Source organism: Streptomyces sp. NPDC007095, assembly GCF_040634475.1.
GTDB lineage: Bacteria > Actinomycetota > Actinomycetes > Streptomycetales > Streptomycetaceae > Streptomyces.
The window spans coordinates 1-56518 of sequence record NZ_JBEYFS010000004.1 but is presented as its reverse complement, the minus strand read 5'-3'; the positions used below and the strand labels follow the sequence as shown (position 1 = coordinate 56518).

Annotated in this window: 51 protein-coding genes, 1 tRNA gene, 2 pseudogenes and 1 riboswitch (1 of these 55 cut by a window edge); of the genes and pseudogenes, 27 read left to right on the top strand and 27 right to left on the bottom strand. The window is 69.2% G+C overall.

Features of this window, described 5'->3' with window-relative positions; all coding sequences use genetic code 11:
- The 4 genes from ABZ656_RS02675 to ABZ656_RS02660 form a co-directional block, all read right to left on the bottom strand.
- A protein-coding gene (locus ABZ656_RS02675) for a LysR family transcriptional regulator (protein WP_101399039.1) crosses the window boundary here: on the bottom strand, positions 1–562 show its 5' portion. Its footprint begins 344 nt before the window's first position; 562 of the gene's 906 nt are visible here — the first part of the coding sequence; the start codon lies at positions 560–562; the stop codon falls past the left edge of the window.
- A gap of 249 nt (positions 563–811) precedes the next feature.
- Entirely contained in the window at positions 812–1957 is a 1146-nt protein-coding gene (locus ABZ656_RS02670; protein WP_360263811.1) for a cystathionine gamma-lyase, read from the bottom strand.
- The gene (locus ABZ656_RS02665) at positions 1954–2445 is read right to left on the bottom strand and encodes a low molecular weight protein-tyrosine-phosphatase (RefSeq protein WP_101399035.1); all 492 of its coding nucleotides are present in this window, start codon (positions 2443–2445) and stop codon (positions 1954–1956) included. The genes ABZ656_RS02670 and ABZ656_RS02665 overlap by 4 nt, the downstream gene beginning before the upstream one ends.
- Positions 2446–2454: 9 nt before the next feature.
- Positions 2455–2835, bottom strand: a complete 381-nt coding sequence (locus tag ABZ656_RS02660) for a phage holin family protein (protein ID WP_054236467.1) — start codon at positions 2833–2835, stop codon at positions 2455–2457.
- Positions 2836–2934: 99 nt separating this feature from the next.
- Here ABZ656_RS02660 and ABZ656_RS02655 point away from each other — a divergent pair, with 99 nt between their 5' ends.
- The 4 genes from ABZ656_RS02655 (at position 2935) to ABZ656_RS02640 (ending at position 5308) form a co-directional block, all read left to right on the top strand.
- Positions 2935–3252, top strand: coding sequence for a cupin domain-containing protein (locus ABZ656_RS02655; RefSeq protein ID WP_054236468.1), 318 nt, complete (start codon positions 2935–2937; stop codon positions 3250–3252).
- Positions 3253–3417: 165 nt separating this feature from the next.
- Positions 3418–3630: a DUF5326 family protein gene (locus tag ABZ656_RS02650; RefSeq protein WP_101399033.1), complete on the top strand. Its 213-nt coding sequence runs from the start codon at positions 3418–3420 to the stop codon at positions 3628–3630.
- A 342-nt stretch (positions 3631–3972) separates the two neighbouring features.
- Positions 3973–4770, top strand: coding sequence for a helix-turn-helix domain-containing protein (locus tag ABZ656_RS02645; RefSeq protein WP_360263887.1), 798 nt, complete (start codon positions 3973–3975; stop codon positions 4768–4770).
- Positions 4771–4870: 100 nt separating this feature from the next.
- On the top strand, positions 4871–5308 hold the full coding sequence (locus ABZ656_RS02640; protein WP_067376783.1) for an SsgA family sporulation/cell division regulator: 438 nt from the start codon (positions 4871–4873) through the stop codon (positions 5306–5308).
- 60 nt (positions 5309–5368) lie between these two features.
- Here ABZ656_RS02640 and ABZ656_RS02635 read toward each other — a convergent pair whose 3' ends face one another.
- Complete coding sequence (locus tag ABZ656_RS02635; RefSeq protein WP_360263804.1) at positions 5369–6919, bottom strand: YibE/F family protein; 1551 nt, start codon at positions 6917–6919, stop codon at positions 5369–5371.
- A gap of 71 nt (positions 6920–6990) precedes the next feature.
- Positions 6991–7168, top strand: a riboswitch (TPP riboswitch).
- Between ABZ656_RS02635 and thiC the strand changes: the two genes are divergently transcribed.
- Positions 7161–8990: a phosphomethylpyrimidine synthase ThiC gene (gene thiC / locus ABZ656_RS02630; RefSeq protein WP_360263801.1), complete on the top strand. Its 1830-nt coding sequence runs from the start codon at positions 7161–7163 to the stop codon at positions 8988–8990. It overlaps the preceding riboswitch by 8 nt.
- 46 nt (positions 8991–9036) lie before the next feature.
- On the opposite strand, the gene ABZ656_RS02625 is transcribed toward thiC, so the two are convergent.
- Positions 9037–9213 (bottom strand): hypothetical protein, encoded by a 177-nt coding sequence (locus ABZ656_RS02625; protein WP_360263798.1) that lies wholly within the window; start codon positions 9211–9213, stop codon positions 9037–9039.
- Positions 9214–9612: 399 nt separating this feature from the next.
- Here ABZ656_RS02625 and ABZ656_RS02620 point away from each other — a divergent pair, with 399 nt between their 5' ends.
- Positions 9613–10137: an ATP-binding protein gene (locus tag ABZ656_RS02620; RefSeq protein ID WP_360263795.1), complete on the top strand. Its 525-nt coding sequence runs from the start codon at positions 9613–9615 to the stop codon at positions 10135–10137.
- 109 nt (positions 10138–10246) lie between these two features.
- On the opposite strand, the gene ABZ656_RS02615 is transcribed toward ABZ656_RS02620, so the two are convergent.
- Entirely contained in the window at positions 10247–11557 is a 1311-nt protein-coding gene (locus ABZ656_RS02615; RefSeq protein ID WP_360263792.1) for a tetratricopeptide repeat protein, read from the bottom strand.
- A gap of 219 nt (positions 11558–11776) precedes the next feature.
- Here ABZ656_RS02615 and ABZ656_RS02610 point away from each other — a divergent pair, with 219 nt between their 5' ends.
- Both ABZ656_RS02610 and ABZ656_RS02605 read left to right on the top strand, forming a co-directional pair.
- A complete protein-coding gene (locus ABZ656_RS02610) occupies positions 11777–12343 on the top strand; it encodes an ATP-binding protein (protein ID WP_360263788.1) in 567 nt (188 codons plus the stop codon).
- A gap of 324 nt (positions 12344–12667) precedes the next feature.
- Entirely contained in the window at positions 12668–12967 is a 300-nt protein-coding gene (locus tag ABZ656_RS02605) for a hypothetical protein (protein WP_360263785.1), read from the top strand.
- A gap of 247 nt (positions 12968–13214) precedes the next feature.
- Here ABZ656_RS02605 and ABZ656_RS02600 read toward each other — a convergent pair whose 3' ends face one another.
- The gene (locus ABZ656_RS02600; RefSeq protein WP_360263782.1) at positions 13215–13994 is read right to left on the bottom strand and encodes a GntR family transcriptional regulator; all 780 of its coding nucleotides are present in this window, start codon (positions 13992–13994) and stop codon (positions 13215–13217) included.
- Between the two features lie 163 nt (positions 13995–14157).
- Between ABZ656_RS02600 and ABZ656_RS02595 the strand changes: the two genes are divergently transcribed.
- From ABZ656_RS02595 to ABZ656_RS02580, 4 genes are all read left to right on the top strand, one after another.
- Positions 14158–14508 (top strand): hypothetical protein, encoded by a 351-nt coding sequence (locus tag ABZ656_RS02595; RefSeq protein WP_360263779.1) that lies wholly within the window; start codon positions 14158–14160, stop codon positions 14506–14508.
- Positions 14508–15809 (top strand): FtsK/SpoIIIE domain-containing protein, encoded by a 1302-nt coding sequence (locus tag ABZ656_RS02590; RefSeq protein ID WP_360263776.1) that lies wholly within the window; start codon positions 14508–14510, stop codon positions 15807–15809. Before ABZ656_RS02595 ends, ABZ656_RS02590 begins: the two co-directional genes overlap by 1 nt.
- Complete coding sequence (locus tag ABZ656_RS02585; RefSeq protein ID WP_143608071.1) at positions 15806–16003, top strand: hypothetical protein; 198 nt, start codon at positions 15806–15808, stop codon at positions 16001–16003. Before ABZ656_RS02590 ends, ABZ656_RS02585 begins: the two co-directional genes overlap by 4 nt.
- A 299-nt stretch (positions 16004–16302) precedes the next feature.
- Entirely contained in the window at positions 16303–17661 is a 1359-nt protein-coding gene (locus ABZ656_RS02580; RefSeq protein WP_360263884.1) for a replication initiator, read from the top strand.
- A gap of 138 nt (positions 17662–17799) precedes the next feature.
- Here ABZ656_RS02580 and ABZ656_RS02575 read toward each other — a convergent pair whose 3' ends face one another.
- On the bottom strand, positions 17800–19419 hold the full coding sequence (locus ABZ656_RS02575; RefSeq protein WP_360263772.1) for a recombinase family protein: 1620 nt from the start codon (positions 19417–19419) through the stop codon (positions 17800–17802).
- 24 nt (positions 19420–19443) lie between these two features.
- On the opposite strand from ABZ656_RS02575, the pseudogene ABZ656_RS02570 reads away from it, so the two are divergent.
- A pseudogene (locus tag ABZ656_RS02570) lies at positions 19444–19575 on the top strand (thiamine biosynthesis protein ThiC); the annotation flags it as partial.
- 91 nt (positions 19576–19666) lie between these two features.
- Positions 19667–21118, top strand: a complete 1452-nt coding sequence (locus tag ABZ656_RS02565; RefSeq protein ID WP_180361958.1) for a VWA domain-containing protein — start codon at positions 19667–19669, stop codon at positions 21116–21118.
- Between the two features lie 133 nt (positions 21119–21251).
- Here the strand turns inward: ABZ656_RS02565 and ABZ656_RS02560 are convergent, their stop codons facing one another.
- The 3 genes from ABZ656_RS02560 to ABZ656_RS02550 form a co-directional block, all read right to left on the bottom strand.
- Positions 21252–22121 carry a hypothetical protein gene (locus tag ABZ656_RS02560; protein ID WP_101399024.1) on the bottom strand — a complete coding sequence of 290 codons (870 nt, stop codon included), beginning with the start codon at positions 22119–22121 and terminating at the stop codon, positions 21252–21254.
- Between the two features lie 181 nt (positions 22122–22302).
- Entirely contained in the window at positions 22303–23373 is a 1071-nt protein-coding gene (locus tag ABZ656_RS02555) for a metallophosphoesterase family protein (protein WP_101403579.1), read from the bottom strand.
- Positions 23374–23632: 259 nt separating this feature from the next.
- Positions 23633–24745: a LacI family DNA-binding transcriptional regulator gene (locus tag ABZ656_RS02550; RefSeq protein WP_101399022.1), complete on the bottom strand. Its 1113-nt coding sequence runs from the start codon at positions 24743–24745 to the stop codon at positions 23633–23635.
- 489 nt (positions 24746–25234) lie between these two features.
- Here ABZ656_RS02550 and hisC point away from each other — a divergent pair, with 489 nt between their 5' ends.
- From hisC to ABZ656_RS02525, 5 genes are all read left to right on the top strand, one after another.
- A complete protein-coding gene (gene hisC, locus ABZ656_RS02545; protein ID WP_101399020.1) occupies positions 25235–26311 on the top strand; it encodes a histidinol-phosphate transaminase in 1077 nt (358 codons plus the stop codon).
- 308 nt (positions 26312–26619) lie between these two features.
- Complete coding sequence (locus tag ABZ656_RS02540) at positions 26620–28137, top strand: cytochrome ubiquinol oxidase subunit I (protein WP_101399018.1); 1518 nt, start codon at positions 26620–26622, stop codon at positions 28135–28137.
- A gap of 20 nt (positions 28138–28157) precedes the next feature.
- Entirely contained in the window at positions 28158–29165 is a 1008-nt protein-coding gene (gene cydB, locus ABZ656_RS02535) for a cytochrome d ubiquinol oxidase subunit II (RefSeq protein WP_101399016.1), read from the top strand.
- A gap of 98 nt (positions 29166–29263) precedes the next feature.
- Complete coding sequence (cydD, locus tag ABZ656_RS02530; RefSeq protein ID WP_360263763.1) at positions 29264–32767, top strand: thiol reductant ABC exporter subunit CydD; 3504 nt, start codon at positions 29264–29266, stop codon at positions 32765–32767.
- A 57-nt stretch (positions 32768–32824) separates the two neighbouring features.
- Complete coding sequence (locus tag ABZ656_RS02525; RefSeq protein WP_101399012.1) at positions 32825–34507, top strand: GAF domain-containing protein; 1683 nt, start codon at positions 32825–32827, stop codon at positions 34505–34507.
- Positions 34508–34625: 118 nt separating this feature from the next.
- Here ABZ656_RS02525 and ABZ656_RS02520 read toward each other — a convergent pair whose 3' ends face one another.
- The 5 genes from ABZ656_RS02520 to ABZ656_RS02500 all read right to left on the bottom strand — a co-directional run bounded on the left by ABZ656_RS02520 (position 34626) and on the right by ABZ656_RS02500 (position 40228).
- Positions 34626–35513: a Cof-type HAD-IIB family hydrolase gene (locus ABZ656_RS02520; protein WP_360263759.1), complete on the bottom strand. Its 888-nt coding sequence runs from the start codon at positions 35511–35513 to the stop codon at positions 34626–34628.
- Positions 35514–35672: 159 nt separating this feature from the next.
- Positions 35673–36584 carry an LLM class flavin-dependent oxidoreductase gene (locus tag ABZ656_RS02515; protein ID WP_360263755.1) on the bottom strand — a complete coding sequence of 304 codons (912 nt, stop codon included), beginning with the start codon at positions 36582–36584 and terminating at the stop codon, positions 35673–35675.
- 88 nt (positions 36585–36672) lie between these two features.
- Positions 36673–37221: an RNA 2'-phosphotransferase gene (locus tag ABZ656_RS02510; RefSeq protein ID WP_360263752.1), complete on the bottom strand. Its 549-nt coding sequence runs from the start codon at positions 37219–37221 to the stop codon at positions 36673–36675.
- 134 nt (positions 37222–37355) lie between these two features.
- Positions 37356–38300 (bottom strand): MerR family transcriptional regulator, encoded by a 945-nt coding sequence (locus ABZ656_RS02505; protein WP_360263749.1) that lies wholly within the window; start codon positions 38298–38300, stop codon positions 37356–37358.
- Positions 38301–38467: 167 nt separating this feature from the next.
- The gene (locus ABZ656_RS02500) at positions 38468–40228 is read right to left on the bottom strand and encodes an SDR family oxidoreductase (RefSeq protein ID WP_360263746.1); all 1761 of its coding nucleotides are present in this window, start codon (positions 40226–40228) and stop codon (positions 38468–38470) included.
- A 258-nt stretch (positions 40229–40486) separates the two neighbouring features.
- On the opposite strand from ABZ656_RS02500, the gene ABZ656_RS02495 reads away from it, so the two are divergent.
- The 6 genes from ABZ656_RS02495 to ABZ656_RS02470 all read left to right on the top strand — a co-directional run bounded on the left by ABZ656_RS02495 (position 40487) and on the right by ABZ656_RS02470 (position 44774).
- A complete protein-coding gene (locus tag ABZ656_RS02495) occupies positions 40487–41470 on the top strand; it encodes an ABC transporter ATP-binding protein (RefSeq protein WP_360263881.1) in 984 nt (327 codons plus the stop codon).
- A complete protein-coding gene (locus tag ABZ656_RS02490) occupies positions 41460–42365 on the top strand; it encodes a hypothetical protein (protein ID WP_101398998.1) in 906 nt (301 codons plus the stop codon). The genes ABZ656_RS02495 and ABZ656_RS02490 overlap by 11 nt, the downstream gene beginning before the upstream one ends.
- Complete coding sequence (locus tag ABZ656_RS02485; protein ID WP_168493479.1) at positions 42362–43273, top strand: ABC transporter ATP-binding protein; 912 nt, start codon at positions 42362–42364, stop codon at positions 43271–43273. Before ABZ656_RS02490 ends, ABZ656_RS02485 begins: the two co-directional genes overlap by 4 nt.
- Before the next feature lie 9 nt (positions 43274–43282).
- Complete coding sequence (locus ABZ656_RS02480; RefSeq protein ID WP_054236936.1) at positions 43283–44002, top strand: ABC transporter permease subunit; 720 nt, start codon at positions 43283–43285, stop codon at positions 44000–44002.
- Between the two features lie 170 nt (positions 44003–44172).
- Positions 44173–44406 (top strand): hypothetical protein, encoded by a 234-nt coding sequence (locus ABZ656_RS02475; protein WP_054236924.1) that lies wholly within the window; start codon positions 44173–44175, stop codon positions 44404–44406.
- Between the two features lie 283 nt (positions 44407–44689).
- A tRNA-Ser gene (locus ABZ656_RS02470) sits at positions 44690–44774 on the top strand.
- A gap of 78 nt (positions 44775–44852) precedes the next feature.
- On the opposite strand, the gene ABZ656_RS02465 is transcribed toward ABZ656_RS02470, so the two are convergent.
- The 9 genes from ABZ656_RS02465 to ABZ656_RS02425 all read right to left on the bottom strand — a co-directional run bounded on the left by ABZ656_RS02465 (position 44853) and on the right by ABZ656_RS02425 (position 55037).
- Positions 44853–45713: an HAD family hydrolase gene (locus tag ABZ656_RS02465; RefSeq protein WP_101398994.1), complete on the bottom strand. Its 861-nt coding sequence runs from the start codon at positions 45711–45713 to the stop codon at positions 44853–44855.
- Complete coding sequence (serS, locus tag ABZ656_RS02460) at positions 45710–46987, bottom strand: serine--tRNA ligase (protein WP_101398992.1); 1278 nt, start codon at positions 46985–46987, stop codon at positions 45710–45712. The genes ABZ656_RS02465 and serS overlap by 4 nt, the downstream gene beginning before the upstream one ends.
- Positions 46988–47659: 672 nt before the next feature.
- The gene (pheA, locus tag ABZ656_RS02455; RefSeq protein ID WP_101398990.1) at positions 47660–48595 is read right to left on the bottom strand and encodes a prephenate dehydratase; all 936 of its coding nucleotides are present in this window, start codon (positions 48593–48595) and stop codon (positions 47660–47662) included.
- A 34-nt stretch (positions 48596–48629) separates the two neighbouring features.
- Positions 48630–49928, bottom strand: coding sequence for an iron uptake transporter deferrochelatase/peroxidase subunit (gene efeB / locus ABZ656_RS02450; protein WP_360263738.1), 1299 nt, complete (start codon positions 49926–49928; stop codon positions 48630–48632).
- 8 nt (positions 49929–49936) lie between these two features.
- A complete protein-coding gene (locus tag ABZ656_RS02445) occupies positions 49937–52042 on the bottom strand; it encodes a copper resistance protein CopC (protein WP_360263735.1) in 2106 nt (701 codons plus the stop codon).
- A gap of 13 nt (positions 52043–52055) precedes the next feature.
- Positions 52056–52541 (bottom strand): copper chaperone PCu(A)C, encoded by a 486-nt coding sequence (locus ABZ656_RS02440; protein ID WP_180361955.1) that lies wholly within the window; start codon positions 52539–52541, stop codon positions 52056–52058.
- Positions 52538–53191: an SCO family protein gene (locus ABZ656_RS02435; RefSeq protein WP_101398987.1), complete on the bottom strand. Its 654-nt coding sequence runs from the start codon at positions 53189–53191 to the stop codon at positions 52538–52540. Before ABZ656_RS02435 ends, ABZ656_RS02440 begins: the two co-directional genes overlap by 4 nt.
- Positions 53192–53314: 123 nt before the next feature.
- A complete protein-coding gene (locus ABZ656_RS02430; RefSeq protein ID WP_101398985.1) occupies positions 53315–54058 on the bottom strand; it encodes a YcnI family protein in 744 nt (247 codons plus the stop codon).
- 154 nt (positions 54059–54212) lie between these two features.
- Positions 54213–55037 (bottom strand): hypothetical protein, encoded by an 825-nt coding sequence (locus ABZ656_RS02425; RefSeq protein ID WP_360263729.1) that lies wholly within the window; start codon positions 55035–55037, stop codon positions 54213–54215.
- Between the two features lie 234 nt (positions 55038–55271).
- Between ABZ656_RS02425 and ABZ656_RS02420 the strand changes: the two genes are divergently transcribed.
- Positions 55272–55727, top strand: coding sequence for an ATP-binding protein (locus ABZ656_RS02420; RefSeq protein ID WP_101398981.1), 456 nt, complete (start codon positions 55272–55274; stop codon positions 55725–55727).
- Between the two features lie 7 nt (positions 55728–55734).
- On the opposite strand, the pseudogene ABZ656_RS02415 reads toward ABZ656_RS02420, so the two are convergent.
- Positions 55735–56058: pseudogene (locus ABZ656_RS02415) on the bottom strand (ATP-binding protein); the annotation flags it as partial.
- Between the two features lie 13 nt (positions 56059–56071).
- Here ABZ656_RS02415 and ABZ656_RS02410 point away from each other — a divergent pair.
- Positions 56072–56518 (top strand): triphosphoribosyl-dephospho-CoA synthase (locus ABZ656_RS02410; RefSeq protein ID WP_360263726.1); only part of this gene is annotated, 447 nt, incomplete at its 3' end.

Below are 56518 nucleotides of genomic sequence, written 5' to 3'. Positions count from 1 at the left end.
GCGAGCCCTTTCGGCGGAGCTTTCCGGCACCTATGCGGGCGGCCCAGCGTGGGGCGGCGACCAGCACGTGCTCCTCGTCGCAGAGCGGAGTCGCGGTGAGCAGGGTGCCGCGGGGACGGGCCGTGGTGATGGCCAGATCATGATGTCCGGCGGCGAGCCCTTCCAGGGTCTCCTCGGCGTTGCCGAAGGAGGCGCGCAACGCGAAACCCTGGCCGTCCTCGCCCGTCAGCTCCGTGAGCGCGGGCAGCGCCCGCTCGGCTGTGAACTCGGGTGGCCCGGCCAGATGCAGGGTGCGCAGTGACGAGTCCTCGTCGAGTCCGGTCTCGGCGATCTCCACCAGGGCGTCGAGATGAGGCGCGGCCTTGTGGGCGAGCTCGTCACCGATCGTCGTGGGGGTCACCCCGCGGGCCTGGCGAAGAAAGAGCGGTCGCCCCAACTGCCGCTCCAACGTGCGGATCTGTGAGGTGACGGCAGGCTGCGAGAGACCGAGCAGCGCGGCGGCGCGAGTGAAGGAACCGGCCCGGTGCACGGTCAGAAATGTGCGCAGCAGGGCCAAATCCATGGTGCCCCTCCCCTCCCAGCACCTCCGACCGAGCCTCAACTATAAATAAGTCGATAGGTCTCTGTCGCTACTGTGATTGGACACTGACACAGAGTCAACTAGCCTTGTTCGCGCGGTTCTTCGCGTACAGAACCGGGACGGTCCGAGCCACGAGGGGGGAGGCTCGGACCGTCTGTTGTACGTAGCGACGTACTAAGCCGACAGCCTGGATGTATGCCGCAGCATACTCACCGGTCGTTCAGGGACGGGTCACTCCGCGGATTCGTCGAGCGCACGCAGTACGTCCGCCACCAGGTCCTCGGGGTCCTCGGCGCCGGCCGAGAAACGGATGAAGCCCTCCGGCACCGCGTCGCCGCCCCACCGGCCGCGCCGCTCGGCGGTGGACCGCACCCCGCCGAAACTCGTCGCGTCGTCCACCAGACGCAGCGCGTCGAGGAAACGGTCGGCACGCGCGCGTGTGGGCAGCGTGAAGGACACCACGCATCCGAAGCGCCGCATCTGCTGCGAGGCGATCTTGTGCGAGGGATCGTCGGGCAGTCCCGGATATCGCAGCCCGGTCACCTCGGGCCGACCGCGCAGCGCCTCGGCGATCACCAGGGCGTTGGCGTTCTGCCGGTCGGCGCGCAGCTGGAGCGTGGCGAGGGAGCGATGGGCCAGCCAGGCCTCCATGGGCCCGGGGATCGCTCCGACGATCTTCCGCCAGCGCCGCACGGGTGCCATCAGGCCGGCGTCGAGCGTGGTGACGTATCCGAGGAGGATGTCGCCGTGCCCGGTGAGCATCTTGGTGCCGCTGGCGACCGAGAAGTCGGCGCCCAGCTCCAGCGGGCGCTGCCCGAGCGGGGTCGCCAGGGTGTTGTCGACCGCGACGAGGGTGCCCTGCGCGTGGGCCGCCGCGACGAGCCGCCGTACGTCGCAGACGTCGAGCCCCGGGTTCGACGGGGTCTCGATCCACAGCAGCTTCGCGCCGTCGAGCACCTCTAGCTGGGCGTCGCCGCCGGTCGGGGCGGTGCGTACCTCGATGCCGTACGCGGTGAGCTGCTCGCGCACCAGCGGCAACACCTGGTAGCCGTCGACGGGCAGGACCACCACGTCTCCGGCCTTCAGCTGGGAGAAGAGCACCGCCGAGATGGCGGCCATCCCGGAGGGGAAGGCGAGCGTCGTGACACCGTCCTGTCCGGGCGCCTCCAACTCGCCGATGGCGCGCTCCAGGAGCGTCCAGGTCGGGTTCTCGTCACGACCGTAGGTGTACGGGCCGGTCGGATCGCCCGGCAGATGGAAGTGCGCGGCGAAGACCGGGCCCGGAAGCGTCGGCTCGTATTTGACGGGGTCGGGCAGCCCCGCCCGTACCGCTCGCGTGCCGTCGCCGCTTCCCGTGACGAAGTCCCCTGACGTCATGCTGCCCGTCCCTCCAGTTCTTGCTGTACAGCGGCGAGCAGTCCGGGGCTCGCCGCCTCCACCATCTCAAGACATTCCTCGAAGCCGTCCAAGGGTCCGTAATACGGATCGGGGACATCCAGGTCGTCGCCCGCCGCAGGGTCGTACGAGCGCAGCAGCCGGACCTTAGCCGCGTCCTCGGGAGTGGGCGCGAACCGGCGCAGGGACTTGAGGTGGCCGGAGTCGAGAGCGATCACGAGGTCGAGGCGGGCGAACCACGAGGCGTGGAACTGGCGGGCCGCATGGCCGCTCTCGTAGCCCGCCGCCTCCAGGACGGCGACGGTGCGCGAGTCCGCACCGTCGCCCTCGTGCCAGCCGCCCGTGCCCGCGCTGTCGACCTCTACCAAGCCGTCGAGTCCGGCCTCTTCTATGCGGGCACGGAAGACGGACTCGGCCATCGGCGAGCGGCAGATGTTGCCGGTACAGACGAAACAGACGCGATAGGACATCGGACGCTCTCAGTCCTCGCCGTCGGGCAGCACGACATTGAGCGCCCAGGACACGACCGAGATGATCAGGCCACCCACCACGGCGGTCCAGAAGCCCTCCACATGGAAACTGAGGTCGAGCTTGCCGGCCAGCCACGAGGTGAGCAGCAGCATCAGGGCGTTGACCACGAGAGTGATCAGTCCGAGCGTCAGAATGAAGAGCGGGAAGGTCAGCACCTTCACGACAGGCTTGACCAGGAAGTTCACCAGACCGAAGACCAGGGCGACCACCAGCAGCGTGCCGACCTTCTTGCCGGTGCTGGTCCCTGTCAGGGTGATCTTGTCGAGCAGCCACACCGCGACGGCCAGGGCCCCCGCGTTGGCGATCGTCTTGACTACGAAATTCTTCATGTGTCTGATCGTGGCAGAAGAGATAGACGTGGCAGAAGAGATCGACTGGCGAGCAAGGCTGTGGACACAGCTTTCGGAGCACGGGAGCGGACGAGGGCGATGAAGGCATTCCGGCTGGACGAACTGGAGGCGGAACGCGCCGCCAACGACGGCGCTTACCTGCAGTTCCTGCGCGAACGGAACATGTCGGTCGGCCTGTATGCGCTCGACGCGGGCGATCCCGACCCGCAGAAGCCGCACCAGCAGGACGAGGTGTACTTCGTCGTGAGCGGCCGCGCCTCGATCACGGTCGGCCTGGAGACCACCCAGGTCGCGCGCGGCAGCGTCGTCTACGTACCCGCGGGGGTCGCCCACAAGTTCCACCACATCACCGAGGACCTGCGGGTTCTGGTGGTGTTCTCTCCGCCCGAGAGCTGACGGGGGCCTCAGGGTTCCCTAGGGGAACGGTCAGGGGAGGACAAGGGGTGCGAGGCTCCCGTCGGCCCCTTCGCGGCCCTAGCATCGAATGCAGGACATCAAAGAACCCGGAATCAGAGTCCCGGACCTGGGGCGACGGGCGTAGAGAGGCTAAGGACAAGGGCGATGCGAGAGATCTTCAGCGGGATGCCGTGGTGGGTGAAGTGGATCGCGGTGCCGGTCATCGCTCTGGTCGTGTTCGGCACGGTGATAGTCAGCGTGCTCAGTGTGTTGATCGGCCTGCTTTTCAAGATCCTGGTCTTCGTCGCCCTCGTCGGCGGATTGATCTACGTAGTACGGAAGTTCATGTCGAGTTCGTCGTCGCGCAGCGACTGGTGAGACACAACCGGGTGAGCAAGGGGTAACGGGCAGGTCGGGAAAGGGAACTCAAGGTTCCCTCGGCCGAGGGAAGTTTTCCGGCGAGGCCGTCTGCATGCGGTGATGGGCGGTTACAGTCCGGAATTCGACGCGGGGCCGATCCCCCCGCGGGCAGCGCACAACCCCCTCCCGTGTTCCCCCGCACGGGCGGTTCCCCTCGCGCTTCGGGAGTGCCCCTTGGCCACGGTTGACACCGCACCCGCACAACCACCCGCCCCACCCCTCCAGCGGTCCAGCGCTTCCGCGGGGACACGTCTCCCGCCCACCCAACCCCGCACCTCGCCCGCCGAGGCGCGCACCCCCCTGCCGGATGCGCGCACTCCTCCCCTGGCAGCCGTATCGCCGGAGCCGCATCCCACGACCCTGATCGGCTCCGTGCAGCGAGCGATGCGTCTGCTGGAGGCCGTTGCCATGCGCGAGCACGGGGCCCCCGCGAAGCAGCTCGCCCGGGAGGCCGGGCTCGCGCTGCCGACGGCCTACCACCTGCTGCGGACCCTGGTCCACGAGGGCTATCTGTGCCGTGACAAGGGGCTGTTCTTCCTCGGTGAGGCCGCCGAGCGGTTGGGCAGCAGCGGAGCGCAGCAGAAACGTCGCAGCACGGTGAGCGAGACGCTCGCCCAGTGGCGCGATTCGATCGGTGCGCCCGTGTACTACGCGGTCTACCGTGACGGCGAGATCGAGGTCATGTGTGTCGCCGACACCCCAGGGAATCCGGCGGTCGAGGAGTGGGCGGACTTCCGGGAGACCGGACACGCCCATGCGATCGGCCAGTGTCTGCTGTCCCAGCTCGACGAGAAGGCCCGCCGGGATCATCTCGACCGCTACCCCGTGCAGTCGATCACTCCCTATACGGTGCGTGACAACGTCAGTCTGCTGCGGCGGCTGGAGCGGACGGGGCGCATGGAGCCCGTCATCGAGCGCCAGGAGTATGCGCTGGGCACGGTCTGTGCGGCCCTTCCCATCACGGTCGGCACAACTGCCGCCGCAATGGCCTTTTCTCTCCCACTTCACCAGGCCGATCGACTGCTGCCCGCGGCGCGACAATTGCAAGGTGAGATCGGCAGACTACTGGGGACACTCGCGATCTCTATCAGCATCTGAAAACTCACTCCTTGTGATCTCTTGTGTACGTTGAGCAATATTTCAGCAGAGTCAGGGGGATGATTCCTGGCCGGTCGACGGCAAAACGACGGGGTAGGCGATGCGCGAGTCGGTACAGGCAGAGGTCATGATGAGCTTCCTCGTTTCGGAGGAGCTCTCTTTCCGCATTCCGGTGGAGCTGCGATACGAGACCTGTGATCCCTACGCCGTGCGGCTGACCTTCCACTTGCCCGGCGACGCGCCCGTGACCTGGGCGTTCGGGCGGGAGTTGCTGATCGACGGCGTGGGACGGCCGTGCGGTGACGGGGATGTGCACATCGCGCCCGCCGACCCGGAGGCGTTCGGCGAGGTGCTGATCCGGCTCCAGGTCGGCGGCGACCACGCGCTGTTCCGGTCCGGGGCGGCGCCGCTCGTGGCCTTCCTCGACCGCACGGACAAGCTGGTGCCGCTGGGGCAGGAGCGTTCCCTCGCGGACTTCGACGCACACCTCGACGAGGCGCTGGACCGCATCCTGGCGGAGGAGCAGAGCGCGGGCTGAGGCCCCCAGTCCCCCAAGTGGAGTGCGCTTCCTCACCGGTGACGCGGGCGTGGGGAGGCTTCAGCGCTTGCGGCGACGGCCCTTCCCGCCGCGTGCCGGCGCCCTGCTATCGACAGGCCCCGTGGCGGCGGCCGCGACTGCCGGGCGGTCCGCGGAGACCACCAGGGCGGCCAGCAGCGTGGTCACCGGCACAGAGGCGACCAGGCCGATCGAGCCGACCAGGGTGCGCACGATCTCTTCGGCGACAAGTTCGCTGTTGGCGACCGTGCCCACACTGCTCTGCGCGATCGAGAAGAGCAGCAGCAGGGGCAGCGCTGCACCCGCGTACGCCAGGACGAGTGTGTTGACGACCGATGCGATGTGGTCACGGCCGATCCGGATGCCCGCGCGGTACAGATCGCGCCAGCCCATCGTCGGGCTGGCCTCGTGCAGTTCCCAGACCGCCGACGTCTGCGTCACCGTCACATCGTCGAGCACACCGAGCGAACCGATGATGACGCCCGCGAGCAGCAGACCGCTCATGTCGATGGACGGATACAGGCCATGGATCAGACCGGTGTTGTCGTCCGTGTTGCCGGTCAGCGCCGCCCAGCCGATGAACTCCGAGCCGAGGATGCCGATCAGCACCAGGGAGAGCAGGGTGCCGAGCACCGCCACCGATGTACGGGCCGAGAGGCCGTGGCACATGTAGAGCGCGATCAGCATGATGGCGCTCGCCCCGACCACGGCCACGACCAGCGGATTCGAGCCCTGCAGGATCGCGGGCAGGATGAAGAAGGTCAGGATCACGAAGCTGATGGCCAGTGCGACCAGCGCCATGACACCGCGCATCCGGCCCACCACCACGACGGCCAGCGCGAAGATCCCGGCGAGCAGCGCCATCGGGAACTTCCGGTTCACATCGGTGACCGAGTACTGCAGGTCCCTGGGCGCGGAGGGCTCGTACGCGGCCACGACCTTCTCGCCCTCGTGCAACTGCCGTGACTGGTCGGGCTGGATGATCTCCGTGAACGTACGGCCCTTGTCCTTGCCGGTGTCGATCCGGATCGTCGCCTTTTTGCAGTCGCCCGTCGCCTGTTGCTGCGCGGAGGAGCCCTCGGCGGTGGATGTGTCGCCGCTCGGGGTCTCCCCCGACGCGTTCACGGACTTGCAGCTGACCTTGTCGACCTTGGTGACCGTGGCCTGCTGGGTCTGCCGGTCGAAGCCGACGCCGGTGCGCTCGTGGGACGGGGCGCCACCGGGCCAGAGCACCGCGAGACCCACAACGACCGCGGCGGCGAAGGGGATCAGAATGGCCGCGATGACCTTGCGCAGATGCTTGGAGACGGGCGTGGCGGGCCCATGGCTGTGACTGTGCGAGTGCCCAGACCCGTGCTCGTCCCCAGGCCCATGTCCATTCCCAGGCCCGTCCCCAGACCCATGTCCGTGTCCGTCCCCGGGGCCGTGCCCGTGTCCCGCACCCGGTCCGTGCCCATGCCCGCCCCCCGGACCGAGGCCACTGCCCGGCCCGCGTCCGTGGCCGTCTCCGGGACCAGGTCCATAGCCGTCTCCGGGACCGCGTCGGCGCGGCGGCTCGGACGGCGGGAACGGGGGCTGCTGCGTTGTGGTCACCGACCGATCATCGCAAGAACGGTGATGGCCCTCTGTTCACCGCGCCAGATATGACGCTAGCGTGGAGTCACCTTTGCACACGCGGGAGCTCGGAGCACCGGGCTGAGAGGGCGCTGACCTTCGTCTTAGCGATGTTTCACGTGGAACGAGTGATGTTTCACAAGGGACGTCTGCAGACGGAATCCGCTGCGTCGACCGCCGAACCTGTTACCGGGTAATGCCGGCGTAGGGAGTAGGTCTCATGACCAACAAGGACGTACGCACGCCTGCCTCCAGCCAGATCGGCGAGGCGCCTGCCCCGCCCGAGGGCGAACAGCCACGGGAGGCCGGGAAGTCCATCGGCTGGCACAAGGGATACGTCGGGGGTTCGCGCCCCGATCTGCGGGTGCCGGTCCGTCAAGTGCATCTCACCAACGGGCAGTCCGTCACGCTGTACGACACCTCCGGCCCGTACACCGATCCGGTCGTCGACACCGACGTACGCAGGGGCCTCGCGCCGCTGCGCGAGAACTGGATCATCGCCCGCGGTGACACCGAGGAGTATGCGGGCCGTCCCGTCCGTCCCGAGGACGACGGAATCAAGCACACCGCTCCGCGCGGGGGCCTGCGCAACCTCGACGCGGTCTTCCCGGGGCGGCCGCGCCAGCCACGTCGAGGCCGTTCCGGAGAGGCGGTCACGCAGCTCGCGTACGCCCGGCGGGGCGAGATCACGCCCGAGATGGAGTTCGTGGCGGTCCGCGAGAACGTCGACCCCGAGGTCGTACGCGAGGAGATCGCCGCCGGTCGCGCGGTGCTGCCCGCGAACGTCAACCACCCGGAGATCGAACCGATGATCATCGGCAAGCGGTTCCTGGTGAAGGTCAACGCCAACATCGGCAACTCCGCCGTCACCTCCTCCATCGAGGAGGAGGTCGAGAAGATGACCTGGGCCACCCGCTGGGGCGCGGACACGGTCATGGACCTGTCCACCGGCCGCAATATCCACACCACGCGGGAATGGGTTCTGCGCAACTCCCCCGTCCCCATCGGCACGGTGCCGCTCTACCAGGCTCTGGAGAAGGTGGACGGCCGCGCCGAGGAGCTGACCTGGGAGATCTACAAGGACACGGTCATCGAGCAGGCCGAGCAGGGCGTGGACTACATGACGGTCCACGCGGGCGTGCGGCTGCCGTACGTGCCGCTCACCGCGAACCGCAAGACCGGCATCGTCTCGCGCGGCGGCTCGATCATGGCGGCCTGGTGCCTCGCGCACCACAAGGAATCGTTCCTCTACGAGAACTTCGAGGAACTCTGCGAGATCCTCGCGGCGTACGACGTCACGTACTCGCTCGGCGACGGGCTGCGGCCCGGGTCGATCGCGGACGCCAACGACGCGGCTCAGTTCGCGGAGTTGAGGACGCTCGGGGAACTCAACACGATCGCGAAGCGTTTTCATGTACAGACGATGATCGAGGGCCCGGGACATGTCCCGATGCACAAGATCAAGGAGAACATCGACCTTCAGCAGGAGATCTGTGATGAAGCTCCGTTCTATACGCTCGGCCCGCTGACGACGGACGTCGCGCCGGCGTACGACCACATCACCTCCGGCATCGGTGCCGCGATGATCGCCTGGTGGGGCACGGCCATGCTCTGCTATGTCACGCCCAAGGAGCACTTGGGCCTGCCCAATCGTGACGACGTCAAGACCGGCGTCATCACCTACAAGATCGCCGCCCACGCAGCCGACCTCGCCAAGGGGCACCCAGGTGCGCAGGAATGGGACGACGCGCTGTCCGACGCCCGCTTCGAGTTCCGGTGGGAGGACCAGTTCAACCTGGCCCTCGACCCGGAGACGGCACGGGAGTTCCACGACGAGACCCTGCCGGCCGAACCCGCCAAGACGGCGCACTTCTGCTCCATGTGCGGCCCGAAGTTCTGCAGCATGAAGATTAGCCAAAGCATCACAGAGCAGTTCGGTGGTACGGCGGCTGCTGGGGCGACGGCGGAGGAGGTTGCCGAGGGGATGCTCCAGAAGTCGAAGGAGTTCGCGGCGAGCGGGAACAGGGTGTACCTGCCCTTGGCCGACTGAACGTGACGAGGGGGGGCAGGCCGTCGGGCCTGCCCCCCCTCGCTACCTACTTGCCCTTGGGCTTGTGCTTGGTCTTGTCGACCAGCTTCCAGCCCTGGCCCGCCTTGGGAGTCGGCGGCAGGGGCTTGCCCTGTACGGCGGTCACTTCGCTACCGCCTCCAACCGGACGGTACTGCCCGGAGTCGGGGGCCGGGGTGCCAGGGTTGATCTTCTTTGCGGCCATGATGATCACCCACCCTTCAAGCTGGACACGAGCCTGAAGAGCCGTGAGGCTTCATCAAGAAGCCGACTCCATGTAGGGTCAACAGGCGCCTCGAAACTCATATAGAGCCCAGCTCAGGCGGGTGCCGACCCCAACTCGGTGCATTCGGGCTGGGGTTTTTCGCGCTGCGGGTGATCGCACCGTGTCTGTCGTCAAAAAACCTGCATCAACCACAACTTGTGGGTTTGTCAGCTCCACTTGCCACTACATGTTGTGCCTGTCGGCTGCTGCGGGGTGCGACTTTTCGAGATAGGTGATACCTGATCTTGGTGGTTGGCACCACCCTGAGAAACGCCGAATCCGTACCGGATTTCTGCTGTGCCCGTTCCTGCGGCCCGCACGGCGCTAGCGTTGGGTTCCATGATCGTATGGCTCAACGGCACCCACGGCGCAGGCAAGACGACGACCAGTGCACTCGTGCAGCAGCTGATCCCGGATTCACGGGTGTTCGACGCCGAGAAAGTCGGCGAGACACTCATGGACATCACGCCGGGGCTGCCCGCGACGGACAACTTCCAGCACTGGCCGCCATGGCGGCCGCTCGTAGTCGAGACCGCCCGATGCGTACTCGACTACACCGGCGGCACTCTGGTGATGCCCATGACCGTCCTGGTCGAGGAGTACTGGCGCGAGATCAGCACGGGCCTCGCCCAACATGCCATCCCGGTACGGCACTTCGTCCTCCACGCTGACCAAGACACCCTCCGTGGACGCATCGCGGGCGACACTGTTCTTGGCCCCAACTCCCCGTTCCGTCTCCAATACCTTGAGCCCTACGCCGAGGCGGCCCGAACATGGCTACATGGCGAGGCCGAGGTCATCGACACCACGCACCTCACACCCGCCCAGGCCGCCCTGCAGATCGCAGAGGCCGTCAAGGGTTGAGGTCCACCCGCCAGGGGCCCAGCTCAGCCCAGCACCGCGGTGTCGTCTGCCCCGAAAAGTCGCACGGGGCAGTAGACCGGCCTGCGCAGCGAGATGGTCAATGCTTAGCCTAGAACGGGAGCTCAGGCTGAGTGGTGCCTCGCTTGATGGTCATGATCCGTTCGTGGAAGTCGCGTGAGGCGGCCTCGCGGGGATACCGAGAGCGGAGTTCCTTGTCCAACTCGTCGGCGACTAAAAGCAGGGAGGGGAGCGACTTGCGGTCGGCTGCAAGGGCTGTAGTGCCCATGCCTATGGCCTCTTCTATGTCCCCGGTACGGGCTGCGGCGACTCCGAGCGTGAGGCGGGCCTCTGCGGCGCGCATGGGAGAGACCTCGGTCCCGTCGGGGCCCGTGCTGATGCGGATCACGGACCGGGCGTGGGCGGCGGCGCGTTCGTCGTCTCCCAGTAGGCGGTACGCGTCCATCTCGTAGAAGTCCCACTTGTCCGGATCGATGATGAAGTGGTGTTCGGGGTGGTCCGGGCGGGGTAGGCGGTCCAGCCGTGCGCGGCCGGCGTCCAGGGAATCGCGGACCAGGCGGGCGTCTCCCATGCGGGCGGCGGCGCGTGCCTTGTGCGCGTAGAGCTGCACGCCGACGGAATGAGTCTGGTCGGCGGAGTGTCCGGCTTCGACGGCGCGGAGCATGTCGTCCCAGCGGCTTTGGGTGAGGGCGAACCAGGCTTCGATCTCCCAAGCCCATGCCTTGATCTCTCCGTGTCCGGTTTCATCGCCGATCCGGAGCGCTGCGGCTTTGCTGAGGTTGGCGGCCTCTCGCTGGCCCCGGTCGTACTGAACGCAGGCATTCAGGAGAAACAGCCAGCCGGTATCAACGAGAAGCTCCCGATGCTGGCGCAGGGTCATGCGGCCTTCGAGTTGCTTGGTGACGTACTGCAAGCCGTTCCGGGTGCGCTGGTGGAGATAGTCAGCGTCGGCGTAGGGATAGGCGCGGGCCAACTGGTCGATGCCCTGCTCGATCGACTCCAGGGCCGCGCTGTTGATGCTGGACATCTCGGTACGCCGTAGCAACTCGGCGACGTCCCACAGTCCCGCACCACCCTGGGCAAGCAGGGCGCTGGGGTCATCCGGCACCGAGATGGTTGCCCCTTGCTCCAGTTCCCACGGACGTGGAGCCAGTCCCGCAAGGTGGCCCGGAATGCGCAGTCCATCCACCACTTCAAGAATCTTGCGGTGCTGCGTGATCCGAGGGCGAACGCCCTTGCCGTCGGTCTCCGGCCGGGCCATCTTGCCGATGTGCTCGCGCTTGTAGCCGATCGCCTCGGCGATCTTGGCGTAGCTGACCTTGCCGTGGAGCCGGGCGAGTCTGAAGACCTCGCCGAAGTCGTGATTGGCGATCGCTGAACGCACGTCCGCGCGTTCCAGCACGTGCGGCGGCAACGCGGCCGGTGTCGGAGCAGCTTCGGTCATTTCACTTCCCCAATGTGACTGACCTGACCTGATGTTCCTTCTGTGTCCGTCTCGCGAGTGTACCCACGAGGGGGGTCCCCAAGAGGGGGGAGCGACGGCCGGTACAAGGGGTGCACCCTCTGTCCACCCTGCCGGGAACGCCCCGGCAGACGTGACCAGAGACGGGCGGCTGTGGGCATGGATGCGAGAAGAGCAGAGCAGCACGAGCACGTGGTGAGCGAGCTGGATGCGTTCGCTCACTGGTACGTGGCGCCTGATCCGTCTTCGGCCGGGCATTTCTTGACGCTGACGCTCTTTGCCGAGTTCCCCGACACGCTTCGCGTTGCGCGCAACATGACGGCCACGTTCCTTGAGGGGGCGGGTGCGGATGCGTCCGTGGATGATGCCCGGCTGATCGTCTCGGAACTCGTCGGCAACGTGGTGAACCATGCGGTGCCGGACCGCTGCTTGGCTCATCCCGGTGGAACTCGGCGCATCGATGTGACCTTCAAGTTGTGGCCGAAGTGGCTGTTTGTCGGGGTCACCGATGAGGACTCGACACCTCCTCTGCTTCCGCTGGGAGACACGTTCTCTCCGGGCCTGCTGGGGGAGTTGGCGGAGGCGGTGTTACCCGACAGCGGCCGGGGGCTGCTGATCGTTCAGCGCTTGGCAGCGGCGGTCTGGTGGACGCCGGAGGAGCCGGGCGGCAAGACCGTGTGGTGTCGGTTCGACCTCGACGGCGAAACCGGAGACAGGCAGCTTTGACGATCTCCGAGCCGTCGCGCCCTCGTCGCTCCCCGGCGATCGGGAGTGGGCGGCGGCTCGGGGCCGGAGCCATCCCTCCGGCCAACGGGGCGCGGTCTCCTGGGCTTGATCCGCCGGGTTCCCCACCCGGCTCCTAGGGGGCCGCGCTTCACAACCTCATACCGAGACCGGACCACCCCCGCGCCTGGCAGCTACCGGGGTGGTCCGGAGAGGGACTCAGCGGTCCCCGGTGCCTGATGGTACCGGGGCCGCTGCGCTGCGCATCTGCCCTGGGACAAAGAGAGTTGACGTTCCGTTACCTAGATCAGGGCAGAGGTGGGCAAGGTGACTGGCTCGGGCGAGGACTGGCTGAGCGACGGTCTGGACGTCGCGGGTGCGGACTGCGGTCTGTGGGTGTCCGGCGCCGACTACATGTCGGGCTGGCGCGGTGCGCGGGAGGCGGCGGACCGGCTGAACCGGGCGCTGCTCGGTGCGGGGTTCGAGCTGTCGCAGGTGCGGGCGGTGGCCTCGACGAACGAGGACGGGCGCGGGGTCGTACGGGTTGCGGGTTGGCCGGACGCGGTGGAGCGGCTCGCCGTGCTCCTGGAGGTGGTCACCTCGGGCGGCGACGGCGGTACAGCATGAGGCGCCTCTTCGCTGGTGAGTGGCGCGCGTGGGCACGTCGGCCGTCGACCCCCAGCCCCGCGGGCCCCGACCCACGCTGTCCGGTCGACGCCTCGACTCTTTGGGTGTGCTGCGGTCAGGGGCGCCCGGCGACCGGACGGGACCGGCGGCCACGCCGCACGCCCGGCCGGGGCGGCCGGGCGGCCCGGCGCGCCGCAGGCGCGCCCTTGAGGAAGTGAAGGCTGTTTCGACCGATGCCAGTTGCCGGTCAGCCCCGGGCACGCCGCGTGGGCTCTTTGTCGGCGGTGATCCGGTAGGCGAGTTCGGCGCGGTCCGCCCCGACGCGGAGCTCTTCGAGAATCAGCGGGCGGCCACTGGTGCCGTGCGTGACGCGGCTCAGGTGCAGGATCGGTGTCGCGTCCGGGAGCTGGAGGGCGGTCCGTTCGTCGGGGAGGGGCATGCGGGCGCGGACCGTCTCCGACCACCACAGCTTGTGTCCGGCCTGGGTGAGCAGCCAGTAGACCGACGTGGGGCGCTGGTCCGGGGCCTCGGCAAGCAACGGGATTTCCTCGGCCACCTCGAACGGGATCAACGTCCGGTGCATCGCCCGGGTGCCGCTGGCGGGATCGGTGAGCAGCCGGTCGCAGCCGAAGAGAGCTTCTTCCACGCTGAGTTCGAGGAGCTGGCCGGTGGCCGTCGTGGTGTGCGAGCGGTACGGGGTGGGCTCTTCGGCCTCGTCCCAGACGGCGCCGTCGGGCATCACGAACCGCCCCTCCGCCGTGCGGCTCACGCGGCGGTCGAGGGTGACGGAGGGCTGTCCGTCGGAGCGTACGAAGCTGCCCTTGCCGTGCCGGACCTCGATCAGGCCTTCGGCTCGCAGGGCGGCTACGGCGTTGCGGACGGTGGGGCGGGAGACCTTGTAGCGCTCGATGAGCTGGGCCTCGGAGGGCAGCGGGGCGCCGGGGGCGAACTCGCCCTTCAGGATCGCTTCCCGGATCGCGGCGGCGACCTGCTGGTAGAGGGCTCCGGGGCGTTGGATCTCCGTCATCTCGGCACCTTCGGGTTGAGGTCGTAGGCACGTCGCACGCGCGACATCACTCGTCAGCATAAGTAGTTGCTTCCTCGCCGTACAGAGCCGCATAGTCATCACTCGTAAGGACAAGTGACGTCTGAATATGTCAGACGTCCCGACTGGCCAAGGAGGCCACGCAATGCAGTCCATTCCCGTGGACACGGCACGACTGGGCGTACTGCGGTGCGCCATCACACCTGAAGCCAAGATCAGTAACTTCGAGACACAGGAGGTGAAGAAGGACCGGGACGGCAACACGATCTACACCGTGGCCGTCACGGTGCGGCAGGACGGACGGCGTATCTCCGTCATCGAGATCGCCGTCGCCGGTGAGCCGAAGGGCATCGAGGAAGGACAGATCCTCAAGGTCACCGGACTGACCGCGTTCGCCTGGGCCATGGGCGACCGGCACGGAATCAGCTTCCGCGCCGACGCGATCACCCCCGTACACGGCACCCCCGCACCGTCCAAGAACGGCGGTGCTGCGTGATGGGTCCGATCACGCTCGCCTTCGGGCTCGCCGTGCTCGCGTGGGTGCTCGTCCTCGGTGACCTGCTGCGCCGGCACCGTCCGGCCTGGCACTGGTACCTCGCCGGATACCCGGCCACCGCGTGCCGGGTGGTGTTCACCTGGCGCAAGGTCGCCCTTCTCAACGACCTCTCCGTATCGCGGCGTCCGCCGCGCGGACTGCTCGGGGACCTGGTCGTGAAAGGCGATCCGCTGCGGCCGGTGACTCCGCGGCTGTCGTTCCCGCGGGCCAACCGCATGGGACTGACGGCGACCGTGCGCCTGCATGCGGGCCAGACCCCCGCGACCTACATGAAGGCAGCGGATGCACTCGTGCACGCGTGGAAGGTCCACGCGGTACGGGTAACCTCGCCGGAACGCGGCCTCGTGCTCCTGACGGCAACCGCGAGTGACCCGCTGGCCCGCACCGGCTTAGCCTCCGCGCCCGCCGCGCTCCTGTCGTCACTCATCGGCGTACTGGAGAACGGCGGCGCCTGGGTCATGGACCTGCGCATCGTCCCGCACTGGCTGATCGCTGGTGCCACCCGGTCCGGCAAATCCACCCTGCTGGCCCGGCTGATCACCCAACTCGCCCCGCAACCCGTCGCCCTGATCGGCATCGACTGCAAGGGCGGCATGGAACTCGGCCTCTTCGCCGACCGACTGAGCACCCTGACCACCTGCCGTCGTGAAGCGGTCGCAGTGCTGGCCGCGCTGGTCGACGACATGCAGAACCGCATGCGCGCCTGCCGCACGGCGGGGGTCCGCTCCATCTGGGAACTGCCCGAGAAGCTACGGCCCGTCCCGGTCGTGGTGATCATCGACGAGTTGGCGGAGCTGTACCTGTCCGACGGCAGACGCGAGAGCAAGGCAGAAGCCGAACAGTGCTCCACGCTTCTGCTCCGCCTGGCCCAGCTCGGTGCCGCGCTCGGCATGCACCTGGTCGTCGCCGGACAGCGCGTCGGCTCCGACCTCGGGCCCGGCGTCACCGCACTGCGGGCCCAGCTCGGCGGCCGGATCTGCCACCGGGTCAACGACCCCGGCACGGCAGAGATGACCCTCGGGGACCTCAACAAGGACGCCGTCGTCGTCGCCCAGTCGATCACCGCAGAGGAACAGGGCGTGGCCGTGTGTACCGGCCCGGACGGCGGCTGGAGCCGTGCCCGCTCCCACCTGACAACCACTGAAGAGGCCATGGCAACAGCCCGGAAGCACTCCGCCATGACACCCGAACTGCCCGCCATAGACCGTGCCCTCGCAGCGCTCGAAGGAGACGACAAGTGATCAGCACAGGTACCGCCGTGTCCCTCGTGGTGGTCTTCGGGATCATCACCTTCCTCCTCATCCGGTCCCGGGACGTCCGCGCCTGGGAAGCGATCTGCATCGCCCTCTTCGGCATGTACCTCGGACAGACCCCCGTCAGCCTCACCATCAACGGCCTTCTGACCTGGGTACTGAGCGGCTTCTCCCACTTCTAGACCGGCAGGAAGGACCAACGCCATGCCCATGCCCCGCGTGAGGTGCCCCCACTGCAAGGGCGACGGAGCCCGCAAAACCTGGACCGGACGGCTTCACCGCTGCCGCGTCTGCCGGGGCTCCGGAACCATCCGCTGACCGCGCAAGCACCCCCGACCACGCAAGGAGTGATCCCCATGGACGACTGCGCGCCACCAACCATCACCCGTGCCGCTGCGGCATCCCACTCCGGAAGGTCACCACCATCACACCCGAGTTCACCCCGGCTGACAGGCGCGCCGCCCTCGACCGCGCGGCGCGCCTGCGTCAGCTCCCCGAAACAGACCGCGACGCGATACGCATCGCCCAAGATCCCCAGTTCATCCGCTGGCTGGAGCAGATCACCGCAATCGGCGGTTGCGCCCACCCCGTCCACCTCTCCGGCTCGACCACCACCCTGGACGGCACAACCGGCGAGATCATCCAGCACTACGACACCCGCACCGAACCCGGCGAACGGCTCCTCGTCCGCTGCCGCAACAGACGCGCGACCGTCTGCGCACCCTGCTCCCGCCTCCACGCAGGAGATACCTTCCACCTCGTCCGCGCGGGCCTCATGGGCGGCAAGAACGTCCCCGCCAACGTCCGCCACCGGCCCCGGCTCTTCGTCACCCTGACCGCCCCGTCCTTCGGGCCCGTGCACGGTGCCGGTGAGCGGTGCCGTCCCCGTCGCGACCGGGCCGAGTGCGATCACGGGCGCCCGCTCGGCTGCGGGGCCGTCCACGACGCGACCGATTCCCTGGTCGGCCAACCGCTGTGCGCCGACTGCTACGACTACACGGGCCACGTGCTGTGGCACGCACACGCGTCCAAGCTCTGGGACCGGTTCGTCATCGACGTCCGGCGGCGCCTGGCCTCCTCGGTCGGCCTCGTACAGTCCCGATTCGCCCAGCACGCCCGGCTGTCCTTCGCCCGCGTCGCCGAGTACCAGAAACGGGCAGCCGTCCACGTACACGCCGTCGTCCGCCTCGACGGCCCGAACGGACCCGACGACGAACCCCCGACCTGGGGCACCGCGGAACTGCTCATCAACGCCGTGCACGCCTCCGCCCGACGGGTCCTGGTCCGCACGTCCTACAGCCCGGCCGTGGGCGAGCTGGCCCTGCGCTGGGGCGCACAGATCGACGCCCGACCACTGCACACCGATGGCGACGGACCCGACGACGACGCGGTCGCCGCGTACGTGGCCAAGTACGTCACGAAGGGCGCGAGCGAGACAGGCGCCGGCACCGACCACCCACTCACCAACCGGGGCGACATCGAGTCGGCACCCGTGAGCGAACACGTCCGCACCCTCATGCGCACCTGCTGGCACCTCGGCGACATCCCCGAGTACGAGCCCCTCCGCCTCCGGGCCTGGGCTCACACCCTCGGCTACCGCGGCCACATCCTCACCAAATCCCGGGCGTACTCGACGACGTACGCCGCGCTCCGCGCCGAACGGGCTCACCACATGGGCCACGCCGACACACCCGACGCGATCACCGAACGGCACTGGCGCTACGCCGGTTCCGGCCACACCCCCGGCGCTGCGCTCATTGCTGCGGGTATTGCCGACGACCTTGCTCGGAGTCGTGAGCTCGCGCGGGAGTCCCAGACCGTAGGCGGTGACGCCGTCTGAGTGGCCGGAGAGTTGAGAGCACCGCAGCAGAGCGAGAGGAAGCAGCCGTGAATGCTTGGATCGAGCGGCAGATACGCGAATCTCCCCCACTCTCCGATGATCAGTTGCGGAGTGTGGGGGAGATCCTCGGACTTCAGCTCATTCGCCGGAAGTCCGCCACACAGGCTTGAGGAGCTCCGGATCAAAGGTCTTGTTGCCCTTGCCTCCTGGCAGCGCGACCACCGCACTCATGACCTTCTTGATCGCATCGCGCTTCTGCGTGAGTGTCTTCGACTTCCATGACTTGTCGATGTCTTCTTGAGCCTCTTCCGCCTCGGCCTTCAAGGCCTCGTGCTTGGCCTCGTCCGCACGCAGCTCCTTGATGCGCCGTTCCAACACCGGGAGGTTGCGGAAGAACATCTCGTCGTCGATGTCCGTGTCCTCGTCGTCGTGCCAACGACGCTCCAGTTCCTTGCGGCTCTTGATCGCTCGCTCCAAAGCCTCGGCCTTGTCCCAGTCGGGGACATCCTGGGCCTTGCTCGCGGCGTCCTTCTTCAGCTTCCTGATCACCAGCTTCTCGATGGCGTCGTCCGTCTTGTCGCCGCGCTTGTACGTCTTGTTGCAACCGCCGTCCACGGTCTTCTTGCACATGTAGGCGTGCTGGTACTTGAGCCAGTCGTTCGCCTTGATTCCGATCATCTTGTTGTTGCAGACGCTGCCGTCTTCCAGCACGTGGCCGCACCGGAGAATGCCTGTCAGTAGGTACTTGTGGACCAGGCCACCTCGCGGCATGCCGGTCCCACCCCCGCGCTCCCTGATCTTTGCCGTGACGGCAAACCACTGCTTGGGAGTGATGATCGACTCCCACTCGCCCACAATTGGCTGATCATCGCCGTCGCGGACAAGCTCACCCTTGATCTCGCGGTATCCGCACAGTCGGGCGTTCATGAGGACCTGCTTGACCGTCTGGTACTGGAAGGGATTGCCGCGACTCGTGATGAACTCGGCTTCCTTCCACTGCCGTGTGATCTCCGAGATCGATGCTCCGGCGATCACGTCGTGCACGGCCTTCCGGATCGCGTTCGCCTCCTTCGGGCGCAAGGTGACCTTGTCGTCCTCCCACCCGAAGGGACGCCACGCTGCGACGGCTTGCCCGCGAATAGCCCGGCTGCGGTGACTGTTTCGGCTTCGCCGCTGCTTCTTCCTCGTCTCGCTGAGGGACATGGCGACACCCACAAGCCCCTTGATCTCGAACCCTTCCGCGTACAGATCCTGCACGCCGTTCGAGTCGTGATAGACGCGGTCTTCCTGTGCGGTGAACGCCTTCAGGTAGCGCTCCCAGTCGCTCGGGCGCCGGTACAAACGGTCATCGTTGGCGGCCATGACGCCATGGATCGGGTACCCCTCGGGAGTCGTCCCGACCGCTAGATCGTTGAGCAACTGCTCGAAGTCGTCGCGGACGACGGTCTCCTTGCTGGCGCTCTTGTCGTTGTCCGTGTAGCGGTAGACGACCAGCCACCCGAACCTCTCGGCGTTGTTGGCCATGTCGCGGTGCTGGTCCTCGATGCCGTGGGCGTCCTTCACCCGGCCGTCGAAGGAGATCCGCGCGTAGCAGACGACGCACTTCAGGTTGGGGTCGGCGGCCAGCATCGCGCGCACTTCCTCGACGGACGGCACTTCCTTGGGTACGCCTCGCAGCTTGCTGACAACCTCTTCGCGCTTGCCCACGGTGGTCCCCCTCGGTCCGCTGAACGGGCTGCTGAAACGAACGTAGCGCATGTGTGGTTTCTAGTAATGCTCAACAGCATGAAGATCTCGCAGGACATCCGCCGTGAGCACGGAGGCACGAAGGCCGAGATCGAGGAGGGCATGGCGCAGAAGTCCAAGGAGTTCGCGGCCGCGGGCAACCGGGTCTATCTGCCGCTCGCGGACTGAGCCGCACACACAGTCGTGCCGGGAGCCGTTCGCGGCGTAATCAGGCGCAACGAACGGTTCCCGGGCCGGGTTCTCTCGGCAGACTGGGCGCATGACATCGACATCCATGAGCAAGGGCGCCAACCTTCCCGTCGCCGCCGGGGCGGTGCGGGCCGTGCTCGGCTGGAGAGGAGGGGCCGGTGCGCCGGACGCGGATGCCTCGGCGCTGCTGCTCGGCCCGGGTGGACGCGTGCGGGACGACGGGGACTTCGTCTTCTACAACCAGCCACAGCACGCCTCCGGCGCCGTACGGCATCTCGGGAAGCAGCGGGACGGCGCTGCCACGACGGACACCGTCGAGGTGGACCTGCGTGCCCTGGAACCGGAGATCGAGCGGGTCGTCCTGGGTGCCTCGGCCGACGGCGGCACCTTCGGCGAGCTGTCCGGACTGACGCTGCGGCTGCTCGATGCCGGGACCCGGCAGGAGTTCGCGCGCTTCGAGATGGAGGCCACGACCGAGACGGCATTCATCGGGGGTGAGCTGTATCTGCGGGGAGGTCAGTGGAAGTTCCGGGCGGTCGGACAGGGGTATGCGTCCGGGCTGGCCGGTCTCGCCACCGACTTCGGTATCAGCGTGGACTCCGACGGGGCCGGTGCGTCCGGGCCGGAGCCGGCGGTTTCGCCCGGGAGCACTGCGGCGGTGTCGCCCGCGCTCCCGCCGACGGACTCGCGGACGGCTGTCTCCACCGCCGCGGGTGCTCCGCCGGCGCCCCCGGGGCCCCCGGCCTCCTCCCCGCGTCTCAGCAAGGGCGAGGAACGATTGCCCGTGGACATGCGCAAGCGGCTCTCGTTGCGCAAGGAGCAGGTGGCGGTAAGCCTGCTGAAGCACGGTGCGGAGGGGGTCACGGCACGCGTCGTGTTGATCCTCGACGCCTCCGGTTCCATGTCGTTCCTTTACTCGAAGGGCGTCGTGGCCGACGTGGTGGAGCGGATGGCCGCGGTGGCGGCACAGCTGGACGACGACGGGGTGATGCAGGCGTGGACGTTCGCCTCCCATGCCGCCCGGCTGCCGGACCTGACTCTGGGCGAGTTGCCCGAGTGGCTGGAGCTCCATGTCCGGGTCGGTGAGCTGAGCCTGTTCCGGCGGAGCAAGAAGCCGCGGAAGGGCCTGCTGCCGGGACAGGTGGACATGCGGTCGGTCGGTATCCAGAACGAGGAGCAGAAGGCGATCGTCGAGGTACGTGCGTATGTACGAGAGCACCCGGCTGTCGATCCCACGCTGGTGTTGTTCTTCTCCGACGGAGGTGTCTATCGGAACAAGGAGATCGAGCAGGAGCTGAGGGGCGCGGTGGAGGAGCCGATCTTCTGGCAGTTCGTGGGCCTGGGACGGTCGAACTACGGCGTGCTGGAGCGGTTCGACACGCTGCCCGGTCGGCGCGTCGACAACGTGGGGTTCTTCGCGGTGGACGACATCAGCGGCCTACCGGACCCGGAGTTGTACGACCGGCTGCTTTCCCAGTTCCCGGCCTGGATGACGGCGGCCCGGGGGCTCGGCATCATCTGACGGGGCGCGCCGGGACCGTACGAGAGGGACGAGAGGGGCGGGCGCAGGTGAAGGGGCGGGCAGCGGCAAAAGGGCCCGCGCCGTGTCGGCGCGGGCCCTCGTTCCCGTCACCCCGGTGTCGGCCCGCCGGGTGTCACTCCGGCTGGTGCTCGGGCCCCCCGAAGTCCGGGCTGGTGAAGTCCGGGCTCGTGAAGCTCGGGCGCGGACCCGCCGCGGGGCCGCCGTCGGGGCTGCTGAACCCCGGCCGGTTGTAGCCGAGGTGCGGCATGCGGCCGGTGGTCGGCGTCGGTGACGGACGGGTCAGTGCCGCCGTGCCCGGATCGGCGAGGGCCTCCCGGAGGAACGGCATGATGCCGCGCTCCAGCAGGGCCTCGCGCCAGGCTTCCCTGGCCCGGGCCACCTCCGTGTCGAGCTCGCCGGGCGCTCCGGCCTGGAGCGAGGACGAGCCGTTGCGCAGAGCGGTCAGCAGCAGCCCGACCGCGGCGACCAGGATCGCGGCCGCCGTGACCGCGCCGAAGACCCACCCGGTGGTCAGGAGGGTCTGGGCGAACGCCAGCTCGGGGGTGAGGAGCTTCAGGATGAACCCCACGAGCAGGAAGATCGCCGCGGCTGTTCCGGCGAGGACGGGGGCGAGCACCGCGACGACGGCAATGGCGCCGGCTCCGGCTGTCTCGCCGGCCTCGCCCATGGTGGCGGCGAGCCCCATCGCGGTCGCGCCGGGCTCCGCGGAGCCGGCTCCTTCGTTCACGATTGGGGTGGACGGCGCCGGGCGGCGCAGTTCCTCGCGGACCTTCACGTAGTGCGCGTACTCGGTCGCCGCGGCCGCCGTGATGAGTGCGGTGGCGTTGAGCGCCATGGTGCGCAGTTGTTCGGCGTTGAGCCGCTGGCCGACAGCGGCGAGTTCCGGGCGGTGTGGGGCGGAGCGCAGCGCCTCATCGAGGATCCGCTCGTATTCCTGGCGGTCCTCGCTCAGCAGGTGCTGCGGAACGCTGTTCATGTGCATCCCCCGATGCTCCGTAGGGCTGGTGGCTCGCACGCTGACGAGCCGTCGGGCAGAAACGGAGGGGAGCCTGCTACGGATAAGCCGATGGTAGAGCGGTGACGGCACGCCGTGACAGGGGGTTTCCAGAAATTGCCCCCTGGCCAGCGCTGTCCTCCGTGGGGGACGCCTGCCCGAAGAACCCTCAGCTATCCAGGGGCAGTTGCTGGACCAGCAGTTTTCCGGCCATGGTCACTCCGCCGTCCATCGCGATGGCCAGTCCGTCGGCGTAAAGATGTGGTCCCTCGACCACGGGGCCCGCGGCATCCTCGCCCTCCTCCGAGCCGACCTCGCCCAGGAGGTACGGGATGGGGCTGTGGCCATGGACGACGCGGGTGCCGCCGTAGGTGTCCAGCAGGGACAGCGCTGCCTCGGCGCCCCCGTCGTCGCGGAAGGCGAAGCGTCTGGTGAACTTCCGGAAGAGGTCCCAGCATTCGTCCGCGTCGTTGCGCGTGAGGGTTTCGCGGATGGTGTCGTTGACCGCCTCGATCGAGTCGCCGTAGTCGAGGTAGGCGGTGGTGTCGGAGTGCACGAGGAGGTGCCCGTCGACCTGCTCCATGGCGTCCAGGCGGGCCATCCACTGCAGGTGGTGGTCCTGGAGGCGGTCCATGTCGGTCTTCTGGCCGCCGTTGAGCAGCCAGGCGGCCTGGAAGGTGGCGGTGCCCGCGCCGGAGTTGACGGGGGTGTCGCCGAACCGCTTGGCGCCGAGCAGCAGCAGCTCGTGGTTGCCCATGAGCGCCTTGCAGTAGCCGCCGGCCGCGGCCGCCTCGGCGGACAGTCGCATCACGAGGTCGATCACGCCGATGCCGTCGGGGCCCCGGTCGGTGAAGTCGCCGAGGAACCACAGGCGCGAGGTCCCGGCGGACCAGTTGCCCGCGGCGTCGAGGAGGCCCTGCTCCTGGAGCGCGGCGACCAGCTGGTCGAGGTAGCCGTGCACGTCGCCGACGACGTACAGCGGACCCGGCCCGTCGGCGGGCTGGGGGGCCGCCACGGCGGCGGGGTCCATGACGACCTGCACCGTGTCGCCCCGGTTGATGACGGGCAGGTCGCGCCGGGTGGGCGTGTAGCCCTCGGGCTCCTCGCCGACTCCGGCCGCCTCGCCGGGAGCTGTGCTCGGCGGGTACGGACCGGTCTCGTGGATGTACGCGGGCACCCGGAAGTCGCGCAACGTCTCCGTACGCACCGCCTCGGGTCCCTGACCGGCCCCCTGAGTCATCGACCCCTCCACCACCATCGCGCCGCATCTGCACCGGATCGGACTGCCTGGTCGCAGCGGCCCGCGGTGTCGTGGGCCCATCATAGGAATGCGGATCGCGCCATGTGATGACCCAGGGGTGGTGAATCGGAGCAGGAGCCCTGTTCACCACGGTTTTCGCCCGAATTGGGCGGGGCTTTCCCTGGTGGATGCCCCGCCACAGACATGACGGACGTCAACCTCAGCGTACGCCGGGCCACTCCTCCCCGGCCGACCCGGACTACCCCTTCTCGGGTGACCGGGGCGGGCTGACCGTCGTACGGGGTGGACGCCGCTCGGAGGAGGTCCGCACGATCAACTCCGTCGGTATGACCTGTTCGACTGGTTTGTCGGTTTCTGCTCCCTCGATGGCGTCGATGAGGAGCTGGACGACGGCGGTCCCGATGCGGCGGGGTTTGAGCGAGAGGGTAGTGATGGGCGGCTCGGTACTGGCATAGACGGTGGACTCGCTGCAGCAGACCAGCAGCAGGTCGTCCGGGACGCGCAGTCCGTAGCGCCGGGCCGCGGCCAGCAGATCGGTGCCGTTGGGGTCGAAGAGGCCGTAGACCGCGTCGGGGCGGTCGGGCCGGGCCAGCAGCCGGTCCGCGGCGACGGCGCCCGCACACGGGTCGTGGGCCGGGTAGGCCTCGTACACCGGATCCTGTCCGACCCGCTCGCACCAGTGCAGATACGCGGTGGTGGAGAGGTGGGTATAGGTGTCGGTGGAGGTGCCGGTGAGGAGGCCGATGCGGCGGGCGCCGGCGTCGGCGAGGTGGTCGAGGATGCCCAGGACGGCGGCTTCGTGGTCGTTGTCGACCCAGGCGGTGACGGGCAGGGTGCCGGCGGGGCGGCCGTCGGAGACGACGGGTAAGCCCTGTCGGACGAGTTCGCTGACCACGGGGTCCTGGTCGGAGGGGTCGATGACGACGGTTCCGTCGAGGGCGACGTTGGACCAGACGTCGTGGCGCGAGGTGGCGGGGAGGATGACCAGGGCGTAGCCGCGGGCGAGTGCGGCGGAGGTGGCGGCTCTGGCCATCTCGGCGAAGTAGGCGAATTCGGTGAAGGTGAAAGGTTCATCCCCGTAGGTGGTCACGGTCAGGCCGATGAGGCCGGACTTGCCGGTACGGAGGGTGCGGGCGGCGGCCGACGGGCGATAACCCAGCCGGTCGGCGACTTCACGGACGTGGCGTCGGGTGGCGTCCGGGAGCCGGCCCTTGCCGTTGAGGGCGTCGGAGACGGTTGTGATGGAGACGCCTGCGGCCGCGGCGACGTCTCTGATTCCCGCCCGGCCCGGTCGACCGCCTCGGCGGGTAGTCTCCGCCCGGCTCACCTGGTGCTTCCCTGCTGCTGTCATGGCGAGCCGATAGTAGGGCTCATGCGGTGGGGTAGTGCGGACGCATATGCACGCGTTGACAGGCACGTTTCTGCATGATCAAAAATGCTCTACTGCCTTTGAAACCAAGCCAGTTAAACGATCCAATGGCAGTACGTGACGCGTCGGCGCGCATGGGCCTGCCAAGTGGGTCATGTTTCGAAGAGGTCTCAACTCACCTGCACGGGTGATGCGCGCTACGGCGTGAGCCACCAGCGCACAGCTCTCATGGCAACGCGCCCCCCCATTCGTACGCCTTCGTACGAGGATGACCACAGAGTCCGCGCGGCGACGGTCGCCGGGGAGTATGACGATGATCACCAGGGCGTACGCGACGTGCCGTCGGCCTGTGCCAGGGGCGGCGCGTGGTTGACCCCGGCCCATTCGCAGTGGCGCCGAATCCTCATAAGGTGAGGAGCATTGGTAGCCGATGGTGGTCATGAGCCAGCGGTGGTCACGAGGAGGACTGCGGTGAGTGAGACGAGCCCCAAGCTGCGTGCCGAGCTGGAGGGTATCCCCACCTACAAGCCGGGCAAGCCTGCCGCGGCCGGCGCGGTGGCGTACAAGCTGTCCTCCAACGAGAACCCCTATCCGCCGCTGCCCGGAGTGATGGAGAGCGTGATCGCCGCGAGCGGTACGTTCAACCGCTACCCGGACATGGCGTGCACGGGTCTGATGAGCGAGCTGTCAAACCGCTTCGGGGTCCCCCTCTCGCACCTGGCGACCGGCACCGGCTCGGTCGGGGTGGCCCAGCAGCTGCTGCAGGCGACCAGCGGACCCGGCGACGAGGTCATCTACGCCTGGCGGTCCTTCGAGGCGTACCCGATCATCACGCAGATCAGCGGGGCGACCTCGGTACGGGTGCCGCTGACCTCGGACGAGGTGCACGACCTGGACGCCATGGCCGACGCGATCACCGACAGGACGCGGCTGATTTTCGTTTGCAACCCGAACAACCCGACCGGCACCGTGGTGCGCCGGGCCGAGCTGGAGCGGTTCCTCGACCGGGTCCCCGCAGATGTCCTGGTGGTCCTGGACGAGGCGTACCGCGAGTTCATCCGGGACGTCGAGGTGCCGGACGGCGTTTCGATCTACCGTGACCGGCCCAACGTATGTGTGCTGCGCACCTTCTCCAAGGCGTACGGGCTCGCGGGCCTGAGGGTCGGTTTCGCGATCGCGCACGAGCCGGTGGCCGCGGCGCTGCGCAAGACGGCGGTGCCCTTCGGGGTGAGCCAGCTCGCGCAGGACGCGGCGGTCGCCTCGTTGTGTGCCGAGGACGAGCTGCTCGGCCGGGTCGGCGCTCTGGTGTGCGAGCGCAACCGCGTGGTCGAGGCGTTGCGCGGTCAGGGCTGGACGGTGCCCGAGACGCAGGCCAACTTCGTGTGGCTCAGGCTGGGGGAGCGCACGCTCGACTTCGCCGCCCACTGCGAGCAGGCCGGGGTCGTCGTGCGACCCTTCGCCGGGGAAGGGGTGCGCGTGACGATCGGCGAGACCGAGGCGAACGACATCTTCCTGAAGGCGGCCGACGGGTTCCACAAGGAGCTCTGACGTCACGCTCCGGGGGCTTCGCTGCCTCGCACTCCCGGGTCTCCGGTGTCTCACGGCCCCGGTGCTCCGGTGTCTCAGGGCGCCGGAGCACCGGGGCCGTCGTCGGTCCGGGGGACACCTTGGAGTGTTCGAGACCTTCCGAGGGGTTGACGTAAGGGGGGACCCCCCTTCGAAGGTCGAAAGCCGGTGCGTCATAATTGCTTGTGAATGTGAACGCGTTCACAAGCGTGTCCCGATTGTCCCGTGATGTATGTAACAAAAGGGGCAAACTGCCGCTGTAACCACGGCGGCGTAAGGAGACTGACGACGTGGAACTGGCTTTGGCACCGGAGACTCTGGCTCGGTGGCAGTTCGGCATCACCACCGTCTACCACTTCCTCTTCGTCCCTCTGACGATCTCGCTCGCCGCTCTCACGGCGATTCTGGAGACCGCCTGGGTGCGGACGGGCAAGGAGCACTACCTCAGGGCGACCAAGTTCTGGGGAAAGCTGTTCCTGATCAACATCGCCATGGGTGTCGTGACCGGCATCGTGCAGGAGTTCCAGTTCGGCATGAACTGGTCCGACTACTCGCGCTTCGTCGGTGACGTGTTCGGTGCCCCGCTGGCCTTCGAGGCCCTGATCGCCTTCTTCTTCGAGTCCACCTTCATCGGGCTGTGGATCTTCGGCTGGGACAAGCTGCCGAAGAAGGTGCACCTCGCCTGTATCTGGGTGGTCTCCATCGGCACGATCCTGTCGGCGTACTTCATCATGGCGGCCAACTCCTTCATGCAGCATCCGGTCGGCTACCGGCTGGTGAAGAAGGCGGACGGCACGATGCGTGCCGAGCTGACCGACTTCCCCAAGGTGCTCTTCCAGGAGACCGCGCTCGTCAATTTCTGGCATGTGATCAGCGCGTCCATCCTGGTCGGCGGCGCCTTCATGACCGGCATCGCCGTCTTCCACCTGCGCAAGAAGCGGCACGTCCGCACCATGCGGATGTCGCTGCGGCTCGGCCTGGTCACCGCTCTGGTCGGCACGCTCCTCACCGTCGTCAGCGCCGACACCCTGGGCAAGGTGATGTACGAGCAGCAGCCGATGAAGATGTCGGCCGCCGAAGCCCTGTGGGACTCGCAGCAACCCGCGCCCTTCTCGCTCTTCGCGTACGGCGATGTCGCCAAGGGCCACAACACCGTCGCCATCGAGATCCCGGGGATACTCTCCTTCCTCGCCAAGAACGACTTCAACGCCAAGATTCCTGGCATCAACGACATCAACAAGTCCGAACAGGAGAAGTTCGGGCCCGGTGACTACCGGCCCAACATCCCCACCGCCTACTGGGCGTACCGCTGGATGATCGGCTTCGGCGGGGTCTCGATGGCCCTGTGCACCGCCGGCCTCTGGCTGACCAGGCGGAAGTTCTGGCTGGCGCCAGAACACCGCACCGGGGACGAGGACGTCCCGAAGCTCATGCTCACCAAGAACACGGAGCTGACGCCGAAGCTCGGCATCTGGTGGTGGCGGCTGTCCCAGTGGACGTTGATCTTCCCGCTCATCGGCATCTCCTGGGGCTGGATCTTCACCGAGACGGGGCGTCAGCCCTGGGTGGTGTACGGCCTGTTGAGGACCAGGGACGCGGTCTCGCCCGGGGTCTCCCAGGGGGAGGTGCTGACCTCGCTGATCGTGTTCACCCTCATCTACGCGATCCTCGCCGTCATCGAGGTGAAGCTGATGCTCAAGTACGTGAAGCAGGGTCCGCCGGAGCTCACCGAGGCTGACCTCAACCCGCCCACCAAGATCGGCGGCGACCCCCATGACGCCGACAAGCCGATGGCCTTCTCCTACTAGGCCCAGGGAGCTGCTGAGTCATGGAACTCCACGACGTCTGGTTCGTCATCATCGCGGTCCTGTGGACCGGCTACTTCTTCCTGGAGGGCTTCGACTTCGGGGTCGGCGTCCTCACCAAGCTGCTGGCCCGCGACCGCACTGAGAAGCGGGTCCTCATCAACACCATCGGACCCGTCTGGGACGGCAACGAGGTGTGGCTGCTCTCGGCGGGCGGCGCGACCTTCGCCGCCTTCCCGGAGTGGTACGCCACGCTCTTCTCCGGCTTCTATCTGCCGCTGCTGCTCATCCTGGTCTGCCTGATCGTGCGCGGAGTCGCCTTCGAGTACCGGGTGAAGAGGCCCGAGGAGAACTGGCAGCGCAACTGGGAGACGGCGATCTTCTGGACCTCGCTCGTCCCCGCGTTCATGTGGGGCGTGGCCTTCGGCAACATCGTGCACGGAGTGAAGATCGACAAGAACTTCGAGTACGTGGGCAACTTCGGTGACCTGCTCAACCCGTACGCGCTCCTGGGCGGTCTGGTCACGCTGACGCTGTTCACCTTCCACGGGACCGTGTTCGTGGGGCTCAAGACCGTCGGGGACATCCGGGAGCGGGCGCGCAAGCTCTCGCTCGGGGTCGGGCTGGTGGCCGCCGTGGTGGCACTCGTCTTCCTGATCTGGACCCAGGCCGACAACGGTGACGCGAAGTCCCTGCTCGCGTTGATCGTGGCCGTGGTCGCCCTCGTCGCCGCGATCGCGGTGGCCCAGACGGGGCGCGAGGGCTGGGCGTTCGCGCTGTCGGGGCTCACCATCGTGGCGGCCGTCGCGATGCTCTTCCTGACGCTCTTCCCGAACGTCATGCCGTCCTCGCTCAATGCGGACTGGAGCCTGACGGTCACCAACGCCTCGTCGTCTCCGTACACCCTGAGGATCATGACCTGGTGCGCGGGAATCGCCACACCGATGGTCCTGCTCTACCAGTCTTGGACCTACTGGGTGTTCCGCAAGAGGATCGGTACGCATCACATCGCCGCGGATGTTGCGCACTGAGTCCGGCCTTATGGACTGAATGCGACCGTATCGATCGAGTCCTACCCAAAGGCATGTTTCACGTGAAACATGCCAGATGAGCCAAGGGTGTGTTTCACGTGAAACCAATCGATCCGCGTCTGCTGCGGTACGCCCGTGCCACTCGCTTCTTCCTCATGGCGGTCGTGGGGCTGGGTGCGGCCGGGGCGGCGCTGGTCATCGCCCAAGCGATGCTCATCGCCGAAGTGGTCGTCGGTGCTTTCCAGCACGGTCAATCGGCTTCCGAACTCCGGACGCCCCTGGTCTTGCTGGTCGCGGTTGCCATCGGGCGGGCGGTTGTCTCCTGGCTCACCGAACTCGCCGCACACCGGGCGAGCGCGGCGGTCAAGTCGGAGTTGCGGGGACGGTTGCTGGAGCGGGCCGCCGCGCTCGGCCCCGGGTGGCTGAGCGGGCAGCGGACCGGGTCGCTGGTCGCCCTCGCCACGCGGGGAGTGGACGCGCTCGACGACTACTTCTCGCGCTACCTCCCCCAGTTGGGGCTCGCGGTCGTGGTGCCCGTGGCAGTGCTCGCGCGGATCGTCACCGAGGACTGGGTGTCGGCGGCGATCATTGTCGTCACCCTGCCGCTCATCCCCGTCTTCATGGCGCTGATCGGCTGGGCGACCCGGTCTCAGATGGATCGTCAGTGGCGACTGCTGTCCCGGCTCTCGGGGCACTTCCTGGATGTGGTCGCCGGTCTGCCCACGCTCAAGATCTTCGGGCGGGCCAAGGCGCAAGCCGAGTCGATCCGGCGGATCACCGGCGAGTACCGCCAGGCGACCATGCGGACGCTGAGGATCGCCTTCCTGTCGTCCTTCGCGCTGGAGCTGCTCGCCACGATCTCGGTCGCCCTGGTCGCGGTGACCATCGGGATGCGGCTCGTCCACGGCGACATGGATCTGTACGTCGGGCTCGTCATCCTCGTCCTCGCTCCCGAGGCATATCTGCCGCTGCGACAGGTGGGGGCGCAGTACCACGCCGCCGCCGAGGGGCTCGCGGCGGCGGAGGAGATCTTCTCGGTGCTGGAGACCCCGGTGCCGGCCACCGGCTCTCTCGTCGTGCCGGAGGGGGAGATCAGCTTCGAGGGAGTGACGGTCCGGTATCCGGGGCGCTCCGGGGACGCGGTTTCCGATGTCTCCTTCGTGGTCGGGCCCGGTGAGACGGTGGCCCTCGTCGGACCGAGCGGTGTGGGCAAGTCGACGCTGCTGAACGTGCTGCTGGGGTTCGTGGAGCCCGGCGCGGGGCGGGTACGGATCGGGGGAGTCGATCTCACCGAGGCCGATGTGGAGGAATGGCGGTCCCGGGTGGCGTGGGTGCCTCAGCGGCCGCATCTCTACGCCGGCTCGATCGCCGACAACGTACGGCTCGCCCGGCCCGACGCCGACGACGCGGCGGTGCGCCGGGCGCTGGCCGAAGCGGGGGCGCTTGAGTTCGTGGACGCCCTGCCCGAAGGCGTCGGGACGGTTCTCGGCGAGGACGGCAGCGGACTCTCCGCCGGGCAGCGCCAACGTCTCGCGCTGGCCCGGGCGTTTCTCGCGGACCGGCCCGTGCTGCTCCTCGACGAGCCGACGGCCTCGCTGGACGGGGCGACGGAGGCGGAGGTCGTGGCTGCCGTGCGCAGGCTCTCCGTCGGCCGGACGGTGCTGCTGGTGGTGCACCGGCCCGCGCTGCTGGAGGTGGCCGACCGGGTGGTGCGGCTCGAGGTCGCGGCGTCGGTCGTCGCGACCGGTTCCGTCCAGGACGAGGGCACGAAGGAGCTCCGGCCGGTCGAGCCCGAGGGCGTGCCCGCGGCCGCTACGGGAGAGGCCCATGCGGCCCCTCGGCTGCGCGGAGGCGTGCTCACCCGGGTCCGCGCGATGGCCGGCCCCCGGAGCGGTCGTTTCGCTCTCGCCCTTCTCCTCGGGAGCCTCGCCCTCGGAAGTGCCGTCGGGCTGATGGCCACCTCCGGGTGGCTGATCTCGCGGGCGTCGCAGCAGCCGCCGGTGATGTATCTGATGCTGGCCGTGACCGCCACGCGGGCGTTCGGGATCGGCCGGGCCGTCTTCCGGTACGCGGAGCGACTTGTGTCGCACGACGCGGTGCTGCGGATGCTGGCCGACACCCGGGTCGCCGTGTACCGGCGCCTTGAGCGCCTGGCCCCCGCCGGACTGCGGACGGCCCGCCGGGGCGATCTGCTGTCGCGGCTCGTGGCCGACGTGGACGCCATTCAGGACTACTGGCTGAGATGGCTGCTGCCCGCCGGGGCGGCGCTCCTCGTGTCCGCGGCCTCCGTCGGCTTCACCGCCTGGCTGCTTCCCGAGGCCGGAGCCGCCCTCGCCGCCGGGTTGCTGGCGGCCGGGGTCGGTGTCCCGCTCCTGACCGGCGCCGTGGCGCGCCGCGCGGAGCACCGGTTGTCCCCCGCCCGCGGCGCCCTGGCGACCCGGGTGACCGACCTCCTCACCGGCACGGCCGAGCTGACGGTCGCGGGCGCGCTGCCCACCCGTACGGCCGAGGCGCGACGGGCCGACACCGTGCTGACCCGCATCGCCTCCCGGGCCGCCACCGCGACCGCGCTCGGCGACGGGCTCACCGCGCTGGCGACCGGACTGACCGTCGCGGCGACCGCCCTCGTGGGTGCCCAGGCCGTCGCCGGCGGGCGACTGAGCGGCGTGGCGATGGCCGTGGTCGTCCTCACCCCGTTGGCCGCGTTCGAGGCCGTCCTGGGGCTTCCGCTCGCCGTCCAGTACCGACAGCGGGTGCGCAGGAGCGCGGAGCGTGTGTACGAGGTGCTGGACGCTCCCGATCCCGTACGCGAACCGGAGCTCCCACAGCCGGCGCCCGCGTCGCCGTTCCCGCTGCGCGTACAGGGGCTCCGGGCGCGCCATGCCGGACAGGACCGGGACGCGCTCGCCGGCCTCGAGCTGACCCTCGAACAGGGCCGCAGGGTCGCCGTCGTCGGCCCCTCCGGCTCCGGCAAGACCACGTTCGCACAGGTGCTGCTGCGGTTCCTGGACGCGGAGGCGGGGACGTACACGCTGGGCGGCACGGACGCGTTCGGGATGGACGGGGACGACGTACGCCGACTGGTCGGGCTCTGCGCCCAGGATGCGCACCTCTTCGACAGCACGGTGCGCGAGAACCTCCTGCTGGCCCGGAAGAACGCCACCGAGGCCGAGCTGCGCGACGCGCTCGCGCGGGCCCGGCTCCTGGAGTGGGCGGACGGACTGCCCGACGGGCTCGACACGCTGATCGGCGAGCACGGGGCGCGGCTGTCCGGTGGCCAGCGCCAGCGGCTGGCGCTCGCTCGCGCGCTGCTGGCCGACTTCCCCGTGCTCGTTCTCGACGAGCCCGCGGAACACCTCGACCTGCCGACGGCGGACGCGCTCACCGCGGACCTGCTGGCTGCGACCGAGGGCCGTACGACGCTGCTGATCACGCATCGGCTGGCCGGTCTCGCGGCGGTGGACGAGGTGATCGTGATGGCGGCGGGACGGGTGGCGCAGCGGGGTGCGTACGCGGAGCTGTCGGTGGTGGTGGGGCCATTGCGGGAGATGCTGGAGCGGGAGGCGGCGGGGGATCTGCTGGTCGGCGCGGCGGCGCGCTAGCGCCCCCGGGCAACATCCCAACTTTCCGGCTCAAAGGGGACTAACTACTCTCGAGGCATGTCAGTGGTGCCCGCCTCCCCCGGTCCGGACGGCGGCCCGGACGTGCCGCGGCTGCTGGAGGCGGTGCGGTCGATCGGGTCGGGGCTGGAGCTGCACTCGACGCTGGACCGGATCTGCGACAAGGCGGCCGAGCTGGCGGACGCGCGCTACGCCGCCATCGGGGTCGTGGCGGAAGACGGCGAGGGACTCGCGGACTTCGTCTTCCACGGCGTCGACGAGGAGACCGTCCGGCGGATCGGGCAGCTGCCCGACGGACACAAGGGGCTGCTGGGGGCGCTCATCCACGACCCGGCACCGGTACGGCTCGCGCAGCTGGACGAGGACGCGCGCACGTGCGGATTCCCCGAGCACCATCCGGTGATGCGCAGCTTCCTGGGGGTTCCGATCCGGGTGCAGGGGGAGATCTTCGGGAATCTGTACCTGGCCGAGAAACGCGGCGGCGGCCCGTTCACCGACGACGACCTCAGCATGGTCCGGGTGCTGGCCGCGGAGGCGGGTATCGCGATCGGCAACGCCCGGCTGTACGAGGCCGCCCAGCAGCGCGAACGGTGGATCGACGGCTCGGTGGCCGTGACCCGGGCACTCCTGTCGGCCGACGACGCCGAGGACGCCCTCCAGGTCGTCGCGGAACAGGCCCGCAGGCTCTCCGGATCGGTGGCCGGGGTCGTGCTGCTGCCCGCCGCGGAGGGCGGTCTGGAGATCAGCGCGGTCGCCAAGGACCGCCCGTCCAAGGTGCTGGGAGCCGTCGTCCCGCCGGAGAGCGAACTGGTCGCCGAACTCCTCGACGGAGAGGCCGTGTTCCTCGACGACGCAGCCACCGACCCGCGCATGGTCACCGACTTCGCCCGCGAGTACGGGCCGACGATGATGCTTCCCCTGCAGTGCGGCGGCCGTCTCCTGGGAGCCCTCGTCACTTCCCGGGAACGGGGCGGGCGTCCTTTCACCGAGGCCGAGCGCACCCTCGCCACGCACTTCGCCTCGCAGGCCGCGCTCGCGCTGATGATGGCCGAGGCACAGCGCGACCGGGAGCGGCTCGCGGTCTACGAGGACCGTGACCGGATCGCCCGTGACCTGCACGACCTCGTCATCCAGCGACTGTTCGCCACCGGGATGATGTTGGAGAGCGCTCAGCGGAACTCGGCCGTGCCCGAGGTGCGGGAGGGCGTCGAAAAGGCGGTCGACGAACTCGACGTCACCATCCAGGAGATCCGCACCGCCGTCTTCGCGCTCCAACAGGGACCTGCCGAAGTGCCGTCCGGGCTGCGCACACGGGTGCTGCGGGAGATCAACATGGCTGCCGTGCCGCTCGGCTTCAGGCCCACGCACCGATTTGTCGGGCCCGTCGACACGGCGGTCGGTGAACCCATGGGCAAGAACCTCATCGCGGCCCTGCGCGAGGCCCTTTCCAACGCCTTCCGGCATGCCGGGGCCTCCCGCATCGACGTCGTCGTCGACGCGACCGTCATCCTGCCGGACGGCCGGCAGGGTGTCCGGCTGACCGTCACGGACAACGGCGTCGGCATCCCCGAGGGCGGCCGGCGCAGCGGCCTGCGGAACCTCGGGCGGCGCGCCGAGTCGCTGGGTGGCGACAGCTGGTACGGACCGGGGCCCGGAGCCGACGGCGGCGGTACGACGGTGGTGTGGCAGGCGCCGCATGCTCCGCAGGCGGAACCGGTTTAGAACCCCGGGTGCGGGACCGGTTCGGAACGCTGGGCGTGGGACCGGTTCGGAACGCTGGGCGTGGGACCGGTTCGGAGCTCTGGGCCGCTGTGGGGCCGCCGGTCCTGCCCAGCCGCTCCTACGGCCGTTCGGCGAGGATCTTCTCGATGACGACCGCCACCCCGTCGTCGTTGTTGGCGACCGTGCGACCGGAGGCCGCGGCGATCACGGCGGGGTGCGCGTTGCCCATCGCGTACGACGTGCCCGCCCAGGTCAGCATCTCGACGTCGTTCGGCATGTCTCCGAAGGCGACGACCTCCTCGGGGGAGATACCGCGCTCGGCGCAGCACAGTTCGAGCGTGCTGGCTTTGGAGACGCCGGGGCCGCTGATCTCCAGCAGGGCGCTGGGGCTGGAGCGGGTGATGGTGGCGCGGTCGCCGACGGCACGACGGGCCACGGTGAGGAAGGCGTCGGGGTCGAGCTCGTGGTGGAAGGCGAGGATCTTGAGCACCGGTTCGCCGGCGCCGGGGGCGTCCGGGGCCAGGAGCTGCTCGGCGGGTGCGAGGGTGTCGGGGATCTCCATGTGCAGCCTGGGGTACGCGGGCTCCTGGTAGAAGCCGTACGTCTGCTCGACGGCGAACACGGTGCCCGGCGCGGTCTCCCGCAGCAGTCGTACGGCGTCGAGCGCGTTCTCCCGCGCCAGCTCCCGGACCTTGACGAACCGGTGGGCGCCGGGGCCGCCGTGCAGGTCGACCACGGCGGCGCCGTTGCCGCAGATCGCCAGGCCGTGGCCGTGGACGTGGTCGCTGACGACGTCCATCCAGCGGGCCGGGCGGCCGGTCACGAAGAAGACCTCGATGCTGGCCTCCTCGGCGGCGGCGAGGGCGGCGACCGTGCGCTCGGATACGGACTTGTCGTCGCGCAGGAGGGTGCCGTCGAGGTCCGTGGCGATCAGGCGCGGCGGAAGGGCGGCTGCCGGGGTCTCTGGCTGTCGGGTCGCTGAGGTCACCGCGCCATTCTCGCGCATATGCCCGCACGGCCGTGCGGGAGCCCGCACATGTGAGTGGTGACCGCTCTCACCAGTACCGTTACACCCCGCTGTCGCCACCCGCGCTGTCGCCACCCGCGCTGTCGCCACCCGCGCTGTCGCCACCCGCGCTGTCGCCACCCGCCGTGGCGCCGGCCGTCAGGCCAGCTGTGCCGGGGCCTCCATGGCGATGCGCTCGAAGACCTTCTCGTCCGCGGCGAAGTCCGAGTCGGGGATGGGCCAGTGGATCACGATGTCGGTGAAGCCCAGCTCCGCGTGCCGGCCCGCGAAGTCGACGAACGCGTCGAGGGACTCCAGCGGACGGCCACGGTCCGGGGTGAAGCCGGTGAGCAGGACCTTGTCGAGTTCGGACACGTCACGGCCGACCGTGGCGCAGGCGGCGGCAAGCTTCTCCACCTGTCCGCGAATGGCCTGAACCGACTGTTCAGGGGTGCCCGTTTCGTACAGCTTGGGGTCGCCGGTCGTCACCCAGGCCTGCCCGTGGCGGGCGGCGAGCTTCATGCCGCGCGGGCCGGTGGCGGCCACCGCGAAGGGCAGTCGGGGCCGCTGGACACAGCCCGGGATGTTGCGCGCCTCGTGTGCCGAGTAGAAGTCGCCGTCGTGGGAGACCGTGTCCTCGGTGAGGAGGCGGTCGAGCAGCGGTACGAACTCGCCGAAGCGGTCGGCGCGCTCGCGCGGGGTCCAGGGCTCCTGGCCGTTCTTCAGAAGCGTCGTGGCGTCGAATCCGTTGCCGCCCGCGCCGATGCCCAGGGTGATCCGGCCGTTCGAGATGTCGTCGAGGGAGATCAGTTCCTTGGCGAGAGTCACCGGGTGCCGGAAGTTCGGCGAGGTCACGAGCGTGCCCAGGCGGAGTCGGTCGGTGGCGGCGGCCGCGGCGGTGAGCGTGGGCACGGCACCGAACCAGGGGCCGTCCCGGAAGGTCCGCCACGACAGGTGGTCGTACGTGAACGCGGTGTGGAAGCCGAGCTGCTCCGCACGCTGCCAGGCGGCACGCCCGCCCTCGTGCCAGCGGAGGTACGGCAGGATCACAGTGCTCAGACGCAGACTCATGCATCGAGCCTAAGCGGAGCCGCGGAGTGGTCGTGGCCACCGCGTGATCGCTCCACCGGCGCCCCTTGACCGGCCGGTCGGCGGACGATCAGTGCGGGCCGGGGAAGCGCAGGTACTTCGGTGGCACGGCCTCGGTGAGCCACACCCCGTTCGCGCTGACCCGGAAGACATGGCCGTCGCGGTGCATGGCGGCGGCGTCCACGCCGAGCACGACGGGCCGGCCGCGGCGGGCGCCGACGCGGGTCGCGGTCTCGCGGCCGGGCGAGAGATGCACGTCGTGCCGGTTCATGGGTCGCAGCCCCTCGGCCCGGATCGCGTCCAGATTGCGGGCCACGGTCCCGTGGTAGAGGTACTCCGGCGGAGTCGCCGGGGGCAGTCCGAGGTCGACCTCGACGGAGTGGCCCTGGCTGGCGCGGATGCGGGTGCCCTCCACGGCGAAGCGCCGCTTGTCGTTCGTGGCCACCACATGGTCCAGCTCCTCGCGGGTGATCCGGAAGCCGTGCGCCGCCGCTGCCGCGATCAGCGCGTCGACCTCGACCCAGCCTCCCTCGCCGAGCGTGAGCCCGATCCGCTCGGGCTGATGCCGCAGATGCTTCGAGAGGTACTTCGACACCTTCACGGTGCGTCTTTCATCCATCGGTTCGTTCATCCTGCCAGCGTGCCTGGCGAGAGGCGGATCACGCATTTGATTTTGGTTCGGAGGTTTGATCCACAAGCAAGTCCGGTTATCCACAGGTGAATTGACGAATCTGTGGACAACGTGCAGAAGATTCAAGGGATTTCATCAACAACACTGTGATTGTTGTAATTTGAGGTGAGATTGTCCAAGGTCCTTGCCTGTACCTCCCGTTCGACGGCGGCCGTGACGAAGGCCGCCACCTGATCGGCACCAACCAGGTTCTCCATGGCCCGCATTGTGGCGACGGGCAGCTGAACGGAACGCGTCTCGTCCGTAGGCCCCTCGGACCGCCCCGCCCCAAGACGCTCGCGCAAGTGCCGGGTCGCGAACAGCCGCATGGCGCGCGCCAGTTCCGCGTCCACCGTCTGCTGTGCGAGCGGTCGCAGACGGCGTACGAGGGAGGCCGCCTCGGCCGCTTCCGTGTCGCTCGGCGGATGCTCACCGAGATAGCGTGCGAAGACATGCTCGGTCGTGAACTCCAGGAAACGCGCGGCGATGTGCTCGACCTTGCCCCTCAACTCCCGTAGATGGCCAGAGATCGCGGACAGCGGTACGCCGGCTGCGTACAACTCGACCGCCACGGCTAGCTCTTGGGGACTCGGGACCAGATACATCTCGCCGTCGCCGGGGACGCGCTCCAGTACTCCGAGATCCACCGCCTCCGCCACCGCCGCGTCGTCCGGACTGCCGCCGAACCGCTCGTCCAGCTCGGCCCGCGACATGCGCACGGCCTCCTCGTCGGTCCACGGTCCGTCGACCTCCGCGACCAGCCCGAGGATCCCGCCCAGCCCCCGGCCCGCGTCCCAGGCCTCCAGGAGTTCCTTGATGGAGGCCAGGGTGTAGCCGCGGTCCAGGAGGTCGGCGATCTGCCGCAGCCGGGCCAGATGGGCGTCCGCGTACACGTTGGCGCGACCGCGCCGCTCGGGGCGGGGGAGCAGCCCGCGGTCCTGGTAGGCGCGGATCGTCCGGACCGTGGCGCCGCTGTGCTGCGCCAGATCCTCGATGCGGTACGCGACCCGGACCGGCTCGTCGTTCACGCTGCCTGCCTCCCGACCCCCTGGCTGCTACGCGACGGCCCCGCGCGGCCAGCCCCCCTGCGAGGGATGCTACGACCGCCGCGGACAACGGGACATGGCCGTGCCGAGCTCCTCCCGGGTGGGCAACAGGACTTTGCGCACAGCCCTGTTGCGGGCGATCGCGAACCTCACAGCGGTGGCTCCATCCGTGCGAGCGCGCGCAGCGCCCTCGGTGCCAGCCGGGACATCAGGCGGGCGCCGCGCGCCTCGGGGGTGACGGGCACGACCGCCTGGTTGCGGACGACCGCGCGCAGGATCGCGTCGGCCACCTTCTCCGGCGGGTAGTTGCGCAGTCCGTACAACCGTGCCGACTTGTTCTGGCGGCGTTTCTCCTCGCTCGCGTCCACCCCGGCGAAGTGCGCGGTCGAGGTGATGTTCGTGTTGACGAAACCCGGGCAGATCGCCGAGACGCCGATGCCCTGCCCGGCCAGCTCCGCGCGCAGACACTCGCTGAGCATCAGCACGGCCGCCTTCGAGGTGCTGTAGGCGGGCAGCGCCTTCGAGGGCAGGTACGCCGCCGCCGACGCTGTGTTGACGATGTGGCCGCCCTGCCCACGCTCGGCCATCTGCCTGCCGAAGAGCCGGCAGCCGTGGATCACGCCCCACAGGTTGACGTCGAGGACCTTCTTCCAGTCCTCCGGCGTCGTGTCGAAGAAGGACCCGGACAGTCCGATCCCGGCGTTGTTCACCAGCACGTCCACCACCCCGTACTCGCCCGCGACCCTTTCGGCGAGCTTCTCCATGGCCTGCTCGTCGGAGACGTCGGCCGTCTCGGCCCACGCTTCGGGGGAGCCGGCCAGCCGGGACATCTCCGCCGTGCGGGCCGCGCCCTCCGCGTCCCGGTCGACGGCCACCACACGCGCGCCGGCCTCGGCGAACGCCAAGGCGGTGGCCCGCCCGATGCCACTGCCAGCGCCGGTGACCAGCACGAGCTGCCCGCCGAACCGGTCGGCGTACCTGCCCGTGGCGACGGTGTCCCGCACCGGCACGCCGTCCTCGTTGGCGTGCACGAAGTCCGTGATCCAGGAAGCCAGTTGGTCGGGCCGTGTACGCGGGATCCAGTGCTTGTCCGGGAGGGTGCGACGCACCAGCTGCGGGGCCCACTCCTCCAGGTCGTCGTAGAGCCGCTCGGAGAGGAACCCGTCCCCCAGGGGCGTCACGAGCTGCACGGGCGCGTGCGCGTAGGCGTCCGGGCGTGGTCTGCTCAGCCGGGCCCGCACATTGTCGCGGTACAGCCACGCGCCGTGCGCCGCGTCCGTCGGCAACGAGGAGGTCGGATAGTCGCCCGCGGGCACCTTCTCGACCCGCCGCAGGATCTTCGGCCACTGCTTGCCGAGGGGGCCGCGCCAGGCGAGCTCCGGCAGCACGGGCGTGTGCAGCAGGTACACGTACCAGGACTTGGCGCCCTGGCCGAGGAGCTGGCCGACCCTGCGCGGGGTGGGCCGCCGCACGCGCCGCTTGATCCAGTGGCCGAAGTGGTCGAGGGACGGCCCGGACACGGAGGTGAAGGAGGCGATCCGGCCCTGGGTGCGCGCGACCGTGACGAACTCCCAGGACTGCACCGAACCCCAGTCGTGCCCCACCAGGTGCACCGGGCGGTCGGGGCTCACCGCGTCGACGACGGCCAGGAAGTCGTCCGTCAGCTTCTCCAGGGTGAACCCGCCCCGCAATGGCCGCGGGGCCGTCGACCCGCCGTGGCCACGGACGTCGTACAGCACCACGTGGAAACGCTCGGCCAGGCGGGTCGCGACCTCGGACCACACCTCCTTCGAGTCCGGATAGCCGTGCACGAGGATCACCGTGGGCCCCGCCGGATCGCCCAGCTCGGCGACGCACAGCTCGATCCCACCCGTCCGCACCCGGCGCTCGCGCGCGCCTTCGAGAGTCACGAGAGTCACTTCTCCTTCGCCCGGCGCCGCACGGTACGTGCCCGTAACTTGACACTGGCGAATGTGACAGTTGTTAGAGGCTGCGTCAATAGGCCTGCGTGGCACCTGTGGACAACCGGTCCGATGTGGATAAACCCCCGCCGGTTGTTCGACTTCAGGGGGACCCCTACGGGCCCGTACGACTGGAGTCGGACGCGGATACAGCTCCGTGGGTTGACGACCGCTGTGGCGTGCGCCACTACGTTCGACAACGTGACTGTGATCGCGACCGAAAGCCTGAGCAAGCGGTACCCACGGGTGACCGCTCTTGACCGGCTCTCCGTGGACGTCGGACCCGGTGTGACCGGACTCGTCGGAGCCAACGGAGCCGGCAAGTCCACACTGATCAAGATCCTGCTGGGTCTCTCCCCCGCCACCGAGGGCCGCGCCCAAGTGCTCGGACTCGATGTCGCCACCCAAGGCGGCGCCATCCGCGAGCGGGTCGGGTACATGCCCGAGCACGACTGCCTGCCCCCCGATGTCTCGGCCACCGAGTTCGTCGTCCACATGGCGCGCATGTCCGGGCTCCCGCCGGCCGCGGCCCGCGAGCGCACCGCGGACACCCTGCGCCACGTCGGACTGTACGAGGAGCGCTACCGTCCCATCGGTGGCTACTCGACGGGCATGAAGCAGCGCGTCAAGCTCGCGCAGGCCCTCGTCCACGACCCCCAGCTGGTCTTCCTCGACGAGCCGACCAACGGCCTCGACCCGGTCGGCCGCGACGAGATGCTCGGCCTGATCCGCCGTATCCACACCGACTTCGGGATCTCGGTCCTGGTCACCTCGCACCTGCTGGGCGAGCTGGAGCGCACCTGCGACCACGTCGTGGTCGTCGACGGCGGCAAGCTGCTGCGGTCCAGCTCCACCACGGACTTCACCCAGACCACCACGACCCTCGCCATCGAGGTCACCGACACCGACGAGCACCCGGACGGCACCAAGGCGGTCCGCGAGGCGCTCCACGCACGCGGGGTCGAGACCCACGACGGCAGCGGGCTGCCGGGCGCCGGCCACATCCTGCTGCTGACCGCCGAGGGCGAGGAGACCTACGACCTCGTCCGTGACGTCGTCGCCGACCTCGGCCTCGGCCTGATCCGGATGGAACAGCGCCGGCACCACATCGCGGAGGTCTTCCGCGAGGAACAGACGGACGGGACGGACGTGCAGGGCGTACGGAAGGAGGCAGTGGGCCATGGCAGTTGAGCAGTCCCTCACCCCGCGTGGTGAGCAGACCCGGATCCACGACATCGGCTACCGCCACTACGACGGCCCGCGCCTGGGCCGCGCCTACGCCCGTCGCTCGCTGTACTCGCAGTCCCTGCGCGGCTCCTACGGCCTCGGCCGCTCCGTCAAGTCCAAGGTGCTGCCGATGCTGCTCTTCGTGGTGATGTGCGTCCCCGCACTCATCATGGTGGCCGTCGCGGTCGCCACCAAGGCGAAGGCCCTGCCGGTCGACTACACGCGTTACGCGGTCATCATGCAGGCCGTCATCGGTCTGTACGTCGCCTCCCAGGGACCGCAGTCCGTCTCGCGCGACCTGCGCTTCAAGACCGTGCCGCTGTACTTCTCACGCCCCATCGAGACCGTCGACTACGTACGCGCCAAGTACGCGGCGCTGGCCTCGGCGCTGTTCATCCTGACGACCGCGCCGCTGATCGTGCTCTACGTAGGGGCGCTTCTGGCGAAGCTCGACTTCTCCGACCAGACGAAGGGCTTCGGACAGGGGCTGGTCTCCGTGGCACTGCTGTCGCTGCTCTTCGCCGGGATCGGCCTGGTCATCTCGTCGATCACCCCGCGCCGCGGCTTCGGCATCGCGGCCGTCATCGCGGCGCTGACCATCTCCTACGGAGCCGTGTCGACCGTCCAGGCCATCGCCTTCGAGCAGTCCAGCTCCTCGGCCGTGCCCTGGCTCGGCCTCTTCTCTCCCATCACGCTCATCGACGGGGTGCAGACGGCCTTCCTCGGCGCCACCTCCGCCTTCCCCGGAGGGGAGGGCCCCTCGTCCGGGCAGGGAGTCGTCTACCTCGTCGTCGTCCTGGGGCTCATCGCGGGCTCCTACGGCCTTCTGATGCGCCGCTACCGAAAGGTCGGGCTGTGACCACGCTCAACATCGACCACGTCTCGCGCTGGTTCGGCAACGTGGTGGCGGTCAACGACATCACGATGACGATCGGCCCCGGCGTCACCGGCCTGCTCGGCCCGAACGGCGCCGGGAAGTCCACCCTCATCAACATGATGGGCGGCTTCCTCGCCCCCTCCACCGGCACCGTCACCCTCGACGGCCGGCCGGTCTGGCGCAACGAACAGATCTACAAGCACATCGGCATCGTCCCGGAGCGCGAGGCGATGTACGACTTCCTCACGGGCCAGGAATTCGTCGTCGCCAACGCCGAGTTGCACGGACTCGGAGCGAAGGCCGCCCAGCGGGCGCTCGCCACGGTCGAGATGGAATACGCGCAGGACCGCAAGATCTCGACCTACTCCAAGGGCATGCGGCAGCGCGTGAAGATGGCCTCCGCCCTCGTCCACGACCCGTCCCTGCTGCTGCTCGACGAGCCCTTCAACGGCATGGACCCGCGCCAGCGCATGCAGCTCATGGACCTGCTGCGCCGCATGGGCGACGAGGGCCGCACGGTGCTGTTCTCGTCCCACATCCTCGAAGAGGTCGAACAGCTCGCCGCCCACATCGAGGTGATCGTCGCCGGACGGCACGCGGCCAGCGGCGACTTCCGCCGCATCCGCCGCCTGATGACCGACCGACCGCACCGCTACCTGGTGCGCTCCAGCGACGACCGGGCGCTGGCCGCCGCGCTGATCGCCGACCCGTCGACGTCAGGCATCGAAGTGGACCTGGCCGAGGGCGCGCTGCGCATCCAGGCCGTCGACTTCGGCAGGTTCACGGCGCTGCTGCCGCGCGTCGCGCGCGAGCACGGCATCCGGCTGCTCACGGTCTCGCCGTCCGACGAGTCCCTCGAGTCCGTCTTCTCGTATCTCGTCGCGGCGTAGGAGGCCAAGATGTACGACCCCACAGTCGCCCGGCTCACCTATCGAGCCCTGCTCGGCCGCCGCCGGGCCCTCATCCTCTGTGCGCTGCCCGTTCTGCTCATCGTGATCTCCGCGGCCGTACGCAGCTTCGCCGGAGCCGACGACCAGGTGGCATCGGACCTGCTCGGCGGGTTCGCGCTCGCCACGATGGTGCCGATCATCGGCGTCATCGCCGGCACCGGCGCGATCGGCCCCGAGATCGACGACGGCTCGGTGGTGTATCTGCTGGCCAAGCCCCTGAAGCGGCCGACGATCATCTTCACCAAACTGATCGTCGCGATCGCCGTCACCATGGCGTTCTCCGCCCTGCCGACGTTCATCGCCGGCATGATCCTCAACGGCAACGGCCAGCAGGTCGCCGTCGCCTACACCGTGGCGGCGCTGGTCGCCTCGATCGCGTACGCCGCGCTGTTCCTGCTGCTGGGGACGGTCACCCGGCACGCGGTGGTCTTCGGGCTCGTCTACGCGCTGGTCTGGGAAGCCCTGTTCGGGTCGCTGGTGTCCGGCGCGCGCACGCTCAGCGTCCAGCAGTGGGCGCTCGCCGTGGGCCACAAGGTCACCGGCGGCGACCTCGTCACCTCGGACGTGGGCCTGCCCACCGCGACGGTGCTCCTGGTCGTGGTGACCGTGCTCGCCACCTGGTACGCCGGGCAGCGGCTGCGGTCGCTGACGCTGGCCGGCGAGGAGTGAGCCGGGGGTTCCACGCGTGTGTGCCGGTTGTCGCCACGCACGCGCGCGTGGCGCCCCCTTTTTTCTTTGAAGGCCTTTCTTCGAGAGTGGCTTCACCTTTTTCTTGACAGTGGCTTCACCTCTGTCCCGGCACACTGGGCGGAGGGGACGCGCGGCTAGGAGGAACGGGGATGGCGGAACCGCAAGGCGAGGGACAGAGGGAGACCGAGGACGTCTGGGACGGCCTCGTACTGGACGAGAGCTTCATACGGTCGGCCGAGACGACCGAACCGTCCGCCCGCGCCCGTATGCTCGCCGCCCGCTGGCGCGAGGGGGGACCCGACCCGCAGCCCTGGCGCTCCGACGAGCCGCCCGCGGGGTGGTTCTTCAGTAAGGCACGTCGGCGCAGGTGGCGCCGCCGGTAACCCTCTTTGGGCCATCGGTAACCCCCTTTGAGGGGCCGCTTTATTCAGTGGCGCCCAAGTCGGCGTACGGGCACAGTAGTTATGTCCACGTCGCCGCATCGAGTCGGCGCCACGTTCTGGGAGAGGAGCGCGACGATGCCCATGAGCAGCAGTCCGTCGAGCTCCCTACAGGGCAGCCCGCGGCAGGCTCAGGAGTAGTTACCCCTCCGTGGAGCCCGCCCGCACGGGGGGCTGCCCGGGGCGGCCGCTTCGAGCGCGCGTACGCCGCGCGGGCCGCCCACCCGGAGGATTGGCCGAGAGGTAAGGCACCGGCTTGCTAAGCCGTGGTCGGGGTCAACCCCGCGCGCGTTCGATCCGCGCATCCTCCGCGAGACGTTGTCACTGGGACTCGGCAGGATTGGCGTGCCTGACAGGGAGTATGGCGCCGCAGGCCGTGCCCTGACCCGCTAACCCAGCAACGGCTCCAGCACCACCGCGATGCCGTCCTCCTCGTTCGAGGACGTCACCTCGTCCGCGACGGCCTTGAGCTCGTCGTGGGCATTCGCCATGGCCACGCTGTGGGCCGCCCAGGCGAACATCGGGATGTCGTTGGGCATGTCACCGAAGGCGATCGTGTTCGCGGCCTTCACACCGAGGCGACGGGCGGCAAGGGACAGCCCCGTGGCCTTGGAGAGGCCGAGGGGGAGGAGTTCCACTATCCCGGCGCCCGCCATGGTGACGCCGACCAGGCCGCCCGCGACCCTGGCCGCCACCGCGGCCAGTTCGTCGTCGGAGAGCGTGGGGTGCTGCACGTAGACCTTGTTCAGAGGGGCCGACCAGAGGTCCGTCGCGTCCCTGATCGGGACGACCGGGAGCGAGCCGTCCTGCCTGCGGTAGCCGGGGCCGACCAGTACCTCGCCGTCGAGCCCGTCGCGGCTCGCGGCCAGCAGCAGCGGGCCGACCTCCGCCTCGATCTTGGCGAGCGCGAGCCCGGCCAGCTGCCGGTCCAGCGTCACCGAGGTGAGCAGCCGGTGCTCCCCCGCGTCGTACACCTGCGCACCCTGGCCGCACACCGCGAGACCCTCGTAGCCGAGGTCGTCGAGGATGTGCCGGGTCCAGCGCACCGCGCGCCCGGTGACGACGATGTGCGCGGCGCCCGCCGCGGTCACCGCGGCGAGTGCCTCACGCGTGCGCTCCGAGATGGTCTCGTCGGAACGCAGCAGCGTGCCGTCGAGATCGGTCGCGACGAGCTTGTAAGGGAACGATCCGGTCGGACCCGTGGATCCGACCGGACCAGTGGTTCCGGTCGGCCCGGCGGCGGCGGTCACTTGGAGATCGGCTCCAGAACCTCACGTCCGCCCAGGTAGGGACGCAGCACCTCGGGTACCCGCACGGAGCCGTCGGCCAGCTGGTGGTTCTCCAGGATCGCCACGATCGTGCGCGGGACGGCGCACAGCGTGCCGTTCAGCGTGGCGAGCGGCTGGACCTTCTTGCCGTCGCGCATGCGCACGGACAGGCGACGCGCCTGGAAGCCGTCACAGTTCGAGGCCGAGGTCAGCTCGCGGTACTTGCCCTGGGTCGGGATCCACGCCTCGCAGTCGAACTTGCGGGACGCGGAGGCACCGAGGTCGCCCGAGGCCACGTCGATGACCTGGAAGGGCAGCTCGAGGCCGGTCAGCCACTGCTTCTCCCAGTCCAGGAGCCGCTTGTGCTCGTTCTCCGCGTCCTCCGGGTCGACGTACGAGAACATCTCGACCTTGTCGAACTGGTGCACACGGAAGATGCCGCGGGTGTCCTTGCCGTACGTGCCGGCCTCGCGGCGGAAGCACGGCGAGAATCCGGCGTAGCGCAGCGGCAGCTGGTCGGCGTCGAGGATCTCGTCCATGTGGTACGCCGCGAGGGGGACCTCGGAGGTGCCGACCAGGTAGTAGTCGTCCTTCTCCAGGTGGTACACGTTCTCCGCGGCCTGGCCGAGGAAGCCGGTGCCCTCCATGGCGCGCGGGCGGACCAGGGCCGGGGTCAGCATCGGGGTGAAGCCGGCCTCGGTGGCCTGCGCGATCGCCGCGTTGACGAGGGCGAGCTCCAGGAGCGCGCCGACACCCGTCAGGTAGTAGAAGCGCGAGCCGGAGACCTTGGCGCCCCGCTCGACGTCGATGGCGCCGAGCGCCTCGCCGAGCTCCAGGTGGTCCTTGGGCTCGAAGCCCTCGGCGCCGAAGTCGCGGATCGTGCCGTGCGTCTCCAGGACGACGAAGTCCTCCTCGCCGCCGACCGGGACGTCCGGGTGGACCAGGTTGCCGAGCTGGAGGAGCAGACGCTTGGTCTCCTCGTCCGCCTCGTGCTGTTCGGCGTCGGCGGTCTTGACGGCGGCGGCGAGCTCCCCGGCCTTCTTCAGCAGCTCGGCCTTCTCGTCGCCGGACGCCTTGGGGATCAGCTTGCCGAGCGCCTTCTGCTCGGATCGGAGCTCGTCGAAGCGGACGCCGGACGACCTGCGCCGCTCGTCGGCAGAGAGGAGGGAGTCGACGAGGGCGACGTCCTCTCCACGGGCGCGCTGGGAGGCGCGAACACGGTCGGGGTCCTCACGGAGCAGGCGAAGGTCAATCACCCCTCAAGGCTACCGGTGCGCGCTTCCGGCCATCGACTCGATATTCCGCTCCGTCACTTCTGTGACGTCATGAGTGAAATGCCGGATCGAAATTCCTTGATCATCAATGAGTGTCCATGAGCGTCGGTCCGCGTCAATAAAAGGGACGGTACTCCCTGAAACGGGGCAGACGGTAGTCATGGGGTTGACTGGATTCCCTTGTGGAGAGCGGCACTTGAGAAGGGGTTGTCCACAGGGGTCCACACCCTCGCAGAGTTATCCACAGGCTGTGCGGAAGATCTGTGGACTTCGGAGGTGATCGTTCCGAAAGCCGCATGCGGGACGAAGAATTCCCGGGTCAAACCATCCGTACACCCACGTTCGAGTGGAAATGCTTCGCTCCAAAGGATTGATCAAGGGAAAAGAGTGGACGAGGGGTGACGTGCGGGGCTGTGGACGAACTTGGGCCCTGTAGGCCGATTTGTCGACGATGTAATGCTTCGTTGTCGACTTGTCCCCAGGTCGAGAAGCACACCTGTGGATAACATCTGTGGATGACGAAAATCGGCAGGTAGGACTGGTGGAACGCGGATCAGGACAGTGGAAAAGGCCGCGCCGACGAGCCGCCGACGTGGGAACCCGAACAGGCCTGGATCCGGCCTCGATCCAGCCTGGAACCGGCCCGGAACCGGCCTAGAACCGTCCGTCCTGGCAGCGCGCCAGCCAGTCCGACGCCGCCGAGAACGCACCGTCCGACGTCCCGGGCCGCAGCGGCCGTACGTCCTCCAGGGCGACCCCGGCCCGCGGATAGGACCCGAGGAAGCGAACCTGGGGGCTGATCCGCTTGAGGCCCATCAGCGCCTCGCCCACACGGCGGTCGGTGATGTGGCCCTCGGCGTCCACGGAGAAGCAGTAGTTGCCGATGCCCTGGCCGGTCGGCCGTGATTCGATCCGCATCAGGTTGACGCCGCGCACGGCGAACTCCTGGAGCAGTTCAAGCAGCGCACCCGGGTGGTCGTCGCCGAGCCAGATGACCACGGACGTCTTGTCGGCGCCGGTCGGGGCCGCGGGCCGGGCCGGACGGCCGACCAGCACGAAGCGGGTCTCGGCGTTCGCCGCGTCGTGGATCTCGGTGACCAGCGGCTCGAGCCCGTAGGTCGCCGCCGCGAACTCGCCCGCGAAGGCCGCGTCGTACCGGCCCTCCTGGACCAGCCGGGCGCCGTCCGCGTTCGAGGCCGCCGACTCCCACACGGTGTTCGGCAGGTGGGCGCCGAGCCAGTTGCGTACCTGCGGCTGGGCGACCGGGTGGCCGGTGACCGTCTTGATGTCCTTCAGTGCCGTGCCGGGCCTGACCAGCAGGGCGAAGGCGATCGGCAGGACGACCTCGCGGTAGATCATCAGCGGCTCGCCCTTGGCGAGCTCGTCGAGGGTGGCGGTGACGCCGCCCTCGACCGAGTTCTCGATCGGGACGAGCGCGCCCGCGGCCTCGCTCGCACGCACCGCGTCGAGCGCGGCCGGCACGGACACCATGGGTACCAGCTCCCGTGTCGCGGCTTCCGGGAGCGTGCGGAGGGCGGCCTCGGTGAACGTTCCCTCGGGGCCGAGATAGGTGTAGCGCGTCGCCGACATACCCGTCACCCTAATGGGCACCGTCCCGCACGGATCACCCTTCCAGCAGCCGCTGACCCACGTATTCCCCCTCCGCCGCCCCGCCCGGCACCGCGAACAGCCCGCTCGCCTCGTGGCGGATGTACGTGGACATGGCGTCGCCGCGGTCGAGCTTGCGCTGCACCGGGACGAAGCCGCGCAGCGGATCCGCCTGCCAGCAGACGAAGAGCAGGCCCGCGTCGGGCACCCCGTCCGTGTCGAAGCCGTCGTGGAAGGAGAACGGGCGGCGCAGCATCGCGGCGCCGCCGTTCTGGTCGGGCCGGGTGATCCGGGCGTGCGCGTTGAGGGGGACGACCAGGTTGCCGTCGGCGTCGGTCTTGTCGAGGTTCATGGCGGTCGTCTCGGTGCCACCGGTCAGCGGCGCCCCGGTGGACTTTTTCCGCCCGATGACGTCCTCCTGGGCCTTGACCGACAGCTTCTCCCAGTCGTCGAGGAGCATCCGGATCCGGCGTACGACGGCGTACGAGCCGTTCGCCATCCATGCCGGGTCGCCGGCGGCCGGCACGAAGATGCGCCGGTCGAAGTCGGACTCGGTCGGCTTCGGATTGCGGGTGCCGTCTATCTGGCCCATCAGGTTGCGGGCCGTCATCGGCTGGGCCGTGGCGCCGGGCGAGCGGTTGAAGCCGTTCATCTGCCAGCGCACCCGGGCCGCGCTGCCCGCGTCCTTCTGGAGCGTGCGCAGGGCATGGAAGGCGACCAGGGCGTCGTCGGCGCCGATCTGCACCCACAGGTCGCCGTTGCTGCGCGTCTTGTCGAGGTGGTCGGAAGAGAAGTCGGGCAGTGGGTCGAGGGCGACCGGGCGCTGCTTCTCCAGACCCGTCCGTGCGAAGAAGCTGTTTCCGAAGCCGAAGGTGACCGTCAGGGACGACGGTCCGGCGTCACGGGCGACGTCCGTGTCGTCCTGCGCGGCGGCCTCGCCCGCCATCAGCCGCTGGGCCGTCGTCGACCAGCGGCGCAGCAGTGCGGCGGCCTCCTTGCGGCCCGCGCCTGCGGCCAGGTCGAACGCGACGAGGTGGCCACGGGCCTGGAGCGCGGTGGTGATGCCGGGCTGATGTTTCCCGTGAAACATCACCGTGTCCGCGCCGAGCGAGGTCAGGGGCGCTGCCTTGTCGGCGGCGGGCGCTGCCGCGTACCCGGCGGCACCTCCGGCCGCACCCAGGGCGAGACCGGTGGCACCGGCGGTGCCGAGCAGCCGGCGCCGGGAAAGGACCCCGCCAGAAGAGGGCTTCTGGGAAAGGGCCTCTCCTGGAGGGGTGTTTTCCGTGGTGGCTTCCGGAGTGGGCTGGTCAGGCATGGTGAGGTTCAGCCGATCTTCGCGTTCTTGGTGACGGTCGTCTGGTCGATGTCGGAGGTGCGCACGGTCACCGCGATCTCCCAGTCGCCCGCCATGGGGATCTGCACCCCGATCGCCGACCAGTGGCCGGTGGCGATGCGGTCGGGGGTCACGGGCAGCGGGCCGATCTTCTTTGCCTCCAGGGTGAAGGCGACCTTCACCTCGGGGACGTCGAAGGCCTTGCCGTTCGGCCGTTCCACGAAGACGTGCATCTCGTTGCCGCCGACGCGGGCCGGATCGAGGGTGACCTCCGCGGTGCCCTTGCCGTCCTGGCCACCCGTGTCGAACGGGAGCTTCAGAGAGAGCGTCCCGGACCGCTGCGAGGAGGACGTGGTGGCCTGCTGGGCCGCTTCCTCCGTGCGCCCCGGCTCGGTGGACGTCAGCACGGTCGTCACGGCCAGCAGGACGACGGCGACGCCCGTCTCGGCGAGCACCGAGCGGCGCAGGCCGGCCCGGGCCGGGTCGGCGTCGCGGACGCGCTTCTGACGCGCGGTGGCCACGGCTGCCTGCTGCCGGGCGAGTTGAGCGGCGCGCCGGGAGTCTCCGGAGTCCGAGTCCCTGGAATCCGAGCCCGCGGAGTTCGCGTCCTCAGAGCTTGAGTCCCCGGAACTCGCGGGCACCTTCGTCGGCCGCTTCGTCCGCTGTCCGGCGAGAGCCGTCGCCCCGGTTGTCGCCCCGGCTGTCGTCCCGACCGTGGCCCCCGCTGTCGCCAGGGCCTTCGCCCGCGGCACCTCGGACAACTGGGCCGTCCACCGCCGCGAGATCCACGCGATGCCGACGAGGACGGCCACCAGGCCGATCTTGACGAGCAGCAACTGCCCGTACCACGTTCCGGTCAGCGCGGACCAGGAGCCGACCTGGCGCCAGGACTGGTAGATCCCGGTCGCGGCCAGCACGGTCACGCCGGCGAACGCGACGCGTGAGAACCGCCGTACGGCCACCGCGTCGATCTGCGTCTCGGCGGGCGCCCGGAACAGCGCCACGAGCAGCGTCGACAGCCCGCCGAGCCAGACGGCGACCGCCAGCAGGTGCAGGACATCGACGGGCATCGCGAGGCCCGCCTGGATACCGGTGGAGGCGTGCTCGGCCATCGCCCAGCTCGCCGCCAGGCCCGCCGCGACGACGGCGCCGCCGATCGCCAGCCCGAAGGTGAGGTCCTTCTTCTCGGCATCGGCATCGACGCGGCCCCTGTCGGACAAGCCGCCCTCGTCGGACCCGTCGGCCACGTCGGTCTCATCCGACGCGACGGCCTCGTCCCGCCGCGCGTACGCCCCGAAGAGCACCGCGATGAACAGCGCGCCCGCGGCGAGCAGCAGCAGCCGCGAGACGAGTGCCGCACCCGCCTTGGTCTGCAGCACCTGCCCGAGCAGTGTCAGGTCGAAGATGTCGCCGACCTTGCCGGAGCCGACGTAGGAGCCGCGCAGGAGCAGCAGCGCGAGGGTGGCGCCGGTCAGCGTGAGCCACCCGGAGACCACGAGCCGTTGCACCGGACGGACCCCGGCGCCGCGCTGCCAGCAGGCCAGTACGAAGGCCGCGCCACCCACCAGAAGGATGAATCCGGCGTATGAGACATACCGCCCGAACCCATAGAGTGCGCCGACGACTCCGCCGCCCACGGCCGGGTCGGAGAGCGCGACGGAGGTCTGCGAGGGCGCGCCGATGGAGAACGTGAACGCGCCGGAGACGGGGTGGCTGTCCGCCGACACCACCTGGTAGGTGACGGTGAACGTGCCGTCGGGCAGCCCCGGGCGGAGCTTCACGCCGTAGGTGGTGCCGCCCAGGTCGGCGGCCTTGCCGGTGTCGACGCGCTTGCCCTTGGGGTCGAGCACGCGCACCGAGTCGTCGGACATCGCGACCTTCTCGGAGAACGTCAGCGAGATCTGGGCGGGTGCCTTGCCGACCACCGCTCCCTGCTGGGGGTCGCTGCCGGTCAGCGCGGCGTGCGCGGAGGCGGGCGTGGCGCCGGCCAGGACCGCGCCGATCACGGCGAGGAGCAGCAACAGCAGTGCCCGTACCCGAGAAGCGACCCCTCCAGTGGTGGTGGAAGCCGTACGGGGAGCGATGGTCTGTGTCACGGTGATCCCTCCCTCAGTGCCCGGTCTTCGGGTTGTACGTCGCGGACTTCACCGGCATGGAGACCTTCACCGTGCCTGCCTTGGTGAAGTGCAGCGTCACCGACACCTTCTCGCCCTCCAGAGGCTTGTGGGTGAGCTTTTCGAACATGAGGTGGTTGCCGCCGCTCGCGAAGTCGAGTGACCCGTCGGCGGGCACGGCGAACGACTTCTGTTCCTCCATCGCGCCGCCCTTGGTGGAGTGCAGCGTGACGTCGGAGGCGAGGTCGCTGGTGACGGAGGCCAGGGTGTCGGCGCCGCCGGAGTTGGTGACGGTGAAGAAACCGGCCGCCATGGTGTCCGTGACGGGGGCGGGCATGTAGGCGCCGGTGATCTTCAGCTCGGGCCTGCCCGTGTTGTCCGAGGAGGAGTCGTTGGAGCCGCAACCCGCCAGCGCCAGCGCCGTGGCCGTCAGCGCCGCGCATCCCGCGAGACGCCTCGAAGGGGCAACGGGTCGGCTCACGGATTCTCTCCCTTGATGAGCTTGGGGAGGTCCTTGGTGTAGTCGTCGACGGTGGCGTCCTCGCCGTAGATCACATAGCCCCCGTCGGTCTTCGGCGAGAACGCGATGACCTGGGTGCCGTGCACGGAGACGAGCTTGCCGTTCTTGTCCTTCGCCGTCGGCTCGATGGAGATGCCCAGGGTGCGGGCGCCCGCCTGGATGGTGGGGAAGTCGCCGGTGAGGCCGACGAAGGCGGGGTCGATCCCCTTGAGCCACTTGCCGAGCGTGGCGGGGGTGTCGCGGGCCGGGTCGGTGGTGACGAACACGACCTTGAGCTTGTCCTGTTCGGCCTTGGGCAGCTGCTTCTTGGCGACGGCGAGGTTGCTCATCGTCGTCGGGCAGACGTCGGGGCAGTGGGTGTAGCCGAAGTAGATCAGCGTCGGGACGCCCTTGGTCTCGGCCCGGAAGTCGTACTTCTTGCCGTTCGTGTCGGTGAGGACCAGGTCGGGCTTCTCGAACGCCTTGTCGAGGACCGTGGCTGCCTTGCCCGTGCCGGCCTCGGCGGACACGTCGGCGATGGGCTTGTTGCTGTCGTCGCCGCTGCCGCAGGCGGAAAGGGTCAGTGCGGCGGCGGCGAACAGGGCGGCCGCGGCATACGTCTTCTTGCGCATAGAAAAATGTCCCAGATGTGAGGGCTCCGGTGTGCACCGGGGTCGTACGACCTCTCTGACGAGGGCGTACGACCTACCGGTGCACAACGGAGGGGTGCGGTGGTCCTCAGGCCTCGGTGGGCCTCAGGCCTCGGTGCGCCGACGGCCGGCCAGAACGCCGTACGCCACGCCCGCCACGCCGACGACGATGCCGACGACACCGAGGACGCGCGCGGTGGTGTCACTGCTGTCGGAGGAGGAGGCAGCGGTGGACGAGGACGAGGCGGGGGCCGCCGTGGAGGTGTCGGAGGCGTCCTTGGCAGTGCCGGAGGACCCGTGGTGGCCGTCCGTGGACGCGTCGGAGAGCGTGAGTACCGGAGCCGGGTTCTCGGGCTCCTCCTGGCCCTCCTTCTGCGGCTCGATCCAGCGCACGACGTCCTTGTTGTCGTACGTCTGGATCGCCTTGAAGACGAGCTCCTCGGTGTCCTCGGGGAGCGCGCCGACGGAGAGCGGGAACTTCTGGAAGAAGCCCGGCTCGATGCCCTTGCCGGTGGCGGTCCAGGTGACCTTGGTGACGGCCTCGGAGATCTTCTCGCCGTGCATCGTGAGCGGCTTGGCCAGCTTGCTCTTGGTGACCTTCACGGACCAGCCGTCGAGGGGCTGCGGCATGACGGAGGCGAGCGGGTGGTCGGTCGGGAAGTTCACCTCGACCTTGTTGGTCGAGGCGTCGTCGCGCTCGTTGGGGACCTTGAAGTCGACGACGGCGTAACCACCCTTGGCGGCCTCGCCCTCCGGCTGCACGCTGACGTGCGCGAAGGCGGGGGCGGAGACGGCGAGGACGGCCGAGGCGGCGACGGCACCGGCGGCGGCGATACGGGAAGCCTTCATGGAAGAGAGCACTCCACTTTCAGTCCGATGAGAAGAGAAGGAGGGTGCGCGTGCGAAAGGCGCGATGGGCCTCTGGGGGATGTTTTCGCGTGCACGCGCGCGTGCCGCACGACGGCATCCCCTTCGGATCGGTCCGGTGGAGTGGCCCGTCGTGTCAGGCGGCGAGGACGAGCGTGGAGTGGGGCGGTCCGCGGCGGACGACGCTGTGCTGGAGCTCGGCGGTACGGGGCTTGGGTGGCGTCAGAAGCGCGGTGCGCCGGGGGCGCGGTGCCGCGTCGGGCGTACTCGGAAGTCCGGCCCGCAGGGCGCGTACAAGCGCGAGCGCCCCGCGCAGGGACCGTACGAGCGCCCCTTCCGAGACTCCGTGCGCGGACAGACGTATCAGCCGCAGCAGTGCCAGATCACCGCGGCGCAGCACCCAACCGGCGGCGACGGCCGCGAGGACGTGGCCGAGCAGCATCGGCAGGGACGGCCACACGGACATCGAGGACCGAGTGGCGGCCGACATCGCGTCCGAGGAGTGGTGCATGGGCATGGACATGGACATGGACGGAGTCGTGCCCGTGTCGAGCCGTGCGTCAGCGAGGATCTTCATGGCCTGAGCCGGGCTGATCGCCGCCGCCGTCGTGCCGCACACGAGGCGAGCGGCACGTTCCACGAGTGAGGTGTCGGCCATCGACATGGAGCCCGAGCCCGCCGTGGCGGTTCCGGCGAGCCCGAAGAGCGTGTGCAGGGCGGTCTGACCACTCGCGAGCAGCCCGGCGATGCCGGGCAGCGAACGCTCCCGTCCCGCCAGCGCGGCGGCGACGGCGAAGACCGCGAGGAATCCGGCGCCGAGTGTCCACAGCGGGACGGTGGTGCAGGAGGCGAGCCCATGACCGGCCGCGGCCAGCACGACACAGACCGCGGCGAACACCGCGGCCCGCAGAATCCGGAGCCCGTGTCCGGAGCGCGCCCTGCGCTGGTGGGGGGCAGTCATGGCGGGCTCATCATCGCACTGGACCTACCCGCTTCCTACGCCAGGTCCGCGAGACGACGGTCCGAGAGCCGTGGTCCGGAAGATCATGATCTGGGCCGAACCACCCGCACATACACCGAGGGTTGTCGCCTGCGCATCCGCCATATGGGCGGCATCACGTCACGCAGGCGATTGCGCACAGGTGGTTGCGGCAATACGTAACGGTATGTCGAGCCGCGGCCGGGAGGCTGGAGCATGAGCATCTGGTGGTCACTCCATTTGCGGCGTGAGGCTGCGAGCGTTCCGCTCGCCAGACGTCTGCTGCTCGGCACGATGGAGACGGCGGGTGTCGATCCGGATGTCTCGTACGACCTCTCCGTGGCCCTCAGCGAGGCCTGCGCCAACGCCGTGGAGCACGGTGGCGACGCCGCTCCCGGTACCGCGTCCGAGGCCTATCGGGTCACCGCCTACCTCGACGGTGAGAAGTGCCGCATCGAGGTCTCCGACGCCGGCCCGGGGTTCGCCCCGGGCCGTGCGCGTCCCGCGCTCCGCCCGGTCCGCAGCGACGCCGAGCACGGCCGGGGGCTGTGCCTGATCCGGGAACTCGCCGATCATGTCCAGATCGGCAACGAACCGGGACGGGGCGGCGCGGTGGTCAGTTTCGACAAGATCCTCAAGTGGAAGAAGGACGCGCCGCTGATGGCGGTTTAGAGCAGGTTCAGAGCCTGTCCGCCGGACAGGCCCTGGCGCCGGGGCAGGGACGGATCGCCAAGGCGGTCTCGCTCAGCGGGAGTTCGGCCCTGACCTCGTAGCCTCCCCCGGGACGGGGTCCGGCTCGCAGGCGGCCGCCCACGGACTGGGCGCGTTCGCGCATGCCGACGAGACCGAAGCCGCCGCCCGGGACCGGCGGTGTGGGCGGGGCGGATCGGACGGTGCCTCCGTCGTCGGCGACCGTGAGGGTCAGCAGGTCGTGGGAGTAGGCGAGCCGGACCCGGGCGGTCTGGGCGGCTGCGTGTTTGGTGACGTTGGTGAGCGCTTCCTCTTAGGGCTCGCGCATGAGCAGCCGCGAGGACGAGACGCTGGCGCGGGCCGCCGTGGCCGCGCTGACAGGGCAACTGGAGCTCACCCCCAAACCCGGCCTGCCCGATCCGCGCGATCTCGGGGCCCCGGCGACCCGCCGGGACCTGTGTTCCCTGCGCTGGTCGGCCAAGGCGCTGACGCCCGGCCTCGCGGCCATGGCGGCCGCCGCCCGCCGCACCGGCCGGCCCACGCCCGAACTCCGCACGGAACTGGGCGCGATCGGCCGGTCCACCGAACACTCGGTGACGCTGGCGGGCGGTGGCCACCGCGGGGCGCTGTGGGTCCTGGGCCTCCTGGTCGCGGCGGCGGCCCTGGACCCAGGGGCCAAGGGTGCCGAGGTCGCCGCCACCGCCAAGCGGATCGCGACGCACCCCGACCGGCGGGCGCCCCGGCGGCCTTCCCGGGGGTCGTCCATGTCCGCG

Coding starts and splice junctions, on each gene's coding strand:
- ABZ656_RS02435 (WP_101398987.1), bottom strand. CDS start 53,191: ATGCGCAAGAAGACGTATGCCGCGGCCGCCCTGTTCGCCGCCGCCGCA.
- ABZ656_RS02520 (WP_360263759.1), bottom strand. CDS start 35,513: ATGCGCGAGAATGGCGCGGTGACCTCAGCGACCCGACAGCCAGAGACC.
- ABZ656_RS02420 (WP_101398981.1), top strand. CDS start 55,272: ATGAGCATCTGGTGGTCACTCCATTTGCGGCGTGAGGCTGCGAGCGTT.
- ABZ656_RS02575 (WP_360263772.1), bottom strand. CDS start 19,419: ATGCGCTACGTTCGTTTCAGCAGCCCGTTCAGCGGACCGAGGGGGACC.
- ABZ656_RS02610 (WP_360263788.1), top strand. CDS start 11,777: ATGGATGCGAGAAGAGCAGAGCAGCACGAGCACGTGGTGAGCGAGCTG.
- ABZ656_RS02670 (WP_360263811.1), bottom strand. CDS start 1,957: ATGACGTCAGGGGACTTCGTCACGGGAAGCGGCGACGGCACGCGAGCG.
- ABZ656_RS02590 (WP_360263776.1), top strand. CDS start 14,508: ATGGGTCCGATCACGCTCGCCTTCGGGCTCGCCGTGCTCGCGTGGGTG.
- ABZ656_RS02490 (WP_101398998.1), top strand. CDS start 41,460: ATGGCAGTTGAGCAGTCCCTCACCCCGCGTGGTGAGCAGACCCGGATC.
- ABZ656_RS02515 (WP_360263755.1), bottom strand. CDS start 36,584: ATGAGTCTGCGTCTGAGCACTGTGATCCTGCCGTACCTCCGCTGGCAC.
- ABZ656_RS02480 (WP_054236936.1), top strand. CDS start 43,283: ATGTACGACCCCACAGTCGCCCGGCTCACCTATCGAGCCCTGCTCGGC.
- ABZ656_RS02550 (WP_101399022.1), bottom strand. CDS start 24,745: ATGACAGCAGCAGGGAAGCACCAGGTGAGCCGGGCGGAGACTACCCGC.
- ABZ656_RS02510 (WP_360263752.1), bottom strand. CDS start 37,221: ATGGATGAAAGACGCACCGTGAAGGTGTCGAAGTACCTCTCGAAGCAT.
- cydB (WP_101399016.1), top strand. CDS start 28,158: ATGGAACTCCACGACGTCTGGTTCGTCATCATCGCGGTCCTGTGGACC.
- ABZ656_RS02600 (WP_360263782.1), bottom strand. CDS start 13,994: ATGACGGAGATCCAACGCCCCGGAGCCCTCTACCAGCAGGTCGCCGCC.
- ABZ656_RS02640 (WP_067376783.1), top strand. CDS start 4,871: ATGCGCGAGTCGGTACAGGCAGAGGTCATGATGAGCTTCCTCGTTTCG.
- ABZ656_RS02565 (WP_180361958.1), top strand. CDS start 19,667: ATGACATCGACATCCATGAGCAAGGGCGCCAACCTTCCCGTCGCCGCC.
- pheA (WP_101398990.1), bottom strand. CDS start 48,595: ATGTCGGCGACGCGCTACACCTATCTCGGCCCCGAGGGAACGTTCACC.
- ABZ656_RS02595 (WP_360263779.1), top strand. CDS start 14,158: ATGCAGTCCATTCCCGTGGACACGGCACGACTGGGCGTACTGCGGTGC.
- ABZ656_RS02665 (WP_101399035.1), bottom strand. CDS start 2,445: ATGTCCTATCGCGTCTGTTTCGTCTGTACCGGCAACATCTGCCGCTCG.
- ABZ656_RS02425 (WP_360263729.1), bottom strand. CDS start 55,037: ATGACTGCCCCCCACCAGCGCAGGGCGCGCTCCGGACACGGGCTCCGG.
- ABZ656_RS02660 (WP_054236467.1), bottom strand. CDS start 2,835: ATGAAGAATTTCGTAGTCAAGACGATCGCCAACGCGGGGGCCCTGGCC.
- thiC (WP_360263801.1), top strand. CDS start 7,161: ATGACCAACAAGGACGTACGCACGCCTGCCTCCAGCCAGATCGGCGAG.
- ABZ656_RS02560 (WP_101399024.1), bottom strand. CDS start 22,121: ATGCACATGAACAGCGTTCCGCAGCACCTGCTGAGCGAGGACCGCCAG.
- ABZ656_RS02650 (WP_101399033.1), top strand. CDS start 3,418: ATGCGAGAGATCTTCAGCGGGATGCCGTGGTGGGTGAAGTGGATCGCG.
- efeB (WP_360263738.1), bottom strand. CDS start 49,928: ATGCCTGACCAGCCCACTCCGGAAGCCACCACGGAAAACACCCCTCCA.
- ABZ656_RS02655 (WP_054236468.1), top strand. CDS start 2,935: ATGAAGGCATTCCGGCTGGACGAACTGGAGGCGGAACGCGCCGCCAAC.
- ABZ656_RS02625 (WP_360263798.1), bottom strand. CDS start 9,213: ATGGCCGCAAAGAAGATCAACCCTGGCACCCCGGCCCCCGACTCCGGG.
- ABZ656_RS02475 (WP_054236924.1), top strand. CDS start 44,173: ATGGCGGAACCGCAAGGCGAGGGACAGAGGGAGACCGAGGACGTCTGG.
- ABZ656_RS02525 (WP_101399012.1), top strand. CDS start 32,825: ATGTCAGTGGTGCCCGCCTCCCCCGGTCCGGACGGCGGCCCGGACGTG.
- ABZ656_RS02430 (WP_101398985.1), bottom strand. CDS start 54,058: ATGAAGGCTTCCCGTATCGCCGCCGCCGGTGCCGTCGCCGCCTCGGCC.
- ABZ656_RS02620 (WP_360263795.1), top strand. CDS start 9,613: ATGATCGTATGGCTCAACGGCACCCACGGCGCAGGCAAGACGACGACC.
- ABZ656_RS02555 (WP_101403579.1), bottom strand. CDS start 23,373: ATGACTCAGGGGGCCGGTCAGGGACCCGAGGCGGTGCGTACGGAGACG.